52 protein-coding genes (1 of these 52 only partly in view) are annotated in these 57671 nt (G+C 61.8%); 34 read left to right on the forward strand and 18 right to left on the reverse strand.

The window, feature by feature from the left end; all coding sequences use genetic code 11:
- The first annotated feature begins 6 nt into the window (after positions 1-6).
- The 7 genes from rseP (at position 7) to lpxB (ending at position 8329) form a co-directional block, all read left to right on the forward strand.
- Entirely contained in the window at positions 7-1149 is a 1143-nt protein-coding gene (rseP, locus tag NKJ55_RS04355; RefSeq protein ID WP_352448821.1) for an RIP metalloprotease RseP, read from the forward strand.
- A gap of 217 nt (positions 1150-1366) precedes the next feature.
- Complete coding sequence (gene bamA / locus NKJ55_RS04360; protein ID WP_352448822.1) at positions 1367-3721, forward strand: outer membrane protein assembly factor BamA; 2355 nt, start codon at positions 1367-1369, stop codon at positions 3719-3721.
- 180 nt (positions 3722-3901) lie between these two features.
- Entirely contained in the window at positions 3902-4960 is a 1059-nt protein-coding gene (lpxD, locus tag NKJ55_RS04365; RefSeq protein ID WP_352448823.1) for a UDP-3-O-(3-hydroxymyristoyl)glucosamine N-acyltransferase, read from the forward strand.
- Entirely contained in the window at positions 4953-5417 is a 465-nt protein-coding gene (gene fabZ / locus NKJ55_RS04370; protein WP_023674942.1) for a 3-hydroxyacyl-ACP dehydratase FabZ, read from the forward strand. The genes lpxD and fabZ overlap by 8 nt, the downstream gene beginning before the upstream one ends.
- A gap of 13 nt (positions 5418-5430) precedes the next feature.
- Positions 5431-6264, forward strand: coding sequence for an acyl-ACP--UDP-N-acetylglucosamine O-acyltransferase (lpxA, locus tag NKJ55_RS04375; RefSeq protein WP_352448824.1), 834 nt, complete (start codon positions 5431-5433; stop codon positions 6262-6264).
- Between the two features lie 6 nt (positions 6265-6270).
- Positions 6271-7173 carry an LpxI family protein gene (locus NKJ55_RS04380; protein ID WP_352448825.1) on the forward strand — a complete coding sequence of 301 codons (903 nt, stop codon included), beginning with the start codon at positions 6271-6273 and terminating at the stop codon, positions 7171-7173.
- On the forward strand, positions 7163-8329 hold the full coding sequence (gene lpxB / locus NKJ55_RS04385; protein ID WP_352448826.1) for a lipid-A-disaccharide synthase: 1167 nt from the start codon (positions 7163-7165) through the stop codon (positions 8327-8329). The genes NKJ55_RS04380 and lpxB overlap by 11 nt, the downstream gene beginning before the upstream one ends.
- Before the next feature lie 106 nt (positions 8330-8435).
- Here lpxB and gltA read toward each other — a convergent pair whose 3' ends face one another.
- Both gltA and gltX read right to left on the reverse strand, forming a co-directional pair.
- Positions 8436-9764, reverse strand: a complete 1329-nt coding sequence (gene gltA, locus NKJ55_RS04390) for a citrate synthase (protein WP_023674946.1) — start codon at positions 9762-9764, stop codon at positions 8436-8438.
- A 179-nt stretch (positions 9765-9943) separates the two neighbouring features.
- The gene (gltX, locus tag NKJ55_RS04395; RefSeq protein ID WP_352448827.1) at positions 9944-11365 is read right to left on the reverse strand and encodes a glutamate--tRNA ligase; all 1422 of its coding nucleotides are present in this window, start codon (positions 11363-11365) and stop codon (positions 9944-9946) included.
- Positions 11366-11461: 96 nt separating this feature from the next.
- Between gltX and NKJ55_RS04400 the strand changes: the two genes are divergently transcribed.
- The gene (locus NKJ55_RS04400) at positions 11462-13927 is read left to right on the forward strand and encodes a ComEC/Rec2 family competence protein (RefSeq protein WP_352448828.1); all 2466 of its coding nucleotides are present in this window, start codon (positions 11462-11464) and stop codon (positions 13925-13927) included.
- Here the strand turns inward: NKJ55_RS04400 and lexA are convergent.
- Positions 13921-14655: a transcriptional repressor LexA gene (lexA, locus tag NKJ55_RS04405; protein ID WP_352448829.1), complete on the reverse strand. Its 735-nt coding sequence runs from the start codon at positions 14653-14655 to the stop codon at positions 13921-13923. The two genes, NKJ55_RS04400 and lexA, sit on opposite strands and share 7 nt — an antisense overlap.
- Positions 14656-15101: 446 nt before the next feature.
- Between lexA and kynU the strand changes: the two genes are divergently transcribed.
- Both kynU and NKJ55_RS04415 read left to right on the forward strand, forming a co-directional pair.
- Positions 15102-16349: a kynureninase gene (gene kynU / locus NKJ55_RS04410; protein WP_352448830.1), complete on the forward strand. Its 1248-nt coding sequence runs from the start codon at positions 15102-15104 to the stop codon at positions 16347-16349.
- 98 nt (positions 16350-16447) lie between these two features.
- Entirely contained in the window at positions 16448-17278 is an 831-nt protein-coding gene (locus tag NKJ55_RS04415) for a hormone-sensitive lipase (RefSeq protein ID WP_352448831.1), read from the forward strand.
- A 7-nt stretch (positions 17279-17285) separates the two neighbouring features.
- Here NKJ55_RS04415 and NKJ55_RS04420 read toward each other — a convergent pair whose 3' ends face one another.
- The 5 genes from NKJ55_RS04420 to NKJ55_RS04440 are packed head-to-tail and all read right to left on the reverse strand — an operon-like array spanning position 17286 to position 22716.
- A complete protein-coding gene (locus tag NKJ55_RS04420; protein ID WP_352448832.1) occupies positions 17286-18491 on the reverse strand; it encodes a molybdopterin molybdotransferase MoeA in 1206 nt (401 codons plus the stop codon).
- Positions 18491-18997: a cyclic pyranopterin monophosphate synthase MoaC gene (moaC, locus tag NKJ55_RS04425; protein WP_352448833.1), complete on the reverse strand. Its 507-nt coding sequence runs from the start codon at positions 18995-18997 to the stop codon at positions 18491-18493. The genes NKJ55_RS04420 and moaC overlap by 1 nt, the downstream gene beginning before the upstream one ends.
- Before the next feature lie 2 nt (positions 18998-18999).
- Positions 19000-19812, reverse strand: coding sequence for an indole-3-glycerol phosphate synthase TrpC (trpC, locus tag NKJ55_RS04430; RefSeq protein ID WP_352448834.1), 813 nt, complete (start codon positions 19810-19812; stop codon positions 19000-19002).
- Between the two features lie 4 nt (positions 19813-19816).
- Positions 19817-20827, reverse strand: coding sequence for an anthranilate phosphoribosyltransferase (trpD, locus tag NKJ55_RS04435; RefSeq protein ID WP_352448835.1), 1011 nt, complete (start codon positions 20825-20827; stop codon positions 19817-19819).
- Positions 20824-22716 (reverse strand): SurA N-terminal domain-containing protein, encoded by a 1893-nt coding sequence (locus tag NKJ55_RS04440; protein WP_352448836.1) that lies wholly within the window; start codon positions 22714-22716, stop codon positions 20824-20826. The genes trpD and NKJ55_RS04440 overlap by 4 nt, the downstream gene beginning before the upstream one ends.
- Before the next feature lie 142 nt (positions 22717-22858).
- Here NKJ55_RS04440 and tpiA point away from each other — a divergent pair, with 142 nt between their 5' ends.
- The 5 genes from tpiA (at position 22859) to NKJ55_RS04465 (ending at position 27890) form a co-directional block, all read left to right on the forward strand.
- Positions 22859-23626 (forward strand): triose-phosphate isomerase, encoded by a 768-nt coding sequence (gene tpiA, locus NKJ55_RS04445; RefSeq protein WP_352448837.1) that lies wholly within the window; start codon positions 22859-22861, stop codon positions 23624-23626.
- A 163-nt stretch (positions 23627-23789) separates the two neighbouring features.
- A complete protein-coding gene (gene secG, locus NKJ55_RS04450) occupies positions 23790-24242 on the forward strand; it encodes a preprotein translocase subunit SecG (protein WP_254817294.1) in 453 nt (150 codons plus the stop codon).
- A gap of 199 nt (positions 24243-24441) precedes the next feature.
- Positions 24442-25563, forward strand: a complete 1122-nt coding sequence (locus NKJ55_RS04455) for a L,D-transpeptidase (protein WP_352448838.1) — start codon at positions 24442-24444, stop codon at positions 25561-25563.
- 147 nt (positions 25564-25710) lie between these two features.
- Positions 25711-27339, forward strand: coding sequence for a CTP synthase (gene pyrG, locus NKJ55_RS04460; RefSeq protein WP_352448839.1), 1629 nt, complete (start codon positions 25711-25713; stop codon positions 27337-27339).
- An 11-nt stretch (positions 27340-27350) separates the two neighbouring features.
- On the forward strand, positions 27351-27890 hold the full coding sequence (locus tag NKJ55_RS04465; protein WP_352448840.1) for a DUF1697 domain-containing protein: 540 nt from the start codon (positions 27351-27353) through the stop codon (positions 27888-27890).
- Between the two features lie 30 nt (positions 27891-27920).
- On the opposite strand, the gene NKJ55_RS04470 is transcribed toward NKJ55_RS04465, so the two are convergent.
- From NKJ55_RS04470 to NKJ55_RS04480, 3 genes are all read right to left on the reverse strand, one after another.
- Positions 27921-29378: an NCS1 family nucleobase:cation symporter-1 gene (locus NKJ55_RS04470; protein WP_352448841.1), complete on the reverse strand. Its 1458-nt coding sequence runs from the start codon at positions 29376-29378 to the stop codon at positions 27921-27923.
- Between the two features lie 193 nt (positions 29379-29571).
- On the reverse strand, positions 29572-29964 hold the full coding sequence (locus tag NKJ55_RS04475) for an MmcQ/YjbR family DNA-binding protein (RefSeq protein ID WP_352448842.1): 393 nt from the start codon (positions 29962-29964) through the stop codon (positions 29572-29574).
- Positions 29965-29991: 27 nt separating this feature from the next.
- A complete protein-coding gene (locus NKJ55_RS04480) occupies positions 29992-30684 on the reverse strand; it encodes a TetR/AcrR family transcriptional regulator (RefSeq protein WP_352448843.1) in 693 nt (230 codons plus the stop codon).
- A 136-nt stretch (positions 30685-30820) separates the two neighbouring features.
- On the opposite strand from NKJ55_RS04480, the gene NKJ55_RS04485 reads away from it, so the two are divergent.
- From NKJ55_RS04485 to NKJ55_RS04495, 3 genes are read left to right on the forward strand one after another with little or no spacing between them, the layout of a single operon-like run.
- Positions 30821-31831: an efflux RND transporter periplasmic adaptor subunit gene (locus NKJ55_RS04485; RefSeq protein ID WP_502894916.1), complete on the forward strand. Its 1011-nt coding sequence runs from the start codon at positions 30821-30823 to the stop codon at positions 31829-31831.
- A gap of 6 nt (positions 31832-31837) precedes the next feature.
- A complete protein-coding gene (locus NKJ55_RS04490) occupies positions 31838-33079 on the forward strand; it encodes an ABC transporter permease (RefSeq protein ID WP_352448844.1) in 1242 nt (413 codons plus the stop codon).
- Positions 33076-33747, forward strand: coding sequence for an ABC transporter ATP-binding protein (locus NKJ55_RS04495; protein ID WP_352448845.1), 672 nt, complete (start codon positions 33076-33078; stop codon positions 33745-33747). Before NKJ55_RS04490 ends, NKJ55_RS04495 begins: the two co-directional genes overlap by 4 nt.
- A gap of 21 nt (positions 33748-33768) precedes the next feature.
- On the opposite strand, the gene otsB is transcribed toward NKJ55_RS04495, so the two are convergent.
- From otsB to NKJ55_RS04515, 4 genes are all read right to left on the reverse strand, one after another.
- A complete protein-coding gene (gene otsB, locus NKJ55_RS04500; RefSeq protein WP_352448846.1) occupies positions 33769-34530 on the reverse strand; it encodes a trehalose-phosphatase in 762 nt (253 codons plus the stop codon).
- The gene (locus NKJ55_RS04505; protein WP_352448847.1) at positions 34527-36308 is read right to left on the reverse strand and encodes an alpha,alpha-trehalose-phosphate synthase (UDP-forming); all 1782 of its coding nucleotides are present in this window, start codon (positions 36306-36308) and stop codon (positions 34527-34529) included. Before NKJ55_RS04505 ends, otsB begins: the two co-directional genes overlap by 4 nt.
- A 178-nt stretch (positions 36309-36486) precedes the next feature.
- Positions 36487-38649 carry an amylo-alpha-1,6-glucosidase gene (locus NKJ55_RS04510; protein ID WP_023674970.1) on the reverse strand — a complete coding sequence of 721 codons (2163 nt, stop codon included), beginning with the start codon at positions 38647-38649 and terminating at the stop codon, positions 36487-36489.
- A 47-nt stretch (positions 38650-38696) separates the two neighbouring features.
- Positions 38697-39758, reverse strand: coding sequence for a glycosyltransferase family 4 protein (locus NKJ55_RS04515; RefSeq protein WP_352448848.1), 1062 nt, complete (start codon positions 39756-39758; stop codon positions 38697-38699).
- Between NKJ55_RS04515 and NKJ55_RS35575 the strand changes: the two genes are divergently transcribed.
- Positions 39744-40316 carry a DUF982 domain-containing protein gene (locus NKJ55_RS35575; RefSeq protein ID WP_502904451.1) on the forward strand — a complete coding sequence of 191 codons (573 nt, stop codon included), beginning with the start codon at positions 39744-39746 and terminating at the stop codon, positions 40314-40316. The two genes, NKJ55_RS04515 and NKJ55_RS35575, sit on opposite strands and share 15 nt — an antisense overlap.
- A gap of 37 nt (positions 40317-40353) precedes the next feature.
- On the opposite strand, the gene NKJ55_RS04525 is transcribed toward NKJ55_RS35575, so the two are convergent.
- On the reverse strand, positions 40354-40539 hold the full coding sequence (locus NKJ55_RS04525) for a hypothetical protein (protein WP_352448849.1): 186 nt from the start codon (positions 40537-40539) through the stop codon (positions 40354-40356).
- Positions 40540-40548: 9 nt separating this feature from the next.
- On the opposite strand from NKJ55_RS04525, the gene NKJ55_RS04530 reads away from it, so the two are divergent.
- The 11 genes from NKJ55_RS04530 to NKJ55_RS04575 all read left to right on the forward strand — a co-directional run bounded on the left by NKJ55_RS04530 (position 40549) and on the right by NKJ55_RS04575 (position 50679).
- A complete protein-coding gene (locus NKJ55_RS04530; protein WP_352448850.1) occupies positions 40549-40806 on the forward strand; it encodes a hypothetical protein in 258 nt (85 codons plus the stop codon).
- Between the two features lie 386 nt (positions 40807-41192).
- On the forward strand, positions 41193-41360 hold the full coding sequence (locus NKJ55_RS04535) for a hypothetical protein (protein WP_352448851.1): 168 nt from the start codon (positions 41193-41195) through the stop codon (positions 41358-41360).
- Positions 41361-41621: 261 nt separating this feature from the next.
- The gene (locus tag NKJ55_RS04540; protein ID WP_352448852.1) at positions 41622-41846 is read left to right on the forward strand and encodes a hypothetical protein; all 225 of its coding nucleotides are present in this window, start codon (positions 41622-41624) and stop codon (positions 41844-41846) included.
- Between the two features lie 215 nt (positions 41847-42061).
- Positions 42062-42328, forward strand: coding sequence for a DUF6894 family protein (locus NKJ55_RS35580; RefSeq protein WP_502904452.1), 267 nt, complete (start codon positions 42062-42064; stop codon positions 42326-42328).
- 428 nt (positions 42329-42756) lie between these two features.
- Entirely contained in the window at positions 42757-43299 is a 543-nt protein-coding gene (locus tag NKJ55_RS04545) for a class I SAM-dependent methyltransferase (RefSeq protein ID WP_352448853.1), read from the forward strand.
- 237 nt (positions 43300-43536) lie between these two features.
- The gene (locus NKJ55_RS04550; RefSeq protein ID WP_198023529.1) at positions 43537-45324 is read left to right on the forward strand and encodes an ABC transporter ATP-binding protein; all 1788 of its coding nucleotides are present in this window, start codon (positions 43537-43539) and stop codon (positions 45322-45324) included.
- Positions 45325-45330: 6 nt separating this feature from the next.
- On the forward strand, positions 45331-46512 hold the full coding sequence (locus tag NKJ55_RS04555) for a glycosyltransferase family 9 protein (protein ID WP_352448854.1): 1182 nt from the start codon (positions 45331-45333) through the stop codon (positions 46510-46512).
- 9 nt (positions 46513-46521) lie between these two features.
- Positions 46522-47706, forward strand: coding sequence for a glycosyltransferase family 9 protein (locus NKJ55_RS04560; RefSeq protein WP_352448855.1), 1185 nt, complete (start codon positions 46522-46524; stop codon positions 47704-47706).
- Entirely contained in the window at positions 47696-48874 is a 1179-nt protein-coding gene (locus tag NKJ55_RS04565) for a glycosyltransferase family 9 protein (RefSeq protein ID WP_352448856.1), read from the forward strand. Before NKJ55_RS04560 ends, NKJ55_RS04565 begins: the two co-directional genes overlap by 11 nt.
- 300 nt (positions 48875-49174) lie before the next feature.
- A complete protein-coding gene (locus tag NKJ55_RS04570) occupies positions 49175-49969 on the forward strand; it encodes a sulfotransferase domain-containing protein (RefSeq protein ID WP_352448857.1) in 795 nt (264 codons plus the stop codon).
- A 14-nt stretch (positions 49970-49983) separates the two neighbouring features.
- Positions 49984-50679 carry a sulfotransferase family protein gene (locus NKJ55_RS04575; protein ID WP_352448858.1) on the forward strand — a complete coding sequence of 232 codons (696 nt, stop codon included), beginning with the start codon at positions 49984-49986 and terminating at the stop codon, positions 50677-50679.
- 23 nt (positions 50680-50702) lie between these two features.
- Here the strand turns inward: NKJ55_RS04575 and NKJ55_RS04580 are convergent, their stop codons facing one another.
- A complete protein-coding gene (locus NKJ55_RS04580) occupies positions 50703-52100 on the reverse strand; it encodes a glycosyltransferase family 2 protein (RefSeq protein WP_352448859.1) in 1398 nt (465 codons plus the stop codon).
- On the opposite strand from NKJ55_RS04580, the gene NKJ55_RS04585 reads away from it, so the two are divergent.
- The 4 genes from NKJ55_RS04585 (at position 52017) to NKJ55_RS04600 (ending at position 56103) form a co-directional block, all read left to right on the forward strand.
- Entirely contained in the window at positions 52017-53072 is a 1056-nt protein-coding gene (locus NKJ55_RS04585) for a glycosyltransferase family 4 protein (protein WP_352448860.1), read from the forward strand. The genes NKJ55_RS04580 and NKJ55_RS04585 overlap by 84 nt on opposite strands.
- Before the next feature lie 113 nt (positions 53073-53185).
- Positions 53186-53959 carry a glycosyltransferase family 2 protein gene (locus NKJ55_RS04590; RefSeq protein ID WP_352448861.1) on the forward strand — a complete coding sequence of 258 codons (774 nt, stop codon included), beginning with the start codon at positions 53186-53188 and terminating at the stop codon, positions 53957-53959.
- 108 nt (positions 53960-54067) lie between these two features.
- On the forward strand, positions 54068-54790 hold the full coding sequence (locus tag NKJ55_RS04595; protein ID WP_352448862.1) for a glycosyltransferase: 723 nt from the start codon (positions 54068-54070) through the stop codon (positions 54788-54790).
- A 275-nt stretch (positions 54791-55065) separates the two neighbouring features.
- Positions 55066-56103: a phosphatidylglycerol lysyltransferase domain-containing protein gene (locus NKJ55_RS04600; RefSeq protein WP_352448863.1), complete on the forward strand. Its 1038-nt coding sequence runs from the start codon at positions 55066-55068 to the stop codon at positions 56101-56103.
- Positions 56104-56693: 590 nt separating this feature from the next.
- On the opposite strand, the gene NKJ55_RS04605 is transcribed toward NKJ55_RS04600, so the two are convergent.
- Positions 56694-57671, reverse strand: the 3' portion of a protein-coding gene (locus tag NKJ55_RS04605) for an ABC transporter ATP-binding protein (protein WP_352448864.1). It continues 99 nt past the right edge of the window; 978 of the gene's 1077 nt are visible here — the last part of the coding sequence; the start codon falls outside the window, past its right edge; the stop codon is at positions 56694-56696.

Below are 57671 nucleotides of genomic sequence, written 5' to 3' on the forward strand. Positions count from 1 at the left end.
CATGAATTGAACGAGATTTTTCACGCGGTTTTCAGCACAGAGGGCTTTGTCCTCGGCACGCTGGTGCCTTTCCTGTTCGTGCTGACCGTGGTCGTTTTTGTCCACGAAATGGGCCATTACCTCGTCGGGCGTTGGTGCGGTATCGGCGCAAAAGCCTTTTCCATCGGTTTCGGCCCAGAGATCATCGGCTTCAACGATAGCCGCGGCACGCGCTGGAAGCTTTGCGCCATACCGCTCGGCGGCTACGTCAAGTTCGTCGGCGACATGAACGCGACGTCGAGCCAGCCCAGCTCGGAGGAGATCGAGGCACTGAGCGACGAAGAACGCAAGGTGGCCTTCCACACGCAGCCGATCTGGAAGCGCGCGGCGACCGTCGTGGCGGGGCCGCTGTTCAACTTCCTGCTGACGATCGCCGTCTTTGCCGTGCTGTTTTCCGTCCATGGCCGGCCCGTGCTGGAGCCGATGGTGGCTGAGGTCACCGTCGGCAGTCCGGCCGCCGCGGCCGGCATCATGCCCGGCGACCGATTCGTCAGCGTCGACGGCAGCAAGGTCGAGACCTTTGCCGACGTCCAGCGTCTGGTCTCTGGCCGCGCCGGCGACAGCATCACCTTCGTCATGCTACGCGGCGGCAAGGAAATCACCGTCACGGCGACGCCGCGCTTGATGGAACAACAAGACGCACTGGGCAACAAGGTCCAGGTGGCCGTGATCGGCGTCGTCAACAACAAGGAACTCGGCCAGCCGCGGCTGATCACCTATAGTCCGGCCGGGGCGGTCGGGGCAGCGGTCCAGGAAACCGGACACGTCATCCAGCGTACCGGCCAGTTCCTGCAACGTTTCGTTGTCGGTCGCGAGGACAAGTGCCAGCTGGGCGGGCCCATCAAGATCGCCAAGATGTCGGGTCAGGCGGCAAAGCTCGGCTTTGAATGGCTCGTGCAGCTTGTTGCATTCCTGTCAGTCGGGATAGGGATTCTCAACCTTTTGCCGATTCCCCCCCTCGACGGAGGGCATCTTCTGTTCTACGGCGTGGAGGCTGTCATCCGGCGGCCGGTGTCCGAACGCATGATGGAAATGGCTTACCGAAGCGGACTCATATTGGTGCTCGGGTTCATGGGCTTTGTTTTCTGGAACGATCTGTTTGGGTGCTGAAATCATGAAGGAATTTGGCTTCGGCACGAGCAATGTTGAGACGCCGTTTACCATGCGTGGGGATATGCGTGACGCGAAAGCCACGCCGCAGGGTTAAGTAAATACAAATTAACCAGAAGCCTTGCGTGTAGGGAAAATCCGGTTAATACGGTAGGGGAAATTACCGCACGTCCGGTTTTCTCGCCGTGGGGACTTCGAGAAAAGGTACAAAAGCCCGATGAAGGCAGCATCCAAGTTTCTGAGCGCCGCGTCCGCGGTGGCTATGTCCGCCGCTCTGGTTGTACCAGGCGCGCTCGCAGTGCAGTTCGTTGCCACATCGGCCGCCGAGGCGGCTGTCGTCTCCAGAGTCGAAGTCACCGGCAATCAGCGTGTCGACGCGGACACCATCCGCAATTACGTGACGATCAAGCCCGGCAAGGCGTTTTCCAGTTCGGATATCGACGATGCGGTCAAGGCGCTGTTTGGCACCGGGCTGTTTTCGGATGTGCAGATCAACCAGGTCGGATCGACGCTGGTCATCAAGGTGTCGGAATACCAAGTCGTCAACCAGGTGCTGTTCCAGGGCAACAAGAAGCTCAAGGACAACGCGCTTGAGGCCGCGGTGCAATTGAAGCCGCGCGGCACCTTCTCGCAACAGCAACTCGATGCCGATGTCGAGGCGGTCAAGGCCGCATACCGGCGTATCGGCCGCGACGATGCCGCCGTGACCACCCAGATCATGGATCTCGGCGACAACCGGGTAAACGTGGTCTTCAACATCAACGAAGGCGGCCGCACCCAGATTGCCGCGATCAATTTCGTCGGCAACAGCGCCTATTCGAGCCGCCGGCTGTCGGACATCATCTCCACCAAGCGCTCGTCCTTCCTGTCGTTCGTGCTGCGCGACGATGTTTATGACGAGGACAAGCTGCGCGCCGACCAGGAGCTGCTGCGCCGCTTCTATTATAATCACGGCTATGCCGACTTCCAGGTCGTCTCGGCTGTCGGCGAACTCGACGACACAACCAACAAATACACCGTCACCATCACGGTGCAGGAGGGCGAGCGTTATACGTTCGGGGATGTCAGCGTCGAAAGCACGATCCCCGAGGTCGACGCCAAGTCGCTTGAATCGGTGGTCGAGACCCACAAGGGCGATGTCTACAACGCCAAGAACGTCGAGGACACGATCATCGCCTTGACCGAAAAGGTCGCTGGATCCGGCTATGCCTTCGCCCAGGTGACGCCGCGCGGCGACCGCAACTTCGAGAACCACACGATCTCGGTCGTCTATACGGTCGACCAGGGTACCAAGGCCTATATCGAGCGCATCGAGATTCGCGGCAACGATCGGACGCGCGACTACGTCATTCGCCGCGAGTTCGATGTCAGCGAAGGCGACGCTTTCAATCAGGTCCTCATCCAGCGCGCGAAGAGGCGGCTGGAAGCACTCGATTATTTTGAAAAAGTCGAAATTTCCACCGTTCCGGGTTCTGAGCCGGACCAGGTTGTGCTGGTGGTGGATGTGGTCGAGAAATCGACCGGTGAGTTCACGGTCGGCGCCGGTTATTCGAGCGGCGGTGAAACGTCAGGTCCGTCCGTCGAAGGCTCCATCAGTGAGCGCAACTTCCTCGGTCGCGGCCAATTCATCAAGGTGGCGGCGGGCGGTGGCAAGAACTCGCGCGACTACAGCTTCTCTTTCACCGAACCCTATTTCCTCGGCCGCCGCATCGCGGCCGGCTTCGACATCTACAAGCAGAGCCGAAACTACGACCATTACGACAGCGACACGACAGGCGCGACCGTTCGCTTCGGCCTGCCGATCACAGACAATATCTCGACGCAACTCGCTTATAATATTGCGCAAGAGAAGTACGAGTTCGATGAGGGCTGCGACCCAGCGGCCGGTTGCGACGTGTCCCAGGCGATCCAAAACGGCGTTAACGAGAGCCCATGGCTCAAGTCTTCGGTCAGTCTCGGCCTGATCTACAATACCATCGACGACATGAAGAACCCGCATGACGGTATTTATGCCAATGTCGGCACGGAAGTGGCCGGCCTCGGCGGCGACGCCAAGTTCATCAAGGTCACGGCGCGCGGCAGCATTTATCAGACGCTGTCCGAACAATTGGACCTGGTGGGCCTCATTTCGGGCGGCGCCGGCCATGTCCAAGGCTATGGCAACGGCGATCTGCGCGTCTTCGACCATTTCCAGAGCAGCGACCGTATGATCCGCGGTTTCGAATATGGCGGCATCGGCCCGGTTGCTTCGGACAACAGCAATGACCATCTCGGCGGCACCACCTACTTCAATGCCTCGGCGGAAGCGCAGTTCCCGCTGCCGGTCATCCCCGAAAGCTTCGGTTTGCGTGGCGCTGTGTTCGCCGATGCGGCAACGCTCTACGGCAGCAAAATCGCAAGTGGCCTTGTCAATTCTTCGACAACCGGCATGGAATGGCGCGCTTCCGTCGGTGTCGGTTTGATGTGGGCATCGCCTTTCGGCCCGATCCGCATTGACTATGCGATCCCGGTCAAGAAGGAAAAGACCGACGACGTGCAGGAATTCAACTTCGGCATATCGACCCGCTTCTGATGTGCGGGCAATGATGCTTCCGGCTCGTTTGGGTCCGGATGGCAGTGATCCGACACTACAGCGCAGCGCGTCCTATCGGACGCGCAAAGGACGTTGTAGCACTTTGATTTGCGCATGATCCTTTCCGAGGGTCGATTTCCGATTTTCGGGGTCATGCGCTAGCTGGATATTGCTTCTGGAATGACCGATCCGGTGTTCTTCGCGCCCTCACGCCGGTATACGGCCGGCGAAGTCGCGAATCTGACCGGCTCGACGCTTGTTGATTCCGGTCTCTCCGACGTATCGATCGAGGCTCTGGCGCCCGCCAACGAAGGCGGCGAGAACGCCCTTGTCTTCGTCGATGGCAGGCGCAATTTCGCCCTGATGCAGTCACTGCGGGCGGCGGCGGTTCTCTGCCCTGCCGAATTTGCCGGCAAGGCGCCGGCGGGCATCGCGGTGCTGGTGCATCCGCGCCCGCAGCAGGCCTTCGCAATGGTCGGGCGTCTGCTTTTTCCGGCGGCTGCAACGCCTGGACCGATGACCGGCGAAACCGGTATCTCGCCGCACGCCCATATCGATGCGACCGCCCATGTCGAGGCTGGCGCGATCATCGAAGCGGGTGCGATCATCGGACCTCGCGCTGCCATCGGCAGCGGGACCGTCATTGCCCCGCATGCGGTCATCGGTCCGTCTTCGCAGATTGGCCGCGACGGCTATGTCGGTCCAGGTGCCAGCGTGCAATATGCGTTGATTGGCAATCGCGTCATCATCCATGGCGGTGCCAGGATCGGCCAGGATGGCTTCGGTTTCGTGGCCGGCGCCAAGGGTCCGGAGCGGGTTCCGCAGATCGGCCGCGTCATCATCCAGGACGACGTCGAGATCGGGTCGAATACGACCGTCGATCGCGGCGCCATGTCCGACACGATCATCGGCCAGGGCACCAAGATCGACAATCTGGTGCAGATCGCGCACAACGTTCGCATCGGCCGCAATTGCATAATAGCCGGGCTTTCGGGTATTTCCGGTTCCGTGACGGTAGGCGACAACGTCACCATGGGTGGCGGTGTCGGCCTTGCGGATCATTTGACCATCGGGTCCGGGGCCAAGCTTGCGGCAAGAAGCGGGTTTATGAGCAATGTGCCTGCCGGTGAGATTTGGGGAGGATATCCGGCGCAGCCGATGGCGGAAGCCATGCGCGAGATAGCGGCCTTGCGCAGACTTGCACGGACGCGCAAACAGGGTGAGGGGGGAAATGGCTGACATCGCAGCGGCGACGCTCGAAGCGGTTGACATAATGCGGCTGATGAAGCTCCTGCCGCACCGCTATCCGTTCTTGATGATCGACCGTATTGTCGACATAGATGGCGACGAATCCGCCATCGGCATCAAGAACGTCACCATAAACGAGCCGCATTTCCAAGGTCATTTCCCCGACCAGCCGGTCATGCCCGGCGTGCTGATCATCGAGGCGATGGCGCAGACGGCCGGCGCCATCTGCATCCGCAGCCTTGGTACGGAAAAGCCGTCGCTGGTTTATTTCCTGACCATCGACAATGCCAAGTTCCGCAAGCCGGTCGTTCCAGGCGACCAGCTGAAAATTCATGTGAAGAAAATCAAGAAACGCGGCAATCTTCTCAAATTCGCTTGCGAGGCCCTCGTCGATGGCGCCAAGGCGGCGGAAGCCGAGATCTCGGCGATGATGGTCGCAAGCGGCTGACAAACGAATGCTAATGAAAATCCAGACAGTCATCCATCCATCGTCGGTCATCGAGGCAGGCGCCCAAATCGGCGAAGGCGCCCGCATCGGGCCCTTCTGTCACGTCGGCCCCGACGCCGTGATCGGCGACCGCGTCGAACTGGTCAGCCATGTCTCGGTGATTGGCGCGACCACCATCGGTGCATCGACCAAGGTCTATCCGATGGCGATACTGGGCGGGCCGCCGCAGAACACCAAGCACAAGGGCGGCCGTACCACGCTGGTGATCGGCGAGAACTGCACGATCCGCGAAGGTGTCACCATGCATGTCGGCACCGATTCCAGCCGCGGCGAGACGACGATCGGCGACAACGGCAATTTCCTTGCCTATGCCCATATTGCCCATGACTGCGTGGTCGGCAAGAACGCCACCTTCGCCAATCAAGCGACGTTAGGCGGGCATTGCGAAGTCGGTGACAATGTCTACATCGGCGGCCTTACCGCGGTTCATCAGTTTGTCCGCATCGGCGATAACGCCTTTCTCGGCGGTTGCTCGGCGATCGTCGGCGACGTCATTCCTTACGCCATCGCCGTTGGCAACCGTGCCAGCCTTCGCGGCCTCAACATCATTGGCCTGAAGCGCGCCGGCCTGCCGCGTTCGGAGATCCACTTGCTGCGCAAAGCCTACAAGACGATCTTCGATCGCTCCCGGACTGTCGGCGAAAACATCGAATTCGCCAAGGCGGAATTCGCCTCGTCACCGATTGCCATGAAGATCGTCGACTTCATCGCCGGTCGCGGCAAGCGGCACTACGCCGTGCCGTCGCTCAAGGGTAGCGACGGCGACGATACCGATGATGAAGACTGAGGGCAGATGACGAAAATTGAGGCTGCCGGAAAGGGCCTTGATCTCGCGCCAGATGCCAAGGTCGGCATCATCGCCGGCGGCGGCAGTCTCCCGGTCGAAATTGCCCGAGCGCTCGCCCGGCAAGGCAAATTGCCCTTCGTCGTGATGGCGGCCGGCGAGGTCGATCGCATAGCCGATTTCGAGCCCTATGAGCAGGCAACCTTGAGGCTGGAAGACGTCGGCTCGCTGCTGCCGATCCTTAAGCGGCATCACGTTACGCATCTCGTAACCGCGGGTCATATCACGCGACGCCCCAGGCTGAGCGCCATGCGCCTCAATTTGGGCCTGCTCGCGTGGCTACCCAGCCTCTTCGTCGGTGTAACGCGGGGGGACGATACGGTGCTGAAACTGTTCGTGCGCAGGATCGAGCGCAGCGGCATCAAGGTCGTCGGCGCTCACGAGATCGTGCCGGAGCTGGTCGCCGCCGAAGGCCTGCTGACCAAGGCGGCGCCACGCAAATCCGACTGGCGCGACATCGAGGCGGCGCACGCGGCGGCAAAAGCCATCGGCGCGCTGGATATCGGCCAAGCGGCTGTTGCGGTCGGCGGCCGCGCCATTGCGTTGGAAGGCGTCGAAGGCACCGACGGGCTGCTCGAGCGGACAAGGGAGTTGCGCGGGCACGGCAGGCTGGCCGGCGGGAGCCGCGGTGTTCTGGTCAAATGCGCCAAGCCCGGTCAGGAACTGCGTGCCGATCTGCCCTCCATCGGCCCGCTGACCGTCGAGGCGGCGCATGCCGCCGGACTGGCCGGCATTGCCGTCGAAGCCGGTCGCTCGCTAGTGCTCGAAGGTCCCGCCACCATCGGACGTGCCAATGCGCTCGGCCTGTTCGTAATCGGCCTGCCTGCTGCGGAGCCGGCGCATGGCGAATGAGCGGCCGTTGAAGATAGCCGTCGTCGCCGGCGAGGAGTCCGGCGACCTGCTTGGCGCCGACCTTGTGCAGGCGCTCAAGCGCATGACCGGGCGCGAAGTTCGGCTTGTCGGCATCGGCGGCCGCCATTTGCAGGCGCTCGGCCTGGCGCCATTGTTCGACGGCAGCGAGATCGCACTGATGGGGCTTAGCGCCATCCTGCACGACCTGCCGCGCCTGATGCGGCGGATCGGCCAGACGGCAAACGCGATTGCCGGTGAAAAGCCCGATTGCCTTATCACCATCGACAGTCCGGATTTCTCGCTGCGCGTCGCCAAGAAGGTGCGTGCCGCCGATCCGACTATCCCGATCGTCCACTATGTCTGCCCGAGCGTGTGGGCTTGGCGGCCGGGCAGGGCGGCAGCGATGAAGCCATATGTCGATCACATTCTTTGCATCCTGCCGTTCGAGGTGAAGGAACTCGCTCGCCTGGGCGGGCCGCCCGGCACCTATGTGGGGCATCGCCTTGCACACGATCCGGGCATAATCAGTGCCGCCAGGGCGCAGGCGCAGCCGCGTGACCTGTCCGCAGATCACGTCAAAACGTTGCTTGTACTGCCTGGTTCGCGTCGTGGTGAGGTGCGACGCATGGTCGGGCCGTTCGGCGAGACGGTGTCGATCCTGCGGGCGCGCGGGCACCGCTTGCGCCTGCTGTTGCCGACGGTGCCGCACGTCGCCGATCTGGTCAGGACCTCGGTCGCGAGCTGGGACGAGAAGCCGGAGATCATACTCGATGCCGAACGCAAATGGCAGGCCTTCGGCAAGGCCGATGCGGCGCTGATCGCATCGGGGACAGTATCGCTGGAACTGGCACTGGCGAGTGTGCCGATGATCTCCTGCTACCGGCTCGATCCGGTCATGCGCATGGCGCAGCCGCTGATCAAAGTATGGAGCGCAGCCTTGCCCAATCTCATTGCCGACCGGCCCGTTGTGCCGGAACACTACAATCAATATGTGCGGCCGCATTATCTGGCGCGGCAGTTGGAAGCGCTGTTCTCCGATACCGCCTACCGCACCTGGCAGAAGCACGGTTTTGCCGACATTGCCGGGCGTATGGCAACCGCCAAGCCGTCAGGCGAGATTGCCGCGGGTGTGGTGATGGGGATGGGGAGGAAGTGAGTGAATTGTGAATAGTGAATTGTGAATAGTGGTTTCTATGGACAGGGAGCGACGCTTCGCTACTCCCATTCACCATTCACCATTCACCATTCACCATTCACCACCTTCACCGCTTCGCGATTGGCACGTAGTCCCGTTCCGGCGCGCCGGTATAGAGCTGGCGCGGGCGACCGATCTTCTGGTGCGGGTCCTCGATCATCTCCTTCCACTGCGCGATCCAGCCGACGGTGCGGGCGACCGCGAACAGCACGGTGAACATGGTGGTGGGAAAGCCCAGCGCCTTCAGCGTGATGCCGGAATAGAAATCGACGTTCGGATAGAGCTTCTTCTCGATGAAATAGGAATCGGTCAGTGCGATCCTTTCCAGCTCCATGGCGATGTCGAGCAGTGGATCGTCCTTGATGCCGAGCTCGCCCAGGACCTCGTGCGCGGTCTTCTGCATGATCTTGGCGCGCGGATCGTAATTCTTGTAAACGCGGTGGCCAAATCCCATCAATCGGAACGGATCGTTCTTATCCTTGGCGCGCGCAATGAATTCCGGGATGTGATCGACATGACCGATCTCGCCCAGCATGTTCAGGGCTGCCTCGTTGGCGCCGCCATGTGCGGGACCCCACAGGCAGGCGATGCCGGCAGCGATACAGGCAAAAGGATTGGCGCCCGACGAGCCGGCCAGGCGGACGGTCGAAGTCGAGGCGTTCTGTTCGTGATCGGCGTGCAGGATGAAGATGCGCTCCATCGCGCGGGCCAGCACCGGATTGATCTTGTATTCCTCGCAAGGCACGGCGAAGCACATATGCAGGAAATTGGCTGCGAAATTCAGCTCGTTCTTCGGGTAAATGAATGGCTGGCCGATGTGGTATTTATAGGCCATCGCCGCGATCGTCGGCATCTTGGCGATCAGCCGCATTGACGCGACCATGCGTTGATAGGGGTCCGAGATATCGGTGGAATCGTGATAGAAGGCCGACAGCGCGCCGACCACGCCGCACATCACCGCCATCGGATGCGCATCACGGCGGAAGCCGGTGAAAAAGCGCGACATCTGCTCATGCACCATGGTGTGGCGCGTCACCCGGTAGTCGAAATCGTCCTTCTGCGCCTTGGTCGGGAGTTCACCATAGAGCAAGAGATAGCAGACTTCGAGGAAGTCGCCGTGCTCGGCCAATTGGTCGATCGGGTAGCCGCGGTGCAAAAGAATGCCGGCATCGCCATCGATGAAGGTGATTTCCGATTCGCAGCTCGCCGTCGACGTAAAACCGGGATCGTAGGTAAAGACGCCGGCGGTGTTGTAGAGCGAACCGATGTCGATGACGTCAGGTCCTACCGAACCACTTCGTATCTTGAATTCATGGGTTTTGCCGCCGAGTTCCAGCTTGGCCGTCGATGCCTGGGTTTTGCCGCCAAATTCCATTTTTGTCGCAGGTTCGGTCATAGCAAACTCCTTTTTGTTTCCTCAGGCCGGCAAAGGCAAAATATCTGAACCCAACACGTCAAAAGCATCGGAATACGCACATTTGCGCCCGCAATTGAATCTGCGCGGCAGATTAGGCCAAGACCCAATGTTGCACTGCGAAACACACCTTTCAATGCCAATCTTCTTGGGCCAGTTTGCTAATCGATTTGATCAGCGATCCGCGCCAGGCTTTCCTCGCGGCCAAGCACGGCAAGCACATCAAAGACACCTGGCGAGGTACTTTTGCCGGTGAGCGCGGCGCGCAAAGGTTGGGCCACGGCGCCGAGTTTATGGCTGGCGGCCTGCGCATAGTCGCGGATCGCGGCTTCGGCTGAGGCGGCAGACCACTCCGAAACCGTGGCTAGTGCCGCATGAGCGCCCCGCAGGATCGCGCGCGCCTCACCGCTGAGCAGCGCCGCCGCCTTCTCGTCGACCGGCAGCGGCCGCTCGACGAAAAGGAATGCAGCCCCTTCAACAAGTTCGACCAGCGTCTTGGCGCGCTCCTTCAGGCCCGGCAAAGCGGCAAGCAGTTGCGCCCTGCGTCTGTCGTCGAGGCGCGCGGCGATTGCCGGGCCGCCTTCAAGATAGGGCAGAGTGGCGATGAAGATGTCGAGCAGCGCCGCGTCGTTCATCCGGCGCATATGCACGCCGTTAAGCGCCTCGAGCTTGGCGAAGTCGAAACGGGCGGCGCCCTTGTTGACATCGCCAATGTCGAACCATGCAATCATGTCGGCGATCGACATGATCTCATCGTCGCCGTGGCTCCAGCCAAGCCTCGCAAGATAGTTGAGCAGCGCCTCCGGCAGGTAGCCCATGGCGCGATAGGCTTCGACGCCAAGCGCACCGTGCCGCTTCGACAGCTTGGCGCCGTCGGCACCGTGGATCAGCGGGATATGCGACATCGACGGCACCTTCCAGCCCATGGCCTGATAGATTACGGTCTGGCGTGCGGCGTTGGTCAAATGATCGTCGCCGCGGATGATGTGGGTGATGCCCATGTCGTGATCGTCGACGACGACGGCATGCATGTAGGTGGGATTGCCGTCCGAGCGCAGAATAATGAAATCGTCGAGATCCTTGTTGGGAAAGCGCACGTCGCCCTGGACGCGGTCATGCACCACCGTCTCGCCGTCTGTCGGCGCCTTGATGCGGATCGCCCCCTTGGCGCCGGGCGGCGCCTCCGACGGGTCGCGGTCGCGCCAGCGTCCATCATAGCGGGGAGGCAGCCCCTTGGCCCGTGCGCTCTCGCGCATTGCCTCTAGCTCGGCAGGCGTCGCATAACAATAATAGGCCTTGCCCATACGAACGAGCTCCTCGGCCACCTCGCGATGGCGCGGCGCACGCTCGAACTGCGACACCGGCTCGCCGTCCCATGTCAGGCCAAGCCAGGAAAGCCCGTCGAGAATGGCCGCGCTTGCCGCATCGGTGGAGCGCTCGCGGTCGGTGTCCTCGATGCGCAGCAGCATCGTGCCGCCTGTGTGCTTGGCATACAGCCAGTTGAACAGCGCCGTCCGCGCGCCGCCGATGTGCAGGTAGCCGGTGGGCGAGGGGGCAAAACGGGTGACGACCTTATCGGGCATGGAACTCTCAGGCGGGCGAAGGAAGTGGGTTTGCGGACTTTCGCGCGTTGCGCGTTCATGTAGCATAGGAGGTCGAGGGCGCAAGGGGCAGACCCGATGGCTGTGCGAGGCCGTGGTACGGGCGAGGGCGAGGACGTTGGCAGCGGCGTCAGCGAACGCTTGCTGTTTGCCGCTCCCCCGCCTGTCCTGCCGGCACCGGCATTGCTACCTGCTCCGCGCTTCGATGCTCCGTCGCTGCCGGCCAGCGACCGAGCAGCGGTTCTCGTGCCCGCGGGCGAGCCCATCGTACGCCTGCCCAGGCGTTTCCGCCTCCCGTCACCGTCCCGTATCCGCAACAGCGTAACCACGGCAGCCGGCCTGGAACTTGACCGCGGCATTGCCTTCCTGCTGGTGCCGGTGTTCCTCGCATGCGGGGTGGTCGTATATTTCGGGCTGTCGGTGGAGCCGGCCTTTCCACAGCCGATCGCAATCGCGCTCCTCGCGGCCCTTTGTGCCGTCGTCTCGCGGTCATGGCCCAGGACGCGCCTGTGCTTCATGGTGGCGCTGCTCTGCGCGCTTGGCGTACTTGCCGCCAAGTTCGAGACATGGCGTGTCGGAATGCATATGCTCGGCTCCGAAATCTCGACGCGGCTGACGGGTCGCGTCGTATCGTACGAGCCCATGGCAAGCGGCCGCATCAGGCTGACAATCGATGTGATCTCAACGGCCAGGCCGACACTGCGCTACATGCCGGAACGGGTCCGCGTTTCGGCGATGAAGATACCGGCTGAGCTGACCGCCGGTTCCGAGATCACCGGCTATGTGCGGCTGCTGCCGCCGACCGGCCCGGTGCGGCCCGACAGCTATGATTTCTCCTTCGACAGCTATTTCGCCGGTATCGGCGGCAGCGGCTTTTTTCTCGGCAATCCGAAAGTCGTGTCGTCGGGCAGCATGCCGCTTGGCGCGCAGCTTTCTTCCGCGATCGAAGACGCGCGCGAATCCATCGCCGACCATATCCGCAGCCGCATCGGCGGTGCCGAGGGCGAGATTGCTGCTGCGCTGATCGTCGGCGTGCGCGCCGGCATTCCCGAGGAGATCAACGAAGCGATGCGGCGCACCGGCATCTACCACATCATCTCCATCTCGGGGCTACATATGGCGTTGGTCGCCGGCACCATCATGGCGCTGCTGCGGGGTGCCTTTGCGCTGTTTCCCGATTTCTCATCGCGACGGCCGGTCAAGAAATATGCCGCGGCCGCCGCGCTTTTTTCGATTGCGGCCTACCTCGTCTTTTCCGGCATTGTCGTGGCGGCCGAACGCAGCTTCATCATGCTGGCGGTGATGCTTATCGCCGTGCTGTTCGACCGGGCCGCGCTCACCATGCGCAACCTGGCGATCTCGGCCATCGCGGTCATCCTGGTGTCGCCGCACGAGGTGGTCGGTCCGAGTTTCCAGATGTCCTTCGCCGCGACGGCGGCCCTTGTCGGCGCCTATGCAGGCTGGTCCGATTACCGCGCCGGCAGGGCCACCATGCCGCCGCCGCGGCTGTCGCCGCTACGCTTTGCCACTCGAAAGGTCCTGCTGGGCATGTGCGGTCTGGCGATGACCTCGATCATTGCAGGGAGCGCCACGGCGCTTTTCGCCATATGGCATTTCCAGCGCGTGGCGCCGCTCAGCCTGTTCGCCAATCTGGCCATCATGCCCATCGTCTCACTGGTCGTCATGCCCTTCGCCGTTCTCAGCGCGCTGGCGATGCCGTTCGGTGCGGATGGCCCTTTCCTCTATGTCATGGGCAAGGGGCTGACGGCGATGATCGCCCTGTCCGGGTGGATCTCGGAGCGCTCGCCGATCGATGCGGTCGGGCTGATTTCGCTGAGATCCGTCCTTCTGGTGACGATCGCCCTCGTCATTGCCAGCATGGCGACGACCTGGTTGCGGCTGGCGGCACTTCCTTTTGCGCTCGCCGGCTTGCTGACGACAACGCAGACACGCATACCCGACGTATTGGTCTCGGAGGACGCACGGCTGGTCGCGCTGCCGATCGGCAGCGGTGAACTCGCGGTCAACCGGGCACGCCCGAATGAGTTCACCATCGACAACTGGAAACGCGCGCTCACATCAGAGACTATCGTCGCGCCGGAAACACCTGCAAAGAACGACCCGCAATTCGACATTGCCGATCCGGCCGACCTACCGCCGGGCATGCCGTTCATTTGCACGGACGGCCTCTGCCTTGCCAGGCATCCATCCGGCGCGATCATCGCGCAAGCCAAGGACCGCGATACTGCGCGGCCAGCCTGCGCCTTTGCCAGCTTGATCGTCATCGACGACGCCACCGCGCATAACCCCTGCTACTACGACCGGCTGGTCCTCGTCGTCACCAAACGGCAACTGGCGCGCGCGGGAAGTGCCGCCGTCTACTTCGATCCACAAGCGGCAACGCGCGCCGAAATCCGTTTCGCGGTCGAAAAATCATACCGGCCCTGGCACGTGCAGCGGAAATTTTCACGCGCGGCACGGGGCCTGCCACCATACCGCAGGGCCGACAACCCCAAAGCCGGCGCCAAGGGCGGGGCTCAGTAGCGGCGGATCAGTCCGACGAGCTTGCCCTGCACCTTGACCCTGTCTGGTCCGAAGATGCGCGTCTCGTAGGCCGGATTGGCGGCTTCCAGGGCGATCGAGGCGCCCTTGCGGCGGAACCGCTTCAGCGTCGCTTCCTCCTCGTCGACCAGTGCCACCACGATCTCACCGGGGCTCGCCGTATCGGCATTGCGGATGATCACCGTGTCGCCGTCGAAAATGCCGGCCTCGATCATCGAATCGCCTTTGACCTCGAGCGCATAATGCTCGCCGCCCATGATCATATCCGGCGGCACCGAAATCGAATGCGTCTGGTGCTGGATGGCGTCGATCGGCACACCGGCGGCGATGCGGCCCATCACCGGGATCGAAACGGCGGCGACGACATCGTCGTCATTTCCGGCTGCGGGCACGCGCGACGATGTCGGCTTGCCTTGCCGAGGACCGCCTTGCCCAAGACTGCCCTGGATGACACTCGGCGAGAACTTGCGTGCCGCATTGAGGCCGGGGGCGATCGAGTCAGGCAGGCGCAGCACCTCCAGCGCACGGGCCCGGTTGGGCAAACGGCGAATGAAGCCGCGCTCCTCCAGCGCCGTAATCAGCCGGTGGATTCCGGATTTGGAAGCCAGGTCGAGCGCTTCCTTCATCTCGTCGAAGGAAGGCGGGATACCGCTTTCCTTCAACCTTTCGTGGATGAACATAAGCAGTTCGTGTTGTTTGCGTGTCAGCATAGCGACCCCCAACAGAATCAGAAAAACAAACCCAGAACAAACACTATCTGTTCCAGTTGTGTTCCGCAACTGTTTAAAGTTTAATGAATGCGTTAAGGCTCGGGAAACAAACGACGTCCCTACCGGGGTACCGTATTTTCACCGCCGCGAGCCTCATCGCCTTGATTCTGCTTTCGTTTGCGCCCTTCTGGCTTCCCGGAGGCCACATTGACATCGGCCGTCGGTCGGCAAAGGGCACGGAAGTGAACCCCTATCGACTGTGCGGTTTGGTCGATGCACCGTGAACGAAACGAACTCAAAACGCCAACCTCGGGTTAAGTCCCCGGTTTCCACCGCCTGGTCAGGCTGCTTCTCGCCGGTGGAGCCTTGCTGCGCGCAACCAGGGAATGGAAGAACAGTCGACGCGTGTCGGGCGTTGCGTTGGATCTTGGGGGAGCAGACAAATCATGACAGGAATTCCCGATCTCGTGGCCATAAAGGCGATGGATGCCGCGGATCCGCTGCGCGCGATGCGCGACCGCTTTGTATTGCCGCAAGGAGTGGTCTATCTCGACGGCAATTCGCTAGGAGCTGCTTCACGTGCCGCTTTCGATGAACTGCGCAAGGCCGCGACCGAAGAATGGTCGCATGATCTCATCCGCGCATGGAACACGGCCGGCTGGTTCAACATGCCGCTTGAACTTGGCGACCAGCTCGGGCGCCTGATCGGTGCCGCGGCCGGCCAGACGGTGGTCTGCGACACGACATCGGTCAACATCTACAAGCTGCTGCACGCCGCCATGGCCATGCGACCGGAGCGGCAGGTCATCGTCGCCGAGGGCGATAGTTTTCCGACGGACCTCTACATGGCTGAGGGTGTGGTTTCGACGCGAAAAGATACGCTGCTGCGCCTCTCGGGGGTCGACGCGCCGAGCATCGAAGAGCTGATCGACGAACGCACCGCCGTGGTGCTGGTCAACCACGTCAACTACAAGTCGGGCGAACTGCGCGACATGCCGGCGCTGACGCGCAGGGCTCAGGAAGCCGGGGCGATGATCGTCTGGGATCTCTGCCACACCGCCGGCGCGATGCCAGTCGAGCTCGACAAGGCAAACGCCGATTTTGCCGTTGGCTGCACCTACAAATATCTGAATGGCGGCCCGGGCGCGCCTGCCTTCATCTATGCGGCTGAGCGGCATCTTTCCGACATCCAGCAGCCGCTCACCGGCTGGTGGGGCCATGCACGGCCCTTCGCCTTCGAGCCAGGCTATGCGGCCGGCACCGGCATCCGCCGGTTTCTGTGCGGCACCCAGCCGGTGCTGTCGATGCGCACGCTGAAGGGCGCGCTCGACATCTGGAACGATGTCGACATGACGGCGGTGCGCAAGAAGAGCATCGCGCTGGCGGATCTGTTCATCGAGCTTGTCGAGGCAAAGTGCGGCACTTACGGGCTCACGCTCGAAAGCACGCGCGATGGGGAAAAACGCGGCAGCCAGATTTCATTCATGCATGAGCATGGCTACCAGGTCATGCGCGCGCTGATCGAACGTGGCGTGATCGGCGATTTTCGCGCGCCATCGACCATGCGCTTCGGCTTCACCCCGCTCTATGTTGGCTATGCCGATGTCTGGCAGGCCGTCAAAGTGCTTGAGGACATCCTGCGCACCGGTGCGTGGAGGGATGCGCGCTTCGCCATCAAAGCAGCTGTCACTTGAGATTGATGCGAGAGCTGGAATCGTGAGGCTGGCGACGACGCGCGCCGCGCGATGCTCACGGCTACGTTGCAAGGCCATATTGCCAGGGAGGGCGCAGGGTGTTCGAACGTCACATTGCCGATTGGGACAACGCCTATGCCAACGGCGCCAACATAGCCGGCAGCGATCGCTGGCCGGCGGCCTGGATCGAGCCCGCGCGGGTTTTCCGCGACGTGCTTTCGACCGAGGGCAGGGCGCGGCTCGACATGGCCTATGGCGACAACCCATGCAACCGGCTCGATCTTTTCCTGCCGGCCATCAAGCCTAAGGGACTCGTGGTGTTCGTTCATGGCGGCTACTGGATGGAATTCGACAAGAATTTCTGGTCGCATCTTGCCGCTGGCCCTGTTGATCGCGGCTATGCGGTGGCGATGCCGTCCTACACGCTCTGTCCGCAGATACGCATCGGCGGCATCGTCAAGGAAGTCGGCGCGGCGATCGGCAAGGCGGCGGCGATCGTTGCAGGGCCGCTGATGCTGACCGGGCACTCGGCCGGCGGCCATCTTGTTAGCCGGATGGTTACGGCGACGACGCCGCTGGCGCCCGAAGTCGTCCGGCGCGTTCGTCATGTGGTGTCGATCTCGGGGGTGCACGATTTGCGCCCGATCATGCGCACCGGCATGAATGAGACGCTGGCGATCGATGAGGCCGAGGCGCAGGCCGAAAGTCCGGTGCTGCTGCGCCCGATGGACAAGGCCCGCCTGACCTGCTGGGCCGGCGGCGGCGAGCGCGCCGAATTCCTGCGTCAGAGCGCGTTGCTGGCCAACATCTGGATCGGCCTGGGTTCCGCGACCAGCTCGGTGGTCGAACCTGACCGGCATCATTTCAACATCATCGACGGTTTGGCCGATCCAGACCATCCGCTGACCCGGACCTTGATTTCGGAGTGAGGCAGGTTCAGCGTAGCATCAGCACGTCGCAGGGGGAGCCCGCCGCCGCGGCAGGAGCGAACGGCGTGCGAACGATCAGCCCGTCGGCATCGGCCAGCATTTTCAGCATCGAGGAGTCCTGGATGCCGAACGGCGTCGCCACGAGCGTACCGGCGTCATCTATGACAACAGCCCGCACATAATCTTGCCTGAGATCGTTGGCCGGCATGGCGGCACCGAGCCGTGCCCGACGTATATCCTGCTGAAAGGCGCGGCCGCCGAGCCGCGCCAGCAGCGGCTTCAGGAAGAGCTGAGTGCAGACCAGGCTTGCCACCGGATTGCCGGGCAGGCCGATGCAGCGAATGTCTCCCAGCCGCCCGAACATCAGCGGCTTGCCCGGCCGCATGGCGATCTTCCAGAAATCGAGCGTCATGCCTTGCCCGGTCAGTACGTCATGAACGAAGTCGTGGTCACCGACCGAGGCACCGCCCAGCGTGACGATGACGTTCGCGCCAGCCTTCACGGCCTTTTCAACCAGCGCAGCGATCGCCTCCCTGCGGTCCGGCGCGATGCCAAGGTCGAGCGCGCGCGCACCGACCGACTGTGCGGCAGCGGCGACACCATAGGCGTTAGAGGAGATGATCTGGTCGGGGCCAAGATCGCTGCCCGGCGGCAGCAATTCGTCGCCGGTGGCGATGATGGCGACCAGCGGCCGTTTGACCACGCGCACCTCGGGGTGATTGGCCGATGCCGCCAGCGACAAGGCCGCCGGGTCGAGCAGGCGGCCTTTGGGCAGCAGGACATCGCTCTTGGCGAAATCGAGCCCGAGGCGGCGGATGTTGCGCCCCTGCACCGTCGGTTCCGTCACTTCGACGCTGCCGCCACCGAGATCGCGGACGTTCTCCTGGATGACGATAGTGTCGGCGCCTTCGGGAAGCGGCGCGCCAGTAAAGATGCGCACGGCCTGCCGCTGCTGCACCGTTCCGGCAAAGCCGCGTCCGGCCGGCGCCATGCCGACCACCGAAAGCTTTGCCGGTACGGACGCGATATCGGCCGCCCGCACGGCATAGCCGTCCATGGCGGAGGCGTTGAACGGCGGCTGGGTGCGGAGCGCCACAACCGGCTCCGCCAGCACGCGGTCGGCGGCATCCAGCAGTGCGACGCGTTCGTCCGGCAGCGCTGCTGCGCCGTCCAGCAGGCGCTCGAGCGCCTCGGCAACTGGGACCAGCGCCATTATCGGCCTGCCTCGGTGGCCCCGTCTCCGGTGATCTTGTAGTCGCCGGATTTGCCGCCGGTCTTTTCAACCAGCCTGATGCCGGAGATGACCATGGCGCGGTCGACCGCCTTGGCCATGTCGTAGATGGTCAGGCAAGCGACCGAGACGGCACTCAGAGCCTCCATCTCAACGCCGGTCTTGCCGGTGACGCGGGTCAATGCTGTCACCTTCAGGCCGGGCAGCGCGGCGTCCGCCTCGATATCGACAGATATCCTGGTCAGCAGCAGCGGATGGCAAAGCGGGATCAGTTCATGCGTCTTCTTGGCCGCCATGATGCCGGCAATGCGCGCGGTGCCCAGCACGTCGCCCTTCTTGGCGTCGCCGGCGAGGATCATGTCCAGCGTCTCGGGCCGCATCGCGACAAAACCTTCTGCGACTGCCGTGCGCACCGTCTCAGCCTTGTCGCCGACATCGACCATGTTGGCTTCGCCCTGCGCGCCAAGATGGGTGAGGGCGGCCGCCATCCTCAAACGACCTCTGCCGGCGCCTTGCCCGTCAACAGCAGGCGCGTTGCCGCGGCCACGTCCTGCTGGCGCATCAGGCTCTCGCCGACCAGGAAAGTCGCAATGCCGCTCTGCTCCAGCCGACGGCAATCGTCGCGCGAAAAGATACCGCTCTCGCTGACCAGATGGCGGTCGGCCGGCACCATCGCTACCAGCCGCTCCGAGGTCTGTAGGCTGGCTTCGAAGGTCCGGAGATTGCGGTTGTTGATTCCGATCAGCCGCGACGACAGCTGCAGCGCGCGTTCCATTTCAGCCTCGTCATGCACTTCGACCAGCGCGTCCATGCCGAGCCCGAACGCTGTCGCTTCGAGTTCTCTTGCCAACGCGTCGTCGACGCTGGCCATGATGATCAGGATGGCATCGGCGCCCCATGCCCTGGCCTCGTAGACCTGATAGGGGTCAAACAGGAAATCCTTGCGCAATGCAGGCAGCTCGACGGCAGCGCGCGCAGTGGTGAGGAATTCGGGCGCGCCTTGGAAGGAGGGTGCGTCGGTCAGCACCGAAAGGCAGGCGGCACCGCCCTTCGCATAGGCCCTGGCCAGCGTCGGCGGATCGAAATCGGCGCGGATCAGGCCTTTGGATGGGCTAGCCTTCTTGATTTCGGCAATCAGCGCGAACCTGCCGGATTTGCGCTTTGCTTCAAGGGCGGAAAGAAAGCCGCGCGGCGCGTCGGCATCCGTCGCCCGTGCCTTGATCTCGGCGAGCGGCACGCGCGCCTTGGCCGCCGCGATCTCGTCGCGCTTGTAAGCCTCGATCTTGCGCAGGATGTCGGACATGGTTTTAACCGTTCGAAATCTCGATCAGCCTGTCGAGCACTTTCAGCGCGCGGCCGCTGTCGATGGCCTGCGCCGCCGTTACCATGCCGTCGGCAAGCGTCGTCGCTTTGCCGGCCACCACCAGCCCGGCGCCGGCATTCATCAGCACCGTATCGCGAAAGGCGCCGGCTGCGCCGCCCAGCATGTCGCGCAGTGCCTGGGCGTTGTGGGCGGCGTCGCCGCCGCGCAACTCGTCCTTGTTGTGCCGCTTCAGTCCGACGGCTTCCGGGGTCAGCGTAAAGCTGCGGATCTCGCCGCCGGCCAGTTCGGCGACAAGTGTCTCGCCGGTGGTGGTGATCTCGTCATAGCCGTCGCCATGGACGATCCAGGCATGGTCGGCACCAAGTTCCTTCAACGTTTCTGCCACCGGCATGATCCATTCGGGCAGGAACACGCCGACCATCTGCCGTCTGACACTCGCCGGATTGGAAAGCGGGCCCAGCAGGTTGAAGATGGTGCGGGTTCCGAGCTCGACCCGGGTCGGGCCGACATGCTTCATCGCCGGGTGATGCGCCGGCGCGAACATGAAGCCAATGCCGGCCTCGTGGATGCAGCGGCCGATCGTCTCCGGAGGGATGTCGATCTTGACGCCCAATGCGATCAGCACATCGGCGGCGCCGGTCAGCGAGGACAGTCCGCGATTGCCGTGCTTGGCGACGGGCACGCCGCTGCCGGCGATGACGAAAGCGGATGCGGTCGAAATGTTGACGCTGTGCGAATTGTCGCCGCCGGTGCCGACAATGTCGATGGCGCCCTCGGGGGCTTCGACACGCAGCATCTTGGCGCGCATGGTGGCGACGGCGCCGGCGATCTCGCTGACGGTCTCACCGCGCACGCGCAATGCCATCAAGAAGCCGCCGATCTGGCCGGGGGTAGCATCGCCCGACATGATGATGTCGAAGGCCTCGCGCGCCTCCTCGAAAGAAAGAGCGCTGCCGGCGGCGACCTTGGCGATGTGGATCTTCAGCGCGCTCATCTGGCCAGGGCTTGGGTTACGGCCGTCTGATCGATGCGGACGTCATATTGCGTCTGCAACTGCGCTACCAACTGGTCGAGCAGGTCGTCGGACATGCCGGATGTGAAGGACTTCTGTGCGTCCTCGGGTACTGAGCTGGCGTCGGCCCCGGCGGGCTCGAATACCTCGGCAACCTTGAACAGGATCTGTCCGTCGCCCGTGGGCGAGGGGATCAGCCCGGTGCCGCCTTCGCCGACGCCGAACATCGCGGCGGCGCCTTCCTTGCCGAAATCGACGTCGTCAGCATCGCGCTTGACGCCGCGCTTGGTCTGCTTTTCGAGCTTGAGCTCACCGGCGATCACCTCGAGCGTGGCGCCAGCCTTGAGACGCTTCTCGAGCTCCTGTGCTTTTGCGGTGAGCCGTTTGGTGGTCTCCGCCGCGGTCCAGTCGGCCACGACCTTCTGGCGGACTTCGTCCAATGTGCGGTCGCGGGCAGGCGTGATCGCGCTCACGTCGTAGAAGACGAAGCCATTATCGGCGGTGGTGAGGCCTTCATTGTCGGTTCCGGGTTCGGATTCGAACACCGCCTTGATGAGTGCCGGCGATTCCGGCAGGTCTTTGACGATGCTTCCATCCGGCCGTTGGCCGGTGCGGTCGATGGCATCGATGGTGACGACCTTCAGCTTCAATTTGGCGGCTGCCTCGGCGAGCGAACTGCCCGAGGCGCGCGTATCCTCGTAATTGTCGTGCACGTCCAGCAAGATGCGGCTTGCCTCGCCCAGTGCCAGGTCCTTGCGGATCTGCTCGGACACTTCGGCCAGCGGCTTCACCACTTCGGGCTTGATCTCGGTGACGCGCAGCAGAACGGGACCAAAGGCGCCCTGTACGACCGGGCTGACCTCATTGACGTTTAGTTTGAAGGCAGCATCGGCGACCGCCTTGTCGGCGATCTTGTCCTTGGCCAGCGTGCCGAGCAGCGTGTCGGCCGGCGTCTTGCCTTCGGCAGCGACGATCTTGTCGAAGGTCGCGCCGGTCCTGAGCGAATCGAGCGCCGCCTTTGCGGCATCAGGTGTCTTGAACACAAGCTGCTCGATGGTGCGCATCTCCGGTGTGGTGTAGCGCGCCTTGTTCTTATTGTAGTCGTCGCTGACCTGTTGGTCGGTCACCGCGCTCAAATCCATGATGTCTTCCGGTTCGAGCCTGACATAGGAGAACTTACGGTATTCGGGCGCGGCGTAGGTTTTCTTGTTTTCCTCGAAATAGGCCGAAAGCGCGCTGTCGGACGGCGCTTCTATCGGTTCGACCAGCGATTTCGGCAAGGTCAGGTAGTCGATGGTGCGATCTTCGCCGCGATAGAGCGCGACCGCCTTGAAGAAAGTATCCGGGGCCTTGAGGCCGTCCGAAACCGCCTCGACGATCTGCTGGCGGACCGCGACCTGGGCGCGGTTCTTCAAATAGTCTTCCGGCCGCATTCCGATCTGCCGAAGCAGGTACTCGAAGGTTCTCCTGTCGAAGCTTCCGGCAGGCCCTTTGAACGCCGGGTCTTCACGCGTCAGTTCGGCGAGCCGGTCCTTTGACAGGCCGAGTCCGAGCTTGCGGGCCTGCTCGTCGAGGACAGCGCCCGACACGAGTTGCGCCAGCACCTGGTTGTCGATGCCGAGCGCCGTCGCTTGCTCACGGCTGATGCGTTGGCCGAATTGCTGCGACATGACGCTGAGCTGGCGATCGTAGGCGAGGCGGTATTCGTTGATCGAGACCTTGGTGCCTCCGGCCGTGATCACGGCATCATGGCCGGCAAGACCGCCCATCAGGCGGCCCGAGATGCCCCAGACGGCGAAGCTCAACACCAACAATGACAGCAGCAGTTTAGCGACCCAGGTCCCCGCCGCGCTTCTCAACATACCAAGCATGAGTACTTCCGATTTTTGCGCATTTCGCATGCGCCGAGTCTGAAACAAGCGCAATAGCGCCCTTCCTGCCCACTGTCGATTGCTTTGTGGCCTGATTTTGATAGTGAGGGCCAGCTGGAAATTGCCTGGAGAAACAAATCCCATGACGCCTGGAATCCGCCCGCTCGTCGCCGGCAACTGGAAAATGAACGGCACTAGCGCCTCGCTCAACGAGCTCAGGATGATCGGCAACGGCTTCATGAGTGGGCTCGACGCCGAGACCGAAGCGGTGGTCTGCGTGCCGGCGACCTTGCTTGCGCACGCCGCCGAGATTCTGTCGCGCACGCCGGTGCGGGCCGGCGGAGAGGATTGCCACACCGAGGAAAGCGGCGCCTATACCGGCTGCATTTCGGCCGAGATGCTGAAGGATGCAGGTGCCAGCCATGTCATCGTCGGCCATTCCGAATGCCGCGCCGATCGCAAGGAGGACGATGCCTTGGTCCAGGCCAAGGCCTCCGCCGCATGGCGCGCCGGGCTGGTGGCCATCATCTGCATTGGTGAGACAAGAGCCGAACGAGAAGCAGGAGCCACGCTCGACGTGCTGTCGCGCCAGGTCGCTGGCTCGGTCCCGCCAAACGCCACGGGTTCCAACACCGTCATTGCCTATGAGCCAATATGGGCGATTGGGACCGGCTTGACCCCGACCGCCGCCGACGTCGCCGAGGCACATGCGCATATCCGCGAAGAACTGGCACGGAAGCTCGGCAATACGGCGGCCAAGATGCGCATTCTCTACGGCGGCTCGGTCAAGCCGTCCAACGCCGTCGAGTTGCTCGGCGTCAGGAATGTCGATGGCGCGCTGGTCGGCGGCGCCAGCCTAAAGGCGGCGGACTTCCTCGGCATCGCGGAAGCCTATCGAAACATCGCTTGATACAAGGGCTGCTTGCTGCATTTGAGCGGACGGCCGGCGCCGAAATCGTTGCAAAGGACGCATTGCTTCCCATATTCCGGCCACGGGCTTGGAAATGCCGTCAAAGCATTGTATTGAGCCGCCTCCAAATCAGCGGCCGCACAAGGCCTTGCCAGGGTAAATTATGGAAACCGTACTGATCGTCGTCCACCTCATGGTCGTGCTCGCGCTTGTCGGCGTGGTGCTGCTGCAGCGCTCCGAAGGCGGCGGCCTCGGCATCGGCGGCGGATCGGGCTTCATGACCGCGCGTGGCGCCGCCAATGCGCTGACGCGGGCGACGGCGATCCTGGCTGCCGCTTTCTTCGTCACTTCGCTGACACTGTCGATCGTTGCGCGCTATGGCGAGAAGCCGATCGACATTCTCGATCGCGTGCCGGCGACCTCGGACGGAGCAGGCAAGGGCGTACTCAACCAATTGCCTGGAACCACGACGCCGACGCCGCCTTCGGGCACCACGGCGCCGACCCCGCCGTCCGGCAATGGCGCGGCAACGACGCCGCCGGCAACCGCTCCGGCGACGCCGCCAGCGACAAACGGCGCCACCGCGCCGGCCACGCCGCAGGTCCCCAACCAGTAATAGGGCAACTTATGCCGCGATCTGTTGTCGTTTGAACACAGTCGCGGCAAATGCCGCATGATCACGAAGATTCGACTGCGCCTCACGCTTGAGGCGCTTCCGGCTAATCGATTATACGTTGCACGCGGCATTCTCGGCGTCCTTGGGGGGCGCCGGGCGACGCCGTGGGCAACAAGCATTGAACGATCGGATCTTCCCCATGCAGCTTCGCAGCTTCATTTTTGCCGGCCTTTGTGCCGTGCTCAGCCTAGGTGCGCCCGCTTACGCGGCCATGCCGACGGCAAACTCGGCCCACAAAGCCGCGACAACAACCGACGTCGTCAAGGTCGCTGCCAAAAGCGATGCAGCGCAATTGAAGCTTCTCAAGAAGAAGAAAGATCCGACGCCGGACGACCTTGCGCAGATCCGCAAGATCGAAGCCAAGATCGCAGCCGACAAGGAAGCCGCTCGCGCCAAGGCACTCGAAGCCAGGAAGCTGGCGATGCGTGAGGCGGCGAAAGCCAAAGCCGATGCGGAACGGCAGGCGTTCCTTGCCAAGAAGAGCCAGCCGCTCGCAACGGCCAAGGTGGCTGACGCCACGCCGGCCAAGAAGAAGACCGTCAACATCATCGAACCGATTACGCCCATTGCGCCGATCCAGTCGGCCGAGCCGATCCCGGCCGAGGCCATGAACGTTGCGCTGACCGGCAACAATGGCGAGTTGCGCAGCGAACCGGTCGGGCAGAAGCCGCAGAGCGTCGGGCTTTTCGCGGGACTGTTCGGCGGCACATCCTCTTCGTCGATGTCGCTGCTTCCGGAAACACGCGCGCTCGACGCCGCGCTCGAAAGGAAGCAGGCCAAGCGGCAGTTCAAGGTCAAGGCGGAATTCGTGCCGCAGGAGGTCGAATTCACCGGCTACAACCCCGGCACCATCGTCATCGACACCAGCGCCCGTCGTCTCTACCTCGTCGAATCATCGTCAACCGCCCGCCGTTATGCCATCGCGGTCGGCCGGGAAGGCCTGCAGTTCAAGGGTACGGTTGCCGTCGGCGACAAGCAGGAATGGCCGCGCTGGATTCCGACGCTGGATATGCAAAAGCGCGAACCCAAGCACTATGGCCAGTACAAGGACGGCATGCCCGGCGGCGGCGACAATCCGCTCGGTGCGCGCGCCATCTATCTTTACGACGGCAAGAAAGATACCCACCTGCGCATTCACGGCACCATCGCGCCGCAGTCGATCGGAACCAGCGCCTCCAATGGCTGCTTCCGCATGATCAACGAACACGTCATGGACCTTTACCGCCGGGTGAAAGTAGGCACCAAAGTCGTCATCATCTGACGCTTTGACAGATCGTGCCAAAAGGGCCGGCCTCGCCGGCCCTTTTGTTTTGATACGCCAACGACCAGAGCGCCTTCTTGGGAAAAAGCCTTCGCGGCGGTTTTTTCTCTGGCGGAATCAATTCGGCCGCGTTAAGCGATGACTCCCATGGCGCGATATGTATTCATCACAGGCGGCGTGGTTTCCTCACTTGGAAAAGGCATTGCTGCAGCGGCCCTTGGGGCTCTCTTGCAGGCGCGGGGCTATCGCGCACGCATCAAAAAGCTCGATCCCTATCTCAATGTCGATCCCGGCACGATGTCGCCCTATCAGCACGGCGAAGTCTTCGTGACCGATGACGGGGCCGAGACCGATCTCGATCTTGGCCATTATGAGCGCTTCACCGGCCGCTCGGCCAACCAGCAAGACAACATCACCACCGGCCGGATCTATAAGAACATCATCGAGCGCGAGCGGCGCGGCGACTATCTCGGCGCTACCGTGCAGGTCATTCCGCACGTCACCGACGAGATCAAGAATTTCGTCCTCAACGGCAATGACGACTACGATTTCGTGCTGTGCGAGATCGGCGGCACCGTCGGCGACATCGAAGCGATGCCGTTCCTGGAGGCGATCCGCCAGCTCGGCAACGACCTGCCGCGCAACAACGCCGTCTACGTCCACCTGACCTTGATGCCTTACATTCCGACGGCAGGCGAACTGAAGACCAAGCCGACGCAGCATTCGGTCAAGGAGTTGCGCGGCATCGGCATTGCACCCGACATACTGCTGGTCCGCGCCGACCGGCCGATCCCCAAGGAAGAGCGCAGAAAGCTGTCGCTGTTCTGCAATGTCCGCGAAAGCGCCGTCATCCAGGCGCTCGACGTCCCGCATATCTACGACGTGCCGATGGCCTATCACAATGAAGGGCTGGATTCGGAAGTGCTGGCGGCCTTCGGCATCGATCCGGCGCCGAAGCCGCGCATGGAACGGTGGCAAGCGGTGTCCAACCGCATCCACAATCCGGAAGGCGAAGTGACCATTGCCGTCGTCGGCAAATATACCGGCCTCAAGGACGCCTACAAATCGCTGATCGAGGCGCTGTCGCATGGCGGCCTCGCCAACCGGGTCAAGGTCAAGCTCGACTGGATCGAAAGCGAGATATTCGAGAAGGAAGACCCGGCGCCGTGGCTGGAGAAGGTCCATGGCATTCTCGTCCCCGGCGGTTTTGGCGAGCGCGGCTCGGAGGGCAAGATCCTGGCGGCGAAGTTCGCGCGCGAGCGCAAGGTGCCGTATTTCGGCATCTGCTTCGGCATGCAGATGGCCTGCATCGAGGCGGCGCGTTCGCTGGCCGGCGTCGAGCACGCATCATCGACCGAGTTTGGTCCAACCGAGGAGCCGGTTGTCGGCTTGATGACCGAATGGCTGAAGGGCAACATGCTGGAAAAGCGCAGGGAAACCGGCGACCTTGGTGGTACCATGCGGCTCGGTGCCTACCAGGCCGACCTCGCCAAGGGATCGAAGATCGCCGAGATCTATGGCGATACTCAGATTTCCGAACGCCATCGCCACCGCTACGAGGTCAATGTCGACTACAAGGAGCGGCTCGAGGATTGCGGCCTGGTGTTTGCCGGCATGTCGCCGGACGGCGTGCTACCGGAAACGGTCGAATATCCCGACCACCCCTGGTTCATCGGCGTGCAGTACCATCCCGAGTTGAAAAGCCGGCCGCTCGATCCGCACCCGCTGTTTGCCAGCTTCATCGAGGCGGCGGTAGAGCAGTCGCGGCTGGTCTAGACTAGCCGCCCATGCAAACTTACGTCGCGCTGCTCTACAGCATTGTCCTGGGCGAGGGGCGGCGGGTCGTCATGTCCGATCTGAAGGCGATGGCCGAAGGCCTGGGCCTGAATAACCCGCGCACGCTGGTAGCGACCGGCAATCTGGTCTTCGAGGCGCAAGAAACAGAACTTGCGGCGTTGGAGCAGCGGCTGGAGGCGGCGTTCGCAAAGACTTTCGGCCGCCACGTCGACATCATCGTGCGCCGCGACGACGGCTGGCTAAGGCTGGCGGCCGGCAATCCGTTCCCAGCTGAATCGGCTGAGACCGCGGACCAGGTGGCGGTGCGCGTGATGCGAGCGCCCGTTCCCGCCGAGACCGCCGCGGCGCTTGAGGCATATGCCGGCAAGGACGAGAAGCTGCGGATTGTCGGCGGCGACATCTGGATCGTCTTTTCCCGCGAGATGCCGAGTTCGCGGCTGCTTGCGGCGGTGAGCCACAAACGTCTCGGCATCGGCACCTCGCGCAACTGGAATACCGTGCGCCGCCTGGCCGAAATGATCGCAGAATGAACGGGGCGGCTCGCGCCCCCCCGACTCCGTTCAGGCCTTGGCTATCCTGGCTCTGGCACCGAGTGCCATCGTGCGCAGCACGTAATAGATGACGCCGGCAATTGCCACGCCGAAGAACCAGCCATAGACGCCCCACCAGGACGGCAGCAGGCTGGTGAAGTTGGGCAGGATCGAGGAGAAGACCGCGCCGATACCGGCGGCGATGAAGGCATTGACATGCCAGCCGCCCTGAAAGCGGAATTCGCCATTCTCCCTGTAGAGCGCCTCGACGTCGACCTCGCCCTTCCGGATCAGGTAATAGTCGACCATCATCACGCCGAAGATCGGCCCCATCGTCGCGCCAATGATGTTGACGAAGGAGGCGGCACTGCCTTCCCAGGGCGCGAATGGATAGAGCACCAGCGCGATCAGCGCCGCGATGTAGCCGCCCTTCTTGAAGTCGATCTGGCGTGGAAAGACATTGGAAAAGTCGAAGGCCGGCGACACGAAGTTCGCCACCACATTGATGCCGAGCGTCGCCACCGCAAAGGTCAGGGCTGCGAGCGCCGCCAGGAACCAGCTGTCGAATTTCGCCGAAATCTGGTCGGGATGCAGCAGCACCTCGCCATAGACGTCGAAGGCGGCGATCGTGGTAACGCCTGCGACCAGCGAGAACAGGATAAGATTGACCGGCAGGCCCCAGATGTTGCCCTTGCGCAGCGATGCCTTGTCCGGGGCGTAGCGCGCGAAATCGCAGAAGTTGAGATAGAGCGCGGAGAAATAGGTCACCCAGATTGCGGCCACCGCAAACAGCGAGGTCCAGGAGCCCGGCGTGCCCGGCACGCCCGCGTCCTTTGTCTTTTCCAGCAGCACATCCATCGGGATGTCGCTGGTGAAAGCGAAAGTGCCTGCCTTGATGCAAAGATAGATCGCCAGGATCAGCATCATCACCCACACCGCCGGTCCGGCCCAATCCTGGAAGCGGCGCACCGTTTCCATGCCTCTCTGGATGATCAGGAGCTGCAGCGCCCAGATGACGGCGAAGCAGATCACCTCGAGCCCGGAGTGGCCGAGGAAATGGGTGCTCTGGTTGAAGTCGGCGAACCATTGCGAGCGGATCAGCAGGGCTACGATCGCCCCGGAGGCCGCCGCCGTCTGCGCGCCGTACCAGAAGCAGGCGACGATGGCGCGCACCAGCGCCGGTATGTTGGCGCCCCAGATGCCGAAGGAGGCACGCGCCAGGACAGGGTAGGGCACCCCGGTCTTCACGCCGGCATAGCCGACCATGTTCATTAACGCATAGATGATCAGCGAGCCGATACCGATGGCGATGATGAAGTTGACGAAGCCGCCGCAGAACAGGAACAGGCTGGCAGCGAGATAGTAGCCCCACAGGCTGTGGACGTCCGACGTCCAGACGTTGAAGATCGAGAACGGTCCCCAGTTTCGAACCTTCGCCGGTGCGAGATCCTCATTGTACAGGTCCGGTGATGCGTCTTGTATGGTCATTGCTATGTCCTCCCCTTGTTACCGCACGCGCCTCCACGCATGGCACGCAGGTTAAGCCTGACGCAGGGGAACCGGCAAGCAGACGATTTGCCGGCGTTGGGCTTAAAGTCATTCAATGAGAAACGCGCTTATCGGCGTGGCGTCGTTGAGCTTCTAGCGCCGACGATTCGGGGGGTGACACCGATCGCTCGACCTAAGCTCCCGAGTCCACCTTGTACTTGATCAGGGCGGCAAGCTTTTTGGGCGCTTGTGCGCGATAACTCTCATCGAGCCATGACTTCAGTTGTCCGATCGGTGGCAGTTCGTCCGGTGCTGGTTCGAATGTCACCCATCCGCTCTTGCCAAGGCCGTACTCCGCCGGCGACGCATAGTGGAGCTTTCTCGCCTCGTCGCCGCTGTAGGGGAGTTTGAGGGAGATGCTGAACGGTTCGCCTTCCAGGCTCAAATAAGCAAAGGTCTTGCCTTTCACCGCGAGATCGTCGTGACCAGGCCACGGACTCTTTGTCTCGGCGCCCGGATAGGTGAGGCCGAAGGCGCGCAGTTCCTTGAGAACGGCATCGGTCGAAGCGCGCGATTTCCTACTCATCAACTCTCCTCCATCGCTGTCAGCGGCTTACGGTCCGGCTTCGAGAAAAGCCCGGGCAAAACCGGGCTGCACGGCTTCTATCGTTCCATCGGGCAACTTCAAAAGCCGGTCGATTGCGATGCCGTAGAGCCGCAATCGGCCCTCGAGCAGCCGCGCTGCTTCGTCGATATTACCCTGTTCGGCCTGTAGCAGGGCGCGGTGCATCACGTCCCGAAAGGTCAGCCGGAGTTGCAGGAACATCTCGGCAAAAGCTTGCGGGTCGGGCACGTCGAGAATGCCTTCCTCGCTTCCCTTCCTGAGCAGATTTGTGATTATCGGCTCGGCCAGTTCCCTGGCCGCCTGGTCGACCCGATGGAAGAGGGCAAGGTTCTCGGGCCGGAACACGACGAAGAACGTTTTTCGCAATTGCGGGGCAAGCTCGATGTTCAGCCGTCGCGAGCCGGCAAAGAGCGCATTGAGCCGGCCAATCCCATCGAGTGACGGGTCGTCGAGGAGGGGTTGCAGCTCGGCAAGGCTGTCACGTGCGAGACGTCTGGCGAGCGCCTCCAGCAGGGCCTCCTTCGACGCGAAATAGTGATAGAACGCACCCTTCGACAAGCCGGCCTCGCGGATGATGTCGTTCACCGTCGTGTTGTCGTAGCCATGCTCGAAGAAAAGCCGCTGGGCACAGTCGAGGAGCTCGGCGGATCGTATCTCCGGCGGCTTTATTACTCGGGGCAAAATCAACCTCAAAAAGTACAGGGGGCAAGAGGAGCACGAACCGTTTCTTTATGCAACTTTTATAGACCGACGGTCGGTCTAATGCTATGTCTGCCACCGCTCCGACGTTCGCATTCGATGGTGGAGGGAGAGCTTCTTGCGACGGATACGTTGGACTGTCGGCATCGTTCTTGTCGCGGCGACTGCTGCTTTCGGCGCTTGGTATGTGTTGCAGCCGGCCAAGGTTTCGGTCGTGACGCCACAACGCGGCGACGCGGCGGAAATTGTCTATGCGAGCGGCTCCGTCGAGCCGCGAACCTGGGCCAAGGTGGCTCCCGTGGTTCGCGAGCGGATCGTCGAGCAATGCAATTGCGAGGGGTCGCGAGTTAGGCAGGGCGACGTACTCGCCAGGCTCGACGACAGTGAAGCGCGGGCGGCGCTTGGCGAACTCGAGGCGCGTCAAGCACTTGCCCAGGAAGAGCTCCGGAGGCTGACCGTGCTTGCCGAAAGGCGTGCGGCAAGCCAGCAGGCGCTCGATCGCGCGCAAAGCGAGCTTGGCCAGATCGAAGCGCTGGTTGCCGGACAGAAAGCGCGGCTCGACACCTACGTCTTACGAGCGCCGAGCGCCGGCGTCGTGCTCAGGCAGGACGGGGAGGTGGGTGAGGTCGCCGAACTCGGCACGGTGTTGTTCTGGGTCGGCGAGCCGAAGCCGCTCCTGGTGGTCGCCGAGGTCAACGAGGAGGACATTCCACGGGTCGAGATCGGCCAGCGCGCGCTGCTTAAATCCGACGCGTTCCCTCGGCAGAATCTGGAAGCGGTGGTCGACAGCATCACGCCCAAGGGCGATCCGGTGACGAAGACCTATCGCGTCCGCTTCCGCCTGCCGGACAATACGCTGCTTCGTATAGGCATGTCGACCGACGTGAACATCGTCATCCGCGTCTCGAAAAACGCGCTGCTGATCCCGTCCGTCGCGATCGAAGGGAACAATGTGTTCATGGTCGAAGGCGGCAAGGCCGGGCGCCGTGAAATCCGCACGGGCATTCGTGGCACCAATGGCGTCGAGGTACGGTCAGGCATCGACGAGAAGGCCAGCATCGTCTCGCCCTATCCCGCTGACCTCGGCGACGGTGCGCGCGTGAGCATCGCCGCCGCGCAGGAGAGATAGGCAACGATGGCGCTGATCGTCGACATTGCCGTAACGCATATCGCCGGCCGCGGCCGCCAGACGCTGGTCGCCATAGTCGGCGTCGCGGTGGGTGTCGGCTTCTCAATTGCGATGGCGGCGCTGATGCAGGGCGGGCAGGACGATTTCGTCAGGCAGCTCGTCGACACGATGCCGCATGTCGACATCACCGACGAGCAGCGCACCGCCCGCCGGCAGCCGGCCGAGGACTACTTCGAGACCGCCGCCATCTCGGGGCTCCGGCCACGCGACGATCGACGCGGCATTATCAACCCGACCGCCGCGACCTCTTGGCTGGAGAGCTGGATTCCCGGCCGGTTCGCAGCAAGCCTCAAGACGCAGGGCGTGATCCGCTATTCCAGCCGCGAAGTGGGCGCAGCTATCATCGGGGTCGATCCGCAGCGCGAGACCGGCGTTTCACCGATCGTCGGAGAGTTCGTCGAAGGCAGCTTTTCGGAACTTGCCGCGGGCGGCAACAACGTGCTGATCGGCAACACGATGGCGAGCCGGCTCGGTGCCGGGTTCGGCGATACGATAACGGCGGTCTCCTCGGAAGGGCTCACGCGCAATTTCAAGATCGCCGGCCTTTTCCACACCGGCACCACCGCGCGCGACGAAGGCGAAGCTTATGTGCTTTTGAAGAACGCGCAGATTCTCTCAGCGCGGCCAAACGCCATCAACGAGATCCGCATCAAGCTCGACGACCCCAACCGCGCTCCGGCGGTGGCGCATCGTGCAGAGGCCGAACTGGGCTACAAGGCCGTGGCGTGGCAGGAGGCCAATGAATCGATCCTCGAAGCACTCGTCGTGCGCAACGTCATCATGTACACCGTCGTCGGCGCGATCATGCTGGTTGCTGGCTTCGGCATCTACAACATCATCTCCACCATCACGCACGAGAAGGCGCGCGACATCGCCATCATGAAGTCGCTTGGCTTCCCGGAGTCCGACATGCGCCGGCTCTTTTTGCTGGAAGGCGTGGCGATCGGCGCTGCCGGCTCTGTGCTCGGCGGGGTGCTTGGCTTCTCCATGACCTATGCACTGTCGCTGGTGCGTTTCGAGATCGCCGCGACTGGCCAGGAGATGACCCGGCTGCCGATCGCTTGGAGCTTGATGCACTACGTCATCGCGTCGGCTTTCGCGCTGGGCTCGGCGGCAGTGGCCGGCTACCTGCCGGCGCGCCGTGCGGCGCGCCTGAACCCCGTCGAGATTATCCGAGGCGCGTCATGAGCGCACTCATCGAGACCGAGAGACTGACCCGCATCTTGCCCGAGACGGTCCCCGTTACGCTGGTCAAGGACATCACACTCACGATCAACGACAACGAATTCGTCGCCGTGACCGGTCCCTCCGGCTCCGGTAAGTCCTCGCTGCTCTATCTGCTTGGGTTGCTCGACCGGCCGACAGGCGGGACCTTGAGGATAGGCGGACGCGATAGCGAGCCTATGAATGAAAGGGAGCGCGCGCAGACACGGCTTTCGACGCTGGGCTTCGTCTTCCAGTTTCATTTCCTTCTGCCGGAATTCACGGCGCGCGAAAATGTCGAAATCCCGATGCGCAAGCTTGGTCGGCTGGCCCGACCCGTGATGCGCGAACGGGCGGGCGAGTTGCTGTCATCCCTTGGACTCGGCGAGCATCTCGACAAGCGGCCTGACCAGCTCTCCGGCGGCCAGCGTCAGCGCGTCGCGGTGGCACGTTCGCTCGCCAACGACCCGCCGCTTATCCTCGCCGATGAGCCGACGGGGAGCCTCGACAGCAAGAGCTCCGAGCAGGTCTTCACGATCCTGCAGAATCTGGTGCGCGAGCGCGGCAAGACCGTCGTGGCGGTTACGCACGATCTCGACATGGCGGCGCGCATGGATCGCCGCATTCACATCGTGGACGGCAAGATCGAATAAGGCGTGTTGATATTCAGATGATCAAGAGACCGGCAAGGCCTCGAAATTGGCCTCGAGCCAGGCTATTGCGCCGGTCACGTCGTCGAGGGCATAGTTTGCGGTCGTCGGTCCGTTCGGCTTCACGCGGATGGAGATGCCGCCAATTTTATTGATCGCCTCGAAACCGTGTTCGTCCGATGTATCGTCTCCGAGGAATATCGGCCGCCCGCCGACAAAGGGCGGAATGTCCATGAAACGCCGGATGGCAGCACCTTTGACGGCTTCCAAAGGCATGAGCTCGACGCCGGCGTTTCCCGGAAGCACCCGATAACCCTTCGGAAGCCGGGCCAATGCCTGTTCGACGAGCTGGATTGCGGGTGCAAGCAGTTGCGGTGCTGCTCTTGTATGAACGGCAAGGACCGGCCCCTTGCGCTCGACATAGACCTTGCCGCTGCCCAGTTCGGCCTCGATCTCGTCCGCAAGGGCGGCGATGTCGGCCGGCGCGTCGGCGGCATCGATCGGACCGCTCGGCGTCAGCCGGTGCTCCAGCCCATACAGTCCGGCGATCCGCAGCTTCAGCGGATGGAACAGTTTGTCCACGGCGGGAATCGATCGGCCGGTGATGAAGGCGACCGCACCATCCAGCCGCCGCTCGATGCGTTCGAGCAGATTGCGCAATTCCTCGCCGACGAACACCGCGTCGGGATGGGCAGCGTGTTCCAGCAGGGTTCCGTCGATATCGAGGAACAGCGCCCATTGCCCTTCCGACAGGTTCAACGCCGGCGGTTGTTCAAAGCTTTTCACGACGCTGCCTTCCGAGCCCGCTCGAACATCGAGATGACGTTGTTGGTGTTCGATGGCGGGCGCTCGCCGGTTCCGGTCACCCTGTCGAGATCGCCGCGTTTGCGCAGGCGCGCGGCGTCCAGCAGCATACTGCCGGCCCAGCGGTAGACATTGTTGTCGCGGACCATCTCGCGCATCGGCCGCAAACGTTCGCGCTGCTCTTCCGGCGTCATCGTCAGCGCCTGCAACAGCGCCTCGCTCATCATGGCCGCATCGTAGGGGTTGACGATCAGTGCTTCCAGCAGTTCGCGCGAGGCACCGGCGAAGGTGCTGAGCAAAAGCACGCCCTGTTCGTCGTCGCGCGCTGCGACGAATTCCTTGGCGACAAGGTTCATGCCGTCATGCAGACTGGTGACCATACAGATGTCGGCGGCGCGATAGACCTCGTAGACCTGCTCCTGCCGATGATGTTCGGCGACCATCAGGATAGGGCTGTATGTCTCGCTGCCATAGCGCCGGTTGAGCTCCTCGGCACAGCGGCGGCATTCGTCGTGGAGTTGCTGGTAGGCGGGCAATGTCCCCCGGCTCGGCGCGGCGATCTGCAGGAAAACCACCTTGCCTATCCAGTCGGGATATCTCGTGAACAATTCGTCCAAGGCATGGAAGCGATCGAGAATGCCTTTCGTGTAGTCGAGGCGCTCGACGCCAACGCATAGTTTGGTATCCGCAGACAGGCCGAATCTGTCGCGCACGCTGGCGCGGCACTCCTCCACAGACGGCAGTTTTGCCAGCAATTGGGCCGGCCATTCTATGGAAATGGGATAGGCGTGGACCAATGTGGTCTGCCCACCATAGGAGATTGCCGCGTCTGCCCGTTCGATCCGGCTCTCCAGAAAGCGGTCGACACTTTCGGTGAAGTTGTTGGCATGGAATTGGGTATGAAAGCCGATGATCGAACTGCCGAGCAGTCCTTCCAGGATCCGCTCACGCCACGGACAGATGCTGAATACTTCCGAATTGGGCCAAGGGATATGCCAGAAGGTGATGACTATCGCGTCCGGCAGGCGCTGGCGGATCATGCGCGGCAGCAGCGCGAAATGGTAGTCCTGCACCAGCACGATCGGCCGTTCGTTGCGGGCTTCGGCAACCACCGTATCGGCGAATTTGCGGTTGACGGCCTCGTAGGCGTCCCAGTCCGAGGCGCGAAACACGGGGCGGGTGAAGGCGATATGGCAAAGCGGCCATAGGCCCTCATTAGCGAAGCCCAGATAATAGCCCTGATATTCCTCCTCCGTCAGCCAGACCCTGCGCAGCGTGTAGGACGGATTGCCTGGCGGCACCTGCACCCGGTCGTCCTTGTCGACGGTGAGGCGGTCTGCCGTGCCGCCGCCATAGGCGATCCAGGTGCCGGCACAGGCGCGGGTGATGGGCTCGAGTGCCGAAACCAGCCCGCTGGCCGGCACCAAAAGTTGGACCCCGTCGTCCTTGATGTTGTGGATGTAGGGTTCGCGGTTGGACACCACGATGACCTGTGCGTCCGGCAGGTCGTCGGCCAGGATCTTGCGCAACGTGTCGGGCGACCATGTGACCAGTGCCGCATCGGCCGACTGGCCGTTCTTTTCGAACTCGCGCAGCACCTTGCGTGCCGCTTCCGACGCGACATCCTCGCTCGGCGTGTATGCGGCCGCCGTTGCGCGGCCGCGACGCTGGCGGGATATCGACAGGAGAATGGCAAAAGCAGAAAAGCCAAAACTTGCAATCAGCAAAACCCAGAGCAGGTTTACAGTATAATCTGACATGGAATGTGATCTCGCCTCCGGCCGGCCGATAGCCGTTTTTTATTTGTTTTCTGGTTCGCCGCCATATGACAACAACACCATCCCCTCCCCGCCCATTTTTGCAACGCACAAAGAGGCTATCGGTTCCGGACGATTGCAATGCCGCACGTCATTTTCAATGCGCCGCAGCGCGGCGGCATCAAGTGCGCACGATGAGCGGCACCATCCCCTCATACCGATCGGCGAGAAAGGCAACGACCCGGTCGCCGACACGCTGGAATGTGAGGTCGACCACTGTCGAGCCGACACCTAGATGCCGCAATGTCAGCGTGTCGATGCCGATCGGCAGCCTTGGGCGGGTGACCCGGATTTCGCTGTTCCAGCCGTCGATTTCGAGCCCAAGGCAGGCCTGCATCAGCATGAAGGCCGATCCCGCCGACCAGGCCTGCGGCAGGCACGCGACGGGATAGGCGATGGGCGCTTCGCCCGGCGACCGGGTAAAGCCGCAGAACAGTTCCGGCAGCCGCATGTTGAAATGGACAGCCGATTCGAACGTGCCGCTCATCAGCCGGACCACGCTGTCGCGCACGCCATAACGTGCCAGGCCGGCACCGCACATGGCGGTGTCGTGCGGCCAGATCGAACCATTGTGGTAGGACATCGGATTGAAGAATATCGCATCGTCGGCCAGCGTCCTCACTCCCCAACCAGAGTGGAACGACGCAGAGAGCAGCTGATCGGCGACCATCTGCGCCCGTTCCGGCTCGGGCAGCCCGACAAAGAGAAGATGGCCGGCATTCGACGTCCGTACCTTGCAGAGCTCGCCTGCACCATCGATCGCCAGTGCATAGAAATTGAGATCGTCCATCCAGAAATGGCGTTCCACCGCGGCGCGCATGGTTTCGGCGCGTTCCTCCCAATGATCGGCCTTGTCGTCCTCGCCGCGGCGGCGGGCGAGCGCCGCCAGCCCACGGAACGCGGCAAAGACGTAGCCTTGCACCTCGACCAGGGCGATCGGCCCCTTGGGCATGCGGCCATCGGCATGGAAGACGGAATCGAAACTGTCCTTCCAGCCCTGGTTGGCAAGGCCGGTCTCGGCGCCGCGCTGGTAGGTAACGAAGCCGGTCGCGCGGCTTGTCTCCTCCGTCCATTCCGCCGCTGCACAGAGCGATGGCCACAGGCTGTCGACGAACGCCATGTCGCCGGTACGATCCGCATAGGCGCAAGCGAGATGAATGTAGAGCGGCGTGGTATCGACGCCGCCGTAATAGCGGCCGAACGGGAGCTCCCGCAGTGCCGCCATCTCGCCCTTGCGGGTCTCGTGCATGATCTTGCCCGGCTGCGAATCGCTGAACGGCGACGTTTCGGTCGCCTGATGCTGGGCGAGAAAGGCGAGTACGCCGCGCGCCAGCCCTGGATTCAACCACAGCATCTGCAATGCGGAAATCACCCCGTCGCGGCCAAATGCCGTCGAGAACCAGGGTATGCCGGCATAGGGGTAAGGTCCGGTTGAAAGCTCGGTGGTCAGCAACGCCACGTCCGCGCGCGCGCGTTCGATCCAGTCGTTGAAGACGCGGCCGGAGCTGTGCACCGTCGCGCCGTGGCGGCGTTTGGCGCGCATGCCGAAGCGAGCGCGGGCGGCGGCAGCCCGAAAACGGTCGCGGTCGGGTGTCTCCGCCACTTCCGGGCCGACCTCGATATAGAGGACCTCGCTGCTGCGCTTCGTCACCGCAACCAGGAAATCCGCGCGGCTGGCGGTCAAATTGTCCGGCGCCTGCGAGAACGAGATCGCCGACAGGCGCACGAGCTGGTCCAGCCCGTCATATCGAAGCACCACGGATGTCGGACTGGTCTCGGCGGCGTGGGCTATTCCGCGCTTGAGCCGGGTCGAACCGCGCACCTCGAACATGTCGCGGAAATCTGCTGCGAAATGCAACGAAACCCGAATGGCCGACGATTCCTGGCTGTAGTTGGAAAGGGTGATGCGCTCGAACAGCCGGTCCTGCCAAAGCAGCCTGACGCGTTCTATGTGGATCGCGCCCTGCGGAATGTCGCGGCCACCGACACTCTGGATCGGCAGATTGGTCAGGTTCGAGGTGAAAAGCACATTGTCCTGGCTGAGCGAGGCGCCGAGCAACGACATTTGCCGGCCACCGACCGTCAGCCGGAATTCCGAAAGCACACGCGTGTCGTCTCGGAAAAAGCCATCGCCGGCGCCGCGGATGTCGCCATAGGCGTCGGCCACCGCGAAGCAGTCGGCTTGCTTGAGGGCGAACAGCCGGTGCGGCTCCCGGGGCGCAACCTCGTCGAGGGAAGCAAGGGCTACGGCGGGATCAAGCTTACGCTCGTCGAGTTGATTCATACGTCACAAGCTCTGTCGTTTCGTTCCAACGTCCACAATGACGCCGATCAGGACGCTCTCGCTTCACCGGGAGTACCGATCAGGCGCGCATAGGCAGCCACATAGTCGTGGGCCATTCTCGTGGCAGAAAAACGGTTTTCGAACACGGCTCTCACCTGTCGCCTGTCGAGGCGCAGCAATTCCGGTATCGAGGTGACTGCGGCATCGACGGTATCGACAAGGAAACCGGTCACGCCGTGGTCGATGATCTCCGGCAGGGCACCGCATTTCCAGGCGATTACCGGCGTGCCACAGGCCATAGCCTCTATCGCGGCAAGACCGAACGGCTCCGGCCAATCGATCGGAAACAGCAGGCCGGCCGCCTTGCCGAGGAATTCCGCTTTTCTGTCCTCTTCGATCTCGCCGATATAGTCGACACGGTCGCCGTCGATCAGCGGCTCGACCGTGTCGTGGAAAAAAGGGCGGTCGTCGTCGCCGATCTTTGCCGCAAGCTTCAGTTTCAGCCCGGAGCGCAAGGCGATCTCAATGGCACGGTCCGGGCGCTTGTCGCGCGACAGCCGGCCCAGAAAGGCCAGATACGGCTCGTCCACCTCCGTCTCGAAAGTCGGCTCGTACATATTGATCGGTAGCCCGTGATGGATGGTCGCCAGCCAATTGGCCCTGGGTAGCCCGGTTCTCTGGCTGCGCGAAATCGAGATCATCGGAAAGCGCGGAAAATGTTCGTAGGCCGGGGCCAAGTCGACATAGTCGAGCCTGCCATGCGGTGTCGTCACCGTCCGGTCGGGCATGTGTTCGAAGAAAGGAAAATGCAGGAAGTGGCTGAGATGGAAATGGATGATGTCGAACTGTTGCGCCCGGTTCCTCACCTTGGCGAGCATCGAGAGATGCGCCGCGGTTTCGGATTTGTGCGGGCGCGGATCGAGACGGAGCGCGTGCTCGCGACACGCCACCAATTTCGCCGACGTCTTGGTATCGCCGCTGGCGAACAGGGTCACGTCATGGCCAAGCTCGACCAATCCTTCGGTCAGATAGGAGACGATGCGCTCCGTCCCTCCATAGAACCGGGGTGGCACGGATTCATGGAGCGGCGCCACATGGGCTATTCTCATGTTTTGGCATTTCCCTCAAAAAGACTGCTCGTGGCATCGAAATGCATCAGCCGCGCTAACGTTCCCGTACAATGGCAAGATGTCACCCAATTGGGGCAAGATGTCACCCAATTGGAGCTGCCGGGCGCGTCCACCGCTGCTCGTCTCGTCCAGCCAACATTTTTCAGGCCAAGCCCTGTTTTGCCGGGAACCAAAGTCGGGTTCGCGAGTTTAGTGGGGTTCGATCGCACGCATCCGGTCGACGGGGAGGAAGTGATGGACCGTTTGCAATTCTTTTCGCCCGTGCGGATTTTGCGCGGACAGGGACATCCCGTGGAGGAGATCGACAGCGTTGCCGAAGCAATGGCATTCTTGCGAAAATGGCCGGCCGGGCGGCGCGGGCCGGTTTACCAGTGCGCCGTGAATTGCTGCGCTGCGGCCATGGCCGGCCGGATGTCGGCCGAGGAAGCGAGAAAGGCATTTGCCGGCTTCGCCCGGATCACCCGCCTGCTCGAGGGCGATCGGCCGTTGCCGATGAGCGGCGAGGATCGGCATCGCGATCACGCCTTGAGGCGATAGGCCAGCTGCCGCAGATGGTCCGAGCAAGGGTTGGCATTCAGCCGGAGCGCCCGATCGGCGGCCGACGCACTTTCGCAAACAGTCGTTTGAGCTGAGCTACGGCACCGTTCTCGGCGATGTAATCGCAATAGGCGACGTAATCGAGGTCGCGTGACAGATGGCGTTCCTCGGTGATGGCGCGGAGTGCGTAGACGGCATTGAGCGCGAGCAGTGGCGCCGCCACCGGAGCCGCTTGAGCAGCCGCTACACTCCGCCGCTGCCGTTGGATCCGCCGCTGCTTATCCCGTCGTTGCCGCCACTGGATCCGCTGCTGCCGCTCGAACTGCTGCCGCTTGAGCTGCTGGCGCCGCTCGAACTGCTGCCGCTTGAGCTGCTGGCGCCGCTCGATCCGCTGCTGCTTGAGCCGCCGATGCGCCCCTTGTTGACGTTGCGTGGAGAGGGACGGTTGTTAGCGCCCTCGCTTACATTTTCGCAGGTGCACTTGCGCTGATATTTGGTGCCGAAGGCACTGCCTTCATTGCTCGCCTTCTGGCAGACCGACCCATGGCAAATCAAAGTCGCTTCGGTTGTCACGGGGGTAAGGCCCGTGATGACTAGTGCGGTTGTCGTGGCCGCCATGGCCATGATTGTGAACCGGAGTAAATTCCGAAAATTTGCATAGATACCTCGCTTTCTGACGCCTCGCTTCTCGGGCTCACGCCCAAGCGTCCTCGTTGTCGAGTGGGTGTTTGCGACAAGCCCGCATACGGATCGCTTACGCCTCAGCGGTCGGGGCTCAGGGGCGGCATAAAAAGTTGGACGAAGCGCAGACAATGGTGCCGCATTGCGGTATTTCGACCGGAAAAGGCCAAAGATGCACTTTTGGGGGAATGGAAAATGTCGAAACGGCTTAGACTGGTGCTGGGAACGGCCGGCGCAATTGCCGTCGCCATTGTCTGGGGAATCATCGCCACGTCGATGGGTGTGCCATCGATTCTGATCACTCTAGGAGCGGTCGCGATCGGCGCGGGCATCTACAGCTATGTCGATCGAAGCCGAAGCTGATCCGGTTATCAGGTACGGGCATAGCGCAAAAATCCCACGGTCGCAGACTGTCTGTGCCAATGCTCAGTGTACGAAAATTACCAACGACAGCGTTCTGTGGAACGAGTGGCCTGCCGAAGCTATTGTGGTGGCGGTCCGAGACACCCCGCCTCGGGTTATTGGCTCACCCAGCCGAGTGGTCCGCTGCTACCCAATGGCAGCGGACCTTCATCCGGAGGACAGACCCGGAAGACGAACATTGTGCCGAATCGAGGGAGAACGATGGTCGTTGACGAGATTGCCGCGCGGCGCCTGAATATTCTGCTCGAGCAATACATGGAGACCAGGAAGAGGCGCCACGATGCGGTTTCCACCGCTGCGGCTGAGATCGCGATCAGGGCTGTCATGCCGAATTGCCCGGTCTCCGGAAAAGCCCTGGACGACATGATTGCGGCATGTGCGTTCGAACACGGGCTGGGGGTGCTGTTCGATCAACCTGACGCATGAAGGCCTAAACGCCATGAATCCGAACGCCAAAATCGCACGGTGCTGTCGTGCACAAATCCGACGCTGTTCCTGAGGCGCTCGCCACTAATGCGCATCGCGTCGATCGGCCTCATGCGACGCGCTTTAAGTGCTTGTTTTTGTGCATGTCGTTGCCGCTAAACCGCTGCACAGTTTTGCGCGACATGCATTAGAGAAACCGACCGACCGGAGCAGCCATGCCGAGATATTTTTTCCATTTCCGAAACAATGAGGGCCGCCTGACGGAAGATTTCGAAGGTCAGGAGTTGGACGGTTTGTCCGCGGCTCAGGAAGGAAATCCTGGCCGAGGGTCTGCTCAGCGGCGGCCCAGTCCTGACAGGCCTTTCCTTCGAAATCTGCGACGAGAACCGGAAGCTGCTTTTCCGATTTCCATTCTCGGAAGCTGCCGAAAAGGCCGGCGCTCGACCTTGATTGGCCAAAAAGCCCGGCGATGCGGGCTTTGATCGAGCCTGGCTGAAAAACCGCATGTCGTGGCAAGACGGTCGTTGGTGCAAATCAGCACCATGAGGAATTAGTAGCATAGCTGCCGGCACAAAGCAAGAACAAATATGGCTTGCCTTGCCGACGGGCCATTACTTATGTCCCTGCGTGTGCCGGCCCGGGCTATCGTGCGTTTCAGGAACTCGAGGGCAGGCACGGGTAGGGGGCGCCAAGCGACGTTGCCATTTCCAACCAGTATGTCGATTTGTCGGGCCGGGTGTTCGTCAACTTACCGAAACGTCTTCGCAGGATGCTGTGATCAGGAGTTCCTTTCTCCCGCGGTTGCGTTTACAGGACGCTCACGACAGTGTCGTTTGCGCGCCAGAAACTGGACCGAGTTAGGCCGGGCGCACGGTCCCCCTCCGTCAAGGAAACCAGTTCGGCGCCGTTTTTGGAGAACAATGATTTGTGGTGGTCAAATAAGCAAAAGAGATTCAAGGGAACGTGGGACGACAGACTGGACGGCCTATTCTCAGCAGAGGTCGACTACGCCGGGAAATCCATTCTCGATGTTGGCTGCAACATGGGTGTTGTCGCCTATGAGATATCCAAGCTAGGACCGAGTGCGATCCATGGGATCGACATTCTCAAGCCGCATATCGAGACGGCCAGGATGATCTTCCTGGGTTGTCCGGTCCAAAGCCGGTTCGATTGTCTCGATCTTGGCAGCCGGAAGCTGCAAAATGTTCTCCAACCGCAGTACGACATCGTCATGCTGCTGGCGGTCTACCATCACATGCAGTGGAGCCTCGGCGCGGACAAGGCGCGACGCGTGCTGTGCGACATCGCCGGGCGTGCTCAAACGATCGTTGCCCGCGTCCCTCCTGGCAAGGATAAGGAGATGATCGCGGTGCTTTCGGATGTGGGCTTTTCAATCAAAAGCAATCACACATCGCCTCTTGGAAGCCATCTCATGGTCCTCGCGAAACACTGACCAGGCATAGCGCGGCCGACGACGAATGGCGCAAGAGCCGCGTGGCTGGGGTCCGCTATGCTCGCATGCGAGGAACCGACGGTCATAAGCCGATGACGTGCAAGGATCCGGTTCGGCATTGACTGCGGTCGGGAACGAAGCCACAGACAGGTGATCGAAACCGTCTCGCGCTTCAAGATAACGCGAAGACCGGACGGGATCGCAACGGGCGGCGACGAGATGATTACAAAGAAACGAGTGTCAACGGCCCCAGCATATCCGCTGATCAAGCGTCTGATTGGCGAAAATCTGCCGCCGCACAAGATGCTGTATGTGACAGGTTTGCTGTGCTCGATCGCCGCTGCTGCGGCGACCGGCGCGGCGGCCTGGATCATGAAAGTCATGATCAACACCATCTATGTCGAGCGAGACGCTGCCGCTGTATCGGGTATCAGTGCCGTCATCATCGGCATTTTCCTGGTCAAGGGCATAGCTGCCTACTGCCAGACCATCACCACGGGAAAGATTCGCCGGGCTATCGTTTCGGACCTGCAAAACCGGCAATTTTCCCGAATGGTGTATTTCGACATCAGCCGTTTCGCGAACCAGCATCCGGCAAAATTCATCTCCAAAATCATGTTCAACGCGCGCGCCGGGGCGACCGTTATTCTCACCCTCACGAGCAGCGCCGTCTCTGATCTGCTGACCCTGATTGCCTTGGCCAGCGTCATGGTCAAGCAGGACCCGGTGATGTCGCTGATATCCGTGGCGGTTCTGCCGATGCTGTTCCTGTCAGTCGGCGCGATAACCAGGAAGCTCAAGGCGCTGGCGAGGGGCGAGACGGAATTGGCCGCACAAGTCCAGTCGATCGGCACGGAAGCCGTCGAAGGCATCCGCACCATCAAGTCCTTCCAGCTCGAGGACAAGGCCGTCGCCAGCTTTGCAAAGGCCGTCCGCAAGATGGAAAGACGTGGCATCCAGATCAATCGGACGTCAGCATTGATGAGCCCATTGATGGAGACCGGCGGCGGCGTGATCATCGGGCTTTTCGTTATGTACGCCAGCTGGCAGACCCTCGGCAACGGCAAGACGCCCGGCGAATTCATGGCCTTCATTACCGCGTTCCTGCTTGCCTATGAGCCTGCCAAGCGGTTGGCCCGGGTCAATGTCGACATCCAGAAGCAAATGGTCGCCGTCGAGCAGATGTATGATTTGATCGACACGCCCGAGCAGCGGCGACTCGCGATCGCGGGCGAGCGTCTGACCGACGTCGATGGTGGTATCCGCTTTGAAGATGTGGCCTTTTCCTATGACGGCAACAGCCCCGCGCTCGAGGGTGTTTCCTTCGACGTGCGACCTCGTGAGAAGCTGGCGATCGTCGGCCGCTCCGGCGCCGGCAAGACCACCATCGTCAATCTGATCCTGCGCCTGATGGAGCCGGACAAGGGCAGGATCCTGATCGACGGAAAGGACATTTCGAAGATCAGCCTGGCCGACGTTCGCGATAACATCGCACTGGTATCCCAGGACGTCTTCCTGTTCGAAGGCTCGATCCGCGACAACATTCGCGACGGCCGCCCGAATGCCACGGATCAGGAAATCGAGTCCGCTGCGAACCTCGCCCGGGTCACCAGCTTTGCTTCGGCGCTCGAAAACGGGCTCGACACGCTTGTCGGGCCAAGCGGCACCAACCTGTCCGGCGGCCAGAAACAACGCGTTGCCATCGCGCGCGCCCTGCTCAAGAATGCTGCGGTAATCGTCTATGACGAAGCGACATCCGCGCTTGACGGTGAAAACGAACGGGCGGTTATGGAGGCAGCCTTCGACAACACATTTCAGCGCACGGTGATCTGCATTGCGCACAGGCTGTCTACAATCAAGGCGGCCGATCGTATTCTCGTGTTTGACGCCGGACAGCTTGTCGATGCTGGAACGCATGACCAGCTTGCCAAGCACAGCGAGATATATCGTTCGATATTCCACCTGGAGACGCCCGATCCGATGGTCGAAAGCGGCAAAAAGCTGCGGCAGAGCGTATTGCGCTGAAGGCCGATGACCAGCTTTTATCACGGTTCCTATGTCCGGTATGTGATTGGTGGACTGGGCCTTCAGGTGCGCCGGTACAAAAAGGCGGTGCGCAGGTTGTTTTTCAGTCCCAAGCAGCCTCGTTCCATTCTTGAGCTGCAGGCCAAGGTTGAGGCCCTGATCGTGCGCAGGGACTGGAAAGGCCTTGAAGCCGGTACCAACGAGATGGCTGTCACGGCCGATCATAATCGCGACCCGGAGCTGATGCAGAAGGCGGGCCAGGCCTTCGAACGCCTTGGCAACTTTGCGCGGGCAGCTGAGCTTCGGCTTTCCGCTCGCCGGCTGCGGAAAGGGAAAAGCGCCAACGAGTGGACCGGCGAGAATCTCGGATCGGATACACTGCTGATCGATCTTGTGGAGGATGACCCGCGCAGCCTTGGCCGGGTTATCCGCCACGCGCGACTGGCCGGCGCTGCCGCTGCCTATGCGCAAAGCGCAACAATTCGGGTCGAGCCGCGCCTGGTATCAATTCTGCAGCGAACGTTCCCGAAGGCGACCGTGGTCCCGGCGCTGCAGGATGTGGTCGGCAACAAACGTGCGACGTTCGAAGATCTCGCCTGGGTGTTCGGACGCGATGCCGAAAAACTTGCTGCCGACTTCGTGCCGCTGCGGGCAGATCCTGAACTCGTCGAGACATTCCGCAAGCGCTATCGCTCGATGACGGATCTGCCGCTGGCAGGTCTCTCCTGGGGCAGCAAATCCCACACCAAGGACGTGCCTGATTTTTCTGAATGGGCACGGTTCATCGCCCAGACACAAGCGACATTCGTTTCGCTCCAGTACGGACAGATCAAGCCGGCGTTGCGGCGCCTTCGCAACGGCAACGACGCGCGTCTGATCTTTGACGACAGCGTCGACCAGATGGTCGACATGGACCGTTTTGCCGCACAGCTCGCCGCACTCGATGCTGTCGTGACGATCAGCAATACGGCGGCCCATCTTGCCGGAGCCCTTGGCGTGCCGACTGTTTTCCTCATCGACGATAATTTTCAGACGGCATGGCCAGTGACCGGCGACCGGACACCCTGGTATCCGAAGGGCATTGTCATTCGCAAGGAGGGGCGCCCTTGGTCGCTGGTGCTCGACGAGGCCGGCCGGCGGCTCTCGTCGATCCTGACGACGCTTTCCGACGCTCCCCGGGGACGATAGAACATCGCCGTGCAGAACAGACGAACCATCCTTCAGAAGGCAAAAACCGCCGACCTGCGCCCGCAAGGCGCCGTCGGCAAGCGGCTGCAGAAGGTTCTCGAGCGGGCAAAGGAACTTCTTAGACGTCCTTCGCGCCACACCGACGAAAGTGCCGAAAGGCATATGAGGCTGATGGAGGAAAGCGTGCAGCGTGGTGACTGGCAAACTGCTCGCGACCATGCACTGGCGCTTGGCGCGCTTGGTGAGCAGCTTGGCGATCTCGGCCTGATCAAGAAAGCGGGGCGCGGACTGAGGCGTCTCGACGGAGGAAATCGCATCTGGCAGTTGATGGCGGCGAGCAAGCAGCGCGGCAGACCCGATTGGGATGGCAGTGATCTTGCGGGTCGCACGCTTCTCGTCGATCGTCGCGAAGGCGACCTGGCGATCTTTTTCCAGTTCGCGTCTTTGCTTGGTCCAGCAGCTGCGGCTGCCGGTCGATGCATCGTCTTCGTCGAGCCGCGACTGGCACCGCTTTATCGCAGAACATATCCTGCGCTCGATGTCAGGATTGAAGGGGAAGAGGACATGGCGGCGGTGGACGCCGATGTCGTTGCCGGTTTCGAGACACTCGCAAAGCATTTCTGGCCGGACGACCCGGCGGCACGCGCGCCCTTCGTTCCGCTGGAGCCGGACCGCCGACTGGTTGCCGAGCTGCGCGGTACCTATCTCGATGGCGGCCCAGGTCCCCTGATCGGATTTGCCTGGGGAAGCCTCAACAAGAGCAAGGATCTGCCGGCCCTGGACGATTGGCGGACGCTGTTCAGCAGCCTGCCGGGGCGCCTCGTCAGCTTGCAATATGGCGATGTCGGGCCGGCCCTCTCCGAGTTCGAGCGCCACGCGCCGGGGCGCATCATCCATGACGCTTCCGTCGACCAGTTGACGGACATGGACCGCTTTGCCGCGCAAATTGCGGCGCTCGACGCGGTGGTGACGATCAGCAATACCGGCGCCAACCTGGCCGGAGCGCTCGGCGTGCCGACGATTGTCATGCTCGACGACGGGTTTCGACTATCCTGGCCTGCCTTCGGCGAGACCGTCGCCGCATATCCGAGCGTTCGACTGGCCCGAAAAGGCGGCCGAGCCTGGGCGTCGGCAGTGCAGGAAGCAGGCGGACGGGTCATGCAAATCATCAGCGGAGCTGGCGATGGAAGGTAGCCTACTTCTCGGCCGGTTGCGCCGCGCTGTCGCGCTTGCAGGCTACAAATACAAGGTCTGGTTCCGACGTCACCGCCGGCAGCTCTTCCTTCGCTGGCGCGACGGCGACATTGCCGATCAGATGGCGGATTATCGGCGAAGCGTCGAGTCCCGCGATTGGCCGGCGGCACTGCCGAAAGCCCTGGCTCTTGGATCCATTGCGAAGTCGAGGGGCGAGGTCCACCTGATCGACGAGCTCAGCAAGGCGCTGATGCGGATGGGCGCTTATGGCGCAGCCGCCGAACTCAGGATTGCACGACGCCACATCGTCAACGGCCGCGTCGATGGCGAGTGGCTGGGCCAGGATATTTCGGGCCAGACACTGCTGATCGATCTGATGGAAACCGAAAAGCAGGGTCTGGCCACCGCGATCCATCATGCGAGTTCCGTCGGCTGTGCGCTGGGGCGCGCCGCCCGTTCGATCGTCCTGGTCGAGCGCCGCCTGGTACCGCTCTTTCAGCGCACTTTTCCGACCGCCGATGTGCGGCCGGTCGGCGCTGACGGCAAGGCTGCCTATGGCGAGGCGCAGGCCTTCGCCGGCGTCCAGCATCTGACTGCCGTTTTCGAAACCGACGAGGCGACGATCCGCGAGCATTTCGTGCCCCTTAAGCCGGATCCGGCCCGGGTCGCTGAACTTCGCGCCCGCTACCGGAAGGAAGGACGGCCGTTGGTCGGTATCGCATGGGGCAGCTCCAATCCCGGCAAAGACCTGCCGCCGCTTGCCGCCTGGCGAAACCTGATCGGCCGACCGGACCTCCGGTTCGTCTCGCTGCAGTACGGCCAGATCGAGACCGATCTGAAGATCCTGACCGACGGTGAGCCGGAGCGCATTCTTCATGACAGATCGGTCGATCAGCTCGTCGACATGGATCTTTTCGCCGCGCAGGTTGCCGCGATGGACGCCGTGGTGACCATCAGCAATACCGGAGCGCATCTGGCCGGCGCGCTCGGCATCCCCTCGGTTTTCATTCTGGGCGACGGCTTCAAACGCTCCTGGCCGGTCGAGGGCGACCGCACGCCCTACTATCCATCGGCCGTGCTGGTCTCGAAACGGGAACGCCCCTGGTCCGTGGTGATGGGCGAGGCCGAGGCCATCCTGGCGCCATGGATCACAAAAGTAAGTGGCTAATGCATGTCGTCCGAAAGCGCGTCACTGAATACGCTTCGACGCGATGCGCATTAAGGATTCGGCCGCCGGATCGCGGAACGGAGCGCCCGCGTCGAACAGTCGTCGCAACAGGCCAAAAAACATAAGGCATTCCGAACCGGGATATAGTAAAGGCCAATTCGCCCCGCAGAGGATCGCAATTCTTGCCGGCATTTCTGCCTTGTGTTCGAATCAGCCGTAGGCTTAGGCGCCCAGTAATGGGGTTGGTCTGGCCGGCAGCGGTTCGGGCGCCAGCTCTGATAATCTAAAGGAGGTCTCTCCATGTCCTTTCTAAACATGTCCTTTCTAAAATTTTTCCAGGCCAAAGCGCCGCCTCTTCCTCTTATCGTATCCTTTCCAAAATCGGGGCGCACGTGGCTACGTGTCATGCTGGACGATCTCGGAGTTGAAGTTCAATACATTCACGACGGAACCGACCACAAGTTACTTCGACCGATATCGGGCCTAAAGGAGAATAAATCTCGATACAAGAAGAGAAGAACAATAATGCTTGTTCGCGATCCAAGAGATACGGTGGTCTCAGGGTACTTTCAGGTTCAGAAGCGCCACATGCTTCCAGCGGGATCGTTCAGCGATTTTATCAGAAGCGACAATCATGGGGTTGAAAAGATCATCAGATTTAATCTGCATTGGTTCGCGGCCATGCCCCGGATGCGCGAAATCCGGTATCTTCAATATGAAGATATGCATCGGGATACGGCTGGTGTCCTTCGCGCGATCCTTGGATTCCTGAACCAGCAGGCTGACGATCGGACGCTTGTCGAGGTGGCGAACAACCGAACGTTCGACAAGATGAAAGTGAGTGAATCGACCGGTGATCTGTCCGATCGATACGGCAAGATACTACAGCCGCGCGATGCGAATGATCCCGAAAGCTTCAAGGTGCGCAAGGGCAAGATAGGCGGTTACGGCGAATATCTTTCCGAGGACGACGTGGCCTTTTGTGACGAGCAGTTGGCTAAGTTCGAATATTGGGAGAAGCTGGACAAGGTTTTTAGCACGAACGGCTTGTGCTACGCTCGCGTCGATAACCGCGCCCGGGTCGCCTTGGGTTAGGGAGCATTGCCGACATGGTGATGCGGACCGGATTCATTTGCGGCTGCGGCCATAGCGGGACGACGTTGATTGCGACGATCCTTGCGTCGCATCCCGACGTCTACCTGCCGCTCCAGGAAACCAACATTTTCTTCAAGTGGACGCCACTGGCCATGTTCCGCTTCTGGAAACTGAAGCGGGCGGCGCTCGATGCTGGAAAGAACGTGCTGCTTGAAAAAACACCGCGGCATATCCGCCGTGTCGCCCGCATTCGCCGGCTCGTGCCCGGCGCGCGTTTCGTCATGCCGGTGCGAGATGGGCGCGACGTCGTAGCGTCCCTGATCAAACGACTTGGCGACCCAGCGGAGGCTCTCGACCGCTGGATCAACGACAATGCGCTGGTTCTTGCGGAACGGGGAAAGCCGGATGTGCTGATCTATCGCTATGAGGACCTGGTCGAGAATCCGGCCAAAGTCGTCGAGCAGATATGCGGCTTTCTCGATGTAACCTTCAGCCCGGATCTCCTCGACTATCACAAGAACCCGCAGCAGTGGTTCAAGCCGACCGACGCCAGCGGCGAGACGCCACATGCGGTGCTCCGGAACCAACAGGTCAATCAGCCGATCTATGACGGGAGCGGAAGATGGCGCTCCGAACTTGGAAACGCCGAGCTACAGGACCTGGTACAAGGACGAGGTGCCCAGCTTATGAAAGCATTCGGTTATGCATGATCGGCATCTGCTTGAAATGCCGTCTACCAATCAATTTTGTCGATCAAACCCGTTTTGAACAGGCTGTGAGCTCCTTCGTACAGCATTGACTGTTCGCTCATCGCGCTGAGAGCGGCTTTACCGCTCGATACCTCATGATACTGGCGATATTTGGAAGCGCCGTTCCAATACTGACCTTCCGCCACCGCGACCTGCGCCTTGTCGTTGAAATCGGCGAAGAACTTGAAATGAAGCAGGCCAGCCAATCCCTTTATATAGTTTCGCCAGTAGGGCAGCGGTGAGTGAATCGACGTAAAAATCGTCTGGCGATCAACATATATCAGAGGAAACTTGGTCAACTTGTGCTGCCTGGCGAAAAGCCGGGTTCTCGGGCCGCCTGTGATCTTGAGATGCCGGGGGCTCCTCGTCACCTCATAGCCGCTGCCGTCGAAATGGTCCGCAACTTGCCATGGCGGCACGATGGGATCGAAGGGTACGTCCCAGATGTTTCCGCTCGGATACATGTCGATCATCGGCGCCAGCAGGCGTGTCATTCCGCGCCGCTTGAGCCAGTCGGCCATCGCACCGAGCGGATGCTGATCCATACCGTCATAGACAAGATATTCGTCCGCATCCACGGTTAGATACCAGCGAGGCTGACCATAGATCTGCACAATCCGCTGACGCCAAAGGTTTCCCAGGTCCGACTGTGAATAGGTGATCGGCGAGCTGAATAGATCGACATCTGGCTGCTCGGCCAGAAGCTCAGCTGTTCCGTCTGTCGAGCGATCATCGAGGACGGCGAATCTGGTGACGCCGAGTTCGCGATAGTGCTTCAGGAACGGGCGTAGCCTGTCCGCCTCGTTGCGGATGACGAGGATCAAAGGCAGGTCATTCGCTTTAAGGGGCGTTATCGGCCGCAGCGATGACACTTCTGCCCGTCTTCCGAAAGTGTGTCTCAGCCGATATATGGCGGTGTCGGTAATCGTCCGGCGGACAATGGCGGGCCAGGTTGCTTTGCTCAAGCCATCGATTCCCCTCATGGCGGTCACCGCCCGGCTGGAGCTGGCGCTGATCCGCTGTTTGCAGTTAATTTCTACATGCAGCACCGTTAGGCAAATCGCAAGCAGTTGCGGACAATGGACACAGGCCTGTTCTGAGTTCCGGCGGGTGAGCTTTCCAAGTGTTGCCGATGCGAGCTGGCCTCTATAGACATCGTCAGATGGCAACAAGGCCGGAGCCCAGAGCCCATGCACGCCGGCATTCGTGGCACCGAAAATCAATTCGACAGGCCGCTCCTGTTCGTGCGCCAGCGTTATGCGCCTTTCGGTGGCGGCGAGATCATGTTGGAAAACATCATGGCCGCATTCGCCGCGCGTCAGCGGCGGGTGGCCGTGCTGTCCGGCGACTGGCCGCGTTATGAAGGCATCGAGTTCATCCATTGTGCCGGCCGCCGGTTTCCGCGTTCGCTGCGGGCGACGTCCTTTGCTCAAGCCGCCTGCCGCAAGATCGCCGAGATGCCGCCGGCACTGGTGCAGAGCAACGATCGTCTCCCGTGCTGCGATGTCTTCCGGGCCGGGGAGGGCGTTCATGCCGCCTATCTTGCCGAGCGGCGGCGTTTCGAGACGCGGCTTGGCAGGGCGGCAATGGCGCTGAGCCCCTTTCACCGCCAGACGCTGCGCCTCGAGCGCGCAACCTACGCCAGCCCGAGGCTCAAAGCTGTCATTGCCATTTCGAAGATGGTGGCAGAGGACATTGTCCGTCACTACGATTATCCGGCGGAAAATGTACACCATATTCCCAACGGGGTGGATCTCGACCGCTTCAACCCGCAGCTGCGCCAGCAGCATCGGGCGACAATCCGCGCGCGGCTCGACGTCGACGAAAACAGGCCGGTCGTCCTGTTTGTCGGCTCGGGCTTTGCGCGAAAAGGACTTCTTGCACTGATGAAGGCGGTCGCCAGGCTCGATGGCGAGCCTGAATTGTGGGTCATCGGCCATGATTCGCGCGCCAACGCCTTCAGGCAGGCCGGTGACAGGCTCGGTCTCGGCGCACGGCTCAAGATGCTGGGGCCGCAGAAAGACATGCTGCCGTGGTACGGCGCGGCCGATATTGCCGTGCTGCCTTCCATCTATGATCCTTTCGGCACAGTGGTCATCGAAGCGATGGCCAGCGGCTTGCCCGCCGTGGTAAGCACCGGCTGTGGAGCGCGCGAGCTTGTCGAGCGGTTCGAGCCGACGCTCGTTTGCGATGCGGCCAGCGAAAGCGACCTCGCTGCAGCGCTCGCGCACGCGCTGCGGTTGTCGTCACGACCTGACACCGCGGCCCGGGTGAGAGCGGCGGCCGAACACTATGATTTCAATGTCATGATCAAGCGAATGATGGCGCTTTATGAAAGCCTTGATCTGAAATGATTTTCGACTTTGTTGAATTAGGTTAGTACCCTCAGTGTGCTAACGGGCCGGGAGCCGATGCTGCAGATGCATTCGAATGACAGTGGCAGCTTTGATGCCGGAGCATTCTGACCGTGCCGGCGCTCTCGGTCATTATCATCACCCGCAACGAGGAGGCATCCATCGCGCAATGCCTTCGGTCGGTCCATTTTGCCGATGAGATCGTCGTTCTCGACAACAACAGCAGCGACAGGACCAGGGAGATTGCCGGTGCTCTGGGGGCCAAGGTCCTGATGACCGTTGATTGGCCCGGTTTCGGCGCGCAAAAAAACCGTGCGCTGGCCGCGGCAACGGGGGATTGGATCCTCTCGCTTGATGCCGATGAGTGGGTGGAGGCGCCGCTCGGCGCGGAAATAAGGGCCGCAATCGCCGACCCAAAAGCCAATGACGGCTTCGAAATACCGAGAAGATCGCGCTTTTGCGGGCACATTGTCCGCCATAGCGGCTGGTCGCCCGATCTGGTGCTCAGGCTCTTCCGTCGCCGCTCCGGGCGGTTCAGCGACGACACCGTGCACGAGAAGGTATTGGTGAACGGGAAGGTCAGCCGATTGTCCCAGCCGATCGAGCACGATTCCATTACCGACTTGGCAGATGCCCACGACAAGATCGGCCGGTACGCAGAAGCGTCCGCCGCGCAACTGCTTGCCGAGGGCAAAAAAAGCTCGATAGGCAAGGCGGTTTTGCGCTCGGTCTGGGCCTATGTGCGCAGCTATATTTTCCGGCTGGGATTTCTGGACGGTTCCATTGGTGCGATGGTGGCCGCGTATTCGGCCAGCTACACCTATCAGAAATGGGCCCGTGTCGCATTGGGAATGCGAGGCCCGGTCCACCCAAAAAAGCAATGCTGAGGCCAGGACAAATCTGTGAGAAACCGGCTTGGTTGACCGCAATTGTTGCCGAGCCATCGCCAACTAGTTAGTGTACGACCGTAAAAATCGAAAGCCAGGGTAGTGAATATGACTGATGCGTTTAGGGTATTTATCGGATGGGACAGCCGTGAGCCGATCGCGTACGACGTCGCGCGACACTCGCTGCTCAAACATGCGTCGGCGCCTGTCTCCGTCATTCCGATCAAACAGGACGAGATGCGTGCCCGCGGGCTCTATTGGCGGGAAAAAGATCCGCTCGCCTCAACGGAGTTCACCTACACGCGCTTCCTCACGCCCTTTCTCGCCGACTACACGGGTTGGGCCCTGTTTTGCGATTGTGATTTCCTGTGGCTTGGTGACGTCGCAGGCCTGCTGAAATATACGGACTCGGACAAGGCGGTCTATTGCGTCCAGCATGACTATACGCCGAAGGCCACAACCAAGATGGATGGTGTGGTCCAGACGTCCTATCCTCGGAAAAACTGGTCGTCGCTGATGCTGTTCAATTGCGCGCATCCTTCGGTCAGATCGCTCACGCCAGAGGTCGTGAATCAGGAAAGTGGCGCCTATCTTCACCGAATGCAGTGGGTTGCCGACAAAGATTTGGGCTCATTGCCGGTAGAGTGGAATTGGCTCGAAGGTTGGAATGAAAAGCCTGCGGTCGGCACACCTAAGGCGGTCCACTATACCAGCGGCGGCCCGTGGTTTGCCGAATGGCAGAATGTCGACTACGCCGATTTGTGGATAGCAGAACGCGACGAGTTCCTGGCTTCCGATCAAGCGGAATCTTCTCAGAGCGCCGTTCGATAAGAACATCGTGTTTGGCAGGTGACCTGGGCGCTTCCGAAAGTGGCATTGATTTTCGTGTCGCCAAGGGCGCAGCAACCAGCCGTCAGGCGCGGGGCGTCGACAACAATGGGTGTTGCCGCCTGGGGGCGGGACCGGGGCAGATTGCGCCTACGAATCTGGCGGCTCCGGCCGGGTAAACATGCCGCGCTGAGATAAGGATCAGCTCGCGGCAATATGATCGGTTTTTTGGGTCCGTCAGCTCTTTCATCGGCCTAGCCGGCACGCGAAAGTCGACCATGCCGTCACTGCGAAGACGCCTCGATCGTTTCCTGGAGAACCGCGGGCCTAAAATACCGCGGCTGCAGCTGAACCATGTCGAGCGCCTGGCGCTGGTCCGTCGCCATGGTGATTTTTCCCTTGCCTATTCGACCGCCGTGCAGAAGGGGCTTCACTACTTCGGCGATGCCCAGGGCTACATCGCTTACGGCAGCAAAACGCGACATCATTTCGCGCTCGGTGATCCAGTGGCTGCCCCGGCCGATCGGCGCGACTATATCAGACGTTTCATCGAGGTTGCCGGCAGCCCGTGGTTCGTGCAGATCGGCGACCAGACGGCGCGCGTGCTTGCCGGGCTTGGCTATCAGGTCAACCGCCTCGGCGTCGACACCAGGCTTGTCCTGCCCAGACACGACTTTTCCGGAAAGCGCAATGAGACAGTGCGCTATTCCGAACGCTGGCTCTTGAAGAAGGGTTTTTCCTTCGCGGAGGACAACGGGACTGTCTTCCTCGACGAGATTGCCAGGCTCTCCCAGAATTGGCGGGGCGACCGCATCGTCAAGCGCTGGGAGATGAGATTTCTCAACAGGCCGTTTGCCGATCACCTTGGCGTCGATATGCGCCGTTTCGTCCTGCACGGTCCGGATGGGGAGCTCGTGGCCTTGCTGGATTTCGATCCGCTGTTCAGCGACGGCAAGGTCATCGGCTACACCACCTCGTTCAAGCGCAAGCACATCGATGCCTCGGCGCATGCCGAGATCGGCCTGACCAAATTCGCGGTCGACCGCTTTCGCGATGAAGGTGTTTCCGTCGTCACCCTAGGCCTGTCGCCGCTTGTCGAAATCGGACCTAGCGGGTTTGCCGAAAGCGATTTCTGGCGGCACGCCTTCCAGCGTGCCTATGACTCCCCCTGGGTCAATCGCACCCGCTTCAATCTGCGGGGCCAGGCGGCCTTCAAGCGCCGGTTCCATGGTGTCGAAGAGCCGACCTATCTCGCCTTTCGCAAGGGAACCTTTTTCGAAGCGCTTTCTCTGCTCCGGCTGATCAGGGCCGTCTAGCGCCTAGTGGCTGGGCGCTCGTCGTCTCCTAGCATGGTCGACCTCACACCGGTCAGGCTTGGTTGTTTAGGTGGGAAAGGAATGCCGCGGCGGGAAGCAAAAGACCGGCTGCGAACCGCCGGCCCATTCTGCGGCATCCCCCAGTCCCGCCGGGGCACTTTTGGCAGCCTGAGAACGGCTCCGCGTCAGCGCCAAGGGGTCGGATTCACGGTTGCTGCAGCGTACCGCCAGGAATAACGAGGGTACCCTGGCCTGGCCTTGAGTATCTGAAGCCTATGAAGAACAAAGCAACGATGATCAAACAAATGACGATGACCGCGACGACGCTGCCAGGATGGTGTCCGGTATCTGGCGGTTGGACCATTGCCTTCCCGTATGGCTATCGCCGCTGACCTTCTTCATCTTCCAACCGAGCATGACGACTGTCAATGGATACGGGAGTTGCGCCCGCCATCCAATCAGCCGACTGCAGCGTCGATCACGTTGCGCGCTTGCTGACCGAAGCTGATGATGGACCTAACCACAGCTTGTTCCCAAGCACGCTCCCATCGCTGCGAAGCGTTGAAGGGCGGCGATCCACCGCGGCTTGGTCAGGCCGGAAACAGGAATGCAGCAGCGGGATCGAAAAAGACCTGCCGGCTGCAGGGCCACACATCCTGCGATTGCATGGCGGCGGAGGTCGGCCTGATGTCAACCTCCTGTCCAGCGGCGATGCGCGCAACGATCCGCCGGCGCTCGCCGTAAAATGCGATGTCGACGATCTCGACATTCAGTTCCGCGCTCGCCGGGCTCCGCTCCATGCTAAAGGCTTCGGGCCGGATCATCAGCCTGGTCTTCTGGCCTTTGCCGAACGTGCCGTTGGCCCTGACTCCGGATATGACCGAACCGTCTGTCATGCGGATCGTTGTCGTGCCGTTGGTGGTGCCGAGATGTTCGGCGGCGAGGAAATTCGAATTGCCGATGAAGCCGGCGACGAAATCGGTCGCCGGCCTGAGATAGAGATCCTCGCCGGTGCCGGTCTGCTCGATGCGGCCATCCTTGAACAGGGCGATTCGGTCCGACAGATGCAGCGCCTCTTCCTGATCGTGGGTGACGTAGAGAATGGTGACGCCGGTCTGGCGATGGATGCGGCGGATTTCGCCCTGGATTTCCTCGCGCAGCTTCTTGTCGAGCGCCGACAATGGCTCGTCCATCAAAAGGATCGGAGGATCGTAGGCCAGCGCCCGGGCCAGCGCGACGCGCTGCTGCTGGCCGCCCGACAGCGCACCGGGTAAGCGTCCGGCAAAGCTTTCGAGCCGCACCAGGGCCAGCATGTCGGCGACCTTTTTCGTCACCTCGGCGTCCGGCCGGCGGCGAACCCGCAGCGGAAAAGCGACGTTTTCGGCCACCGTCAGATGCGGAAACAGCGTGTAGCGCTGGAAGACCATGCCAATGTTGCGCTTATGCGGGGGCACCGCAAGCAGCGACTTTCCTTCCAGCAAGACATCGCCGGAAGTCGGGTCCTGAAAGCCGGCGATCGCGTAGAGCGTCGTCGATTTTCCCGAACCGGAGGGCCCGAGGAAGGTCAG

It is taken from the genome of Mesorhizobium sp. M0106, assembly GCF_040322715.1.
Lineage (GTDB): Bacteria > Pseudomonadota > Alphaproteobacteria > Rhizobiales > Rhizobiaceae > Mesorhizobium.

What these genes read in the sequence shown, in the direction of transcription:
- bamA (WP_352448822.1), top strand. Translation starts at nt 1,367, where the DNA reads ATGAAGGCAGCATCCAAGTTTCTGAGCGCCGCGTCCGCGGTGGCTATG.
- lpxD (WP_352448823.1), top strand. Translation starts at nt 3,902, where the DNA reads ATGACCGATCCGGTGTTCTTCGCGCCCTCACGCCGGTATACGGCCGGC.
- fabZ (WP_023674942.1), top strand. Translation starts at nt 4,953, where the DNA reads ATGGCTGACATCGCAGCGGCGACGCTCGAAGCGGTTGACATAATGCGG.
- lpxA (WP_352448824.1), top strand. Translation starts at nt 5,431, where the DNA reads ATGAAAATCCAGACAGTCATCCATCCATCGTCGGTCATCGAGGCAGGC.
- NKJ55_RS04380 (WP_352448825.1), top strand. Translation starts at nt 6,271, where the DNA reads ATGACGAAAATTGAGGCTGCCGGAAAGGGCCTTGATCTCGCGCCAGAT.
- lpxB (WP_352448826.1), top strand. Translation starts at nt 7,163, where the DNA reads ATGGCGAATGAGCGGCCGTTGAAGATAGCCGTCGTCGCCGGCGAGGAG.
- gltA (WP_023674946.1), bottom strand. Translation starts at nt 9,764, where the DNA reads ATGACCGAACCTGCGACAAAAATGGAATTTGGCGGCAAAACCCAGGCA.
- gltX (WP_352448827.1), bottom strand. Translation starts at nt 11,365, where the DNA reads ATGCCCGATAAGGTCGTCACCCGTTTTGCCCCCTCGCCCACCGGCTAC.
- NKJ55_RS04400 (WP_352448828.1), top strand. Translation starts at nt 11,462, where the DNA reads ATGGCTGTGCGAGGCCGTGGTACGGGCGAGGGCGAGGACGTTGGCAGC.
- lexA (WP_352448829.1), bottom strand. Translation starts at nt 14,655, where the DNA reads ATGCTGACACGCAAACAACACGAACTGCTTATGTTCATCCACGAAAGG.
- kynU (WP_352448830.1), top strand. Translation starts at nt 15,102, where the DNA reads ATGACAGGAATTCCCGATCTCGTGGCCATAAAGGCGATGGATGCCGCG.
- NKJ55_RS04420 (WP_352448832.1), bottom strand. Translation starts at nt 18,491, where the DNA reads ATGGCGCTGGTCCCAGTTGCCGAGGCGCTCGAGCGCCTGCTGGACGGC.
- moaC (WP_352448833.1), bottom strand. Translation starts at nt 18,997, where the DNA reads ATGGCGGCCGCCCTCACCCATCTTGGCGCGCAGGGCGAAGCCAACATG.
- trpC (WP_352448834.1), bottom strand. Translation starts at nt 19,812, where the DNA reads ATGTCCGACATCCTGCGCAAGATCGAGGCTTACAAGCGCGACGAGATC.
- trpD (WP_352448835.1), bottom strand. Translation starts at nt 20,827, where the DNA reads ATGAGCGCGCTGAAGATCCACATCGCCAAGGTCGCCGCCGGCAGCGCT.
- NKJ55_RS04440 (WP_352448836.1), bottom strand. Translation starts at nt 22,716, where the DNA reads ATGCTTGGTATGTTGAGAAGCGCGGCGGGGACCTGGGTCGCTAAACTG.
- tpiA (WP_352448837.1), top strand. Translation starts at nt 22,859, where the DNA reads ATGACGCCTGGAATCCGCCCGCTCGTCGCCGGCAACTGGAAAATGAAC.
- secG (WP_254817294.1), top strand. Translation starts at nt 23,790, where the DNA reads ATGGAAACCGTACTGATCGTCGTCCACCTCATGGTCGTGCTCGCGCTT.
- NKJ55_RS04455 (WP_352448838.1), top strand. Translation starts at nt 24,442, where the DNA reads ATGCAGCTTCGCAGCTTCATTTTTGCCGGCCTTTGTGCCGTGCTCAGC.
- pyrG (WP_352448839.1), top strand. Translation starts at nt 25,711, where the DNA reads ATGGCGCGATATGTATTCATCACAGGCGGCGTGGTTTCCTCACTTGGA.
- NKJ55_RS04465 (WP_352448840.1), top strand. Translation starts at nt 27,351, where the DNA reads ATGCAAACTTACGTCGCGCTGCTCTACAGCATTGTCCTGGGCGAGGGG.
- NKJ55_RS04470 (WP_352448841.1), bottom strand. Translation starts at nt 29,378, where the DNA reads ATGACCATACAAGACGCATCACCGGACCTGTACAATGAGGATCTCGCA.
- NKJ55_RS04475 (WP_352448842.1), bottom strand. Translation starts at nt 29,964, where the DNA reads ATGAGTAGGAAATCGCGCGCTTCGACCGATGCCGTTCTCAAGGAACTG.
- NKJ55_RS04490 (WP_352448844.1), top strand. Translation starts at nt 31,838, where the DNA reads ATGGCGCTGATCGTCGACATTGCCGTAACGCATATCGCCGGCCGCGGC.
- NKJ55_RS04495 (WP_352448845.1), top strand. Translation starts at nt 33,076, where the DNA reads ATGAGCGCACTCATCGAGACCGAGAGACTGACCCGCATCTTGCCCGAG.
- NKJ55_RS04505 (WP_352448847.1), bottom strand. Translation starts at nt 36,308, where the DNA reads ATGTCAGATTATACTGTAAACCTGCTCTGGGTTTTGCTGATTGCAAGT.
- NKJ55_RS04510 (WP_023674970.1), bottom strand. Translation starts at nt 38,649, where the DNA reads ATGAATCAACTCGACGAGCGTAAGCTTGATCCCGCCGTAGCCCTTGCT.
- NKJ55_RS35575 (WP_502904451.1), top strand. Translation starts at nt 39,744, where the DNA reads ATGGGCTATTCTCATGTTTTGGCATTTCCCTCAAAAAGACTGCTCGTG.
- NKJ55_RS04515 (WP_352448848.1), bottom strand. Translation starts at nt 39,758, where the DNA reads ATGAGAATAGCCCATGTGGCGCCGCTCCATGAATCCGTGCCACCCCGG.
- NKJ55_RS04535 (WP_352448851.1), top strand. Translation starts at nt 41,193, where the DNA reads ATGTCGAAACGGCTTAGACTGGTGCTGGGAACGGCCGGCGCAATTGCC.
- NKJ55_RS04540 (WP_352448852.1), top strand. Translation starts at nt 41,622, where the DNA reads ATGGTCGTTGACGAGATTGCCGCGCGGCGCCTGAATATTCTGCTCGAG.
- NKJ55_RS35580 (WP_502904452.1), top strand. Translation starts at nt 42,062, where the DNA reads ATGCCGAGATATTTTTTCCATTTCCGAAACAATGAGGGCCGCCTGACG.
- NKJ55_RS04555 (WP_352448854.1), top strand. Translation starts at nt 45,331, where the DNA reads ATGACCAGCTTTTATCACGGTTCCTATGTCCGGTATGTGATTGGTGGA.
- NKJ55_RS04565 (WP_352448856.1), top strand. Translation starts at nt 47,696, where the DNA reads ATGGAAGGTAGCCTACTTCTCGGCCGGTTGCGCCGCGCTGTCGCGCTT.
- NKJ55_RS04570 (WP_352448857.1), top strand. Translation starts at nt 49,175, where the DNA reads ATGTCCTTTCTAAACATGTCCTTTCTAAAATTTTTCCAGGCCAAAGCG.
- NKJ55_RS04575 (WP_352448858.1), top strand. Translation starts at nt 49,984, where the DNA reads ATGGTGATGCGGACCGGATTCATTTGCGGCTGCGGCCATAGCGGGACG.
- NKJ55_RS04585 (WP_352448860.1), top strand. Translation starts at nt 52,017, where the DNA reads ATGGCCGCATTCGCCGCGCGTCAGCGGCGGGTGGCCGTGCTGTCCGGC.
- NKJ55_RS04580 (WP_352448859.1), bottom strand. Translation starts at nt 52,100, where the DNA reads ATGGATGAACTCGATGCCTTCATAACGCGGCCAGTCGCCGGACAGCAC.
- NKJ55_RS04595 (WP_352448862.1), top strand. Translation starts at nt 54,068, where the DNA reads ATGACTGATGCGTTTAGGGTATTTATCGGATGGGACAGCCGTGAGCCG.
- NKJ55_RS04600 (WP_352448863.1), top strand. Translation starts at nt 55,066, where the DNA reads ATGCCGTCACTGCGAAGACGCCTCGATCGTTTCCTGGAGAACCGCGGG.